We start from the raw sequence: 56,423 nt of genomic DNA on the forward strand, positions 1-56,423 counted from the left end.
ATTAACCAAAATGGTGGCCGTGCAATCGGTCTAACGGGTAAAGATGGCAATCTGATTCGTGCAAAAAAACTCTATCTGGATAAGAAAGATGCTGACGGCCTGATGCAAAAAGTCGATCTTGGCTTGGTGGGTGAAGTCGTTGGGATTAAAACCGATGTGCTTGATCTCTTCATGAAGAGCGACTTTATTCCGGTCATTGCCCCTCTTGGTGTCGATGAAGAAGGCAATACCTATAACATCAATGCCGATCTGGTCGCAGGCAAAGTTGCTGAAGCCCTAAAAGCTGAAAAACTAATCCTGCTCACCAATATCCCGGGTGTGCTGGATGCCAATAAAAAAGTACTCACAGGTCTAACCACTCAGGATGTCGATCACTTGATCGAGACCGGTGTGATCTATGGTGGTATGATTCCGAAAGTGGGCTGTGCGCTTGAAGCCGTAAAGGGGGGGGTGATCAGCGCGCACATCATTGATGGTCGCGTTCCCCATGCAGCATTGCTTGAAGTCTTTACCGATGAAGGTCTAGGCACCTTGATCAGTAACCGTGCTAAACGTAAAGTTTAAAAATGCAATTCCCCGCTCACGACTGAGTCAATGAGTGGGGCTCTTTTCCTGCTACATCAGATACCAACATTAAATCACTCTCATCCTTAAGATTAACACCTGTAAGCTGCCGACTAAGCGCCTGCTCAATCAACCAGTTCAACTTAAATGCAGCTGCAGGATAATCTAACCCCTCAGGTCGCACATTCGAAATACAATTACGCTCCGCATCATGTTTGCCAACTTTGGGACCATAGGTCAAATACACCCCCAAACTGTCTGGAGAACTTAAGCCAGGACGCTCACCAATCAACATCACCACGAGACGAAGTCCTAACTGCTCCCCCACCTCATCCGCAAGTGCCACACGCGCTTGTGTCGCGACAACCACCGGCGCCAACGTCAGATGAGGTGCCAGCATCGGCTTTAACGCCTGTAAAAAGGGAACCACTTGACGCTGCACAGCCAGTGACGACAACCCATCACCTACCACAAAACCCACATCATAACCTGTCGATGTTGGCAGTAATGCCGAATCCACCGCTAATCGTCGCCCCAAATCAGGACGCACTAAGTATTGAGTCCGATCCGTCGCCTGACTACGCACAATCCGCGTATCCCAGCCCTCCTGCTTTAATTCCGTCGTTAATCGCTCGGTATCCAGCGGCGTATGAATCGCATCCCGTGCTTGCGCATGCGCTAATCCAAACTTAAGCACCTCCTCACTCGGCAAAGACTCCCCTGAGCGACCCAAAGCGATACGCGCTTGCGTATACTGCCGCCAGTCGCCCCAACTATCGTGCTGCGTGGGATCAACAGGGGAATCAACAGCATTGAGGATACGCTTAGCTGACATGACTGAGCCCCTCCATACGATCAAAGCCGCGTAATAAACGACTACTCTGTGTCGGTGGGATCAGATGACCTGTGCGATCCGTCATCCCCATCTTTTGCAGCCACGTTTCAAACTCTGGAGCCCGTTTCTTGCCTAAAGTCTCACGCACAAAGAGCTGATCATGGAAAGAGGTACTTTGGTAATTCAGCATGATGTCATCCGCGCCAGGCACCCCGATCATAAAGGTTAGACCTGCCGTAGCAAGGAGCACAATCAAGTTATCCATATCATCCTGATCGGCTTCAGCATGATTGGTATAACAAATATCACAACCCATCGGCAGCCCGAGTAACTTGCCGCAGAAATGATCTTCCAATCCTGCTCGAACAATCTGTTTGCCGTCATACAGATACTCCGGCCCGATAAAACCCACCACCGTATTCACCAGCAGCGGTTTATAGCGCCTTGCAACGGCGTAGGCACGTGCTTCACAGGTTTGTTGATCTACACCATGATGGCCATTGGCTGACAACGCACTGCCCTGACCCGTCTCAAAATACATCACATTCTGACCATGGCTTAATCCATGCGCATCACTCAACAACGCACCGCGCTTCAAGGACTGTGCCGCATCGTGTGCTTCATCCAAAATCGACAGCGACACCCCAAAAGAACGATTCACCGTCTCAGAACCACCGACCGATTGAAAGACCAAATCCACAGGAACGCCCTGTTCAATCAACTGAATGGTATTGGTCACATGAGTCAAAATACACGACTGGGTCGGGATCTCATGCTCAGTGATCAAAGCATCCAATAAATACGAGAGCTGTCCCAAAATCGGCATGCTATCTGAAGCGGGATTAATCCCAATCACCGCATCACCAGCGCCATACAACAAACCATCCAAGGTAGATGCCGCAATCCCCCGTAAATCATCGGTCGGATGATTGGGTTGCAAACGCACCGCGAGGGTATTGGGTAAACCTAAGGTATTACGAAACCGAGTAATGACTTGACACTTCGCCGCAACAGCAATCAGATCTTGATTGCGCATGATCTTACTGACCGCCGCAACCATTTCTGGCGTTAACCCATCCGCTAAGGCAGTCAAGGCTTGGGTATTGGCTTGATGGCTTAGTAACCAATCGCGAAAGCCCCCCACCGTCAAATGCGCAACAGGTGCAAAAGCCAGCGCGTCATGACTATCCATAATCAGACGCGTCACCTCATCAGACTCATAAGGAATCAAAGCAACATTGAGAAAGGTTTTAAGCGGTAAATCAGCCAGTACAAACTTCGCCGCCATCCGCTCCATCGAGGATCGCGCAGCAAGACCTGCCAATACATCGCCTGAACGGGGTGGACTGGCTTTAGCCATCACATCGCGTAAATCGGCAAAATGATAAACCTGACCGGCCAGTGTAGTTTGATAGCTTGTCATCGTGGATTCCTTACTCAACCACCCGACTATCCCAAGCCACGTTTATCCGCTTCGCTTTGGTCGCCCAAAAATAGGCATAAGCAATGGCCATCAAGATCATGAATAACACAAACAGCTTGAAGTTAAAATAGACCATCGCAATCAAACACACCGCGCCAAGCACCAATGCAATGATCGGAAAAACCGGATAAAACGGCGCACGATATGGACGGATCAGATCGGGTTCTGATTGACGTAGCTTTAAGAGAGACGCCATTGACACCATATACATCACAATGGCACCAAACACCGATAAAGTCACGATATTCGCCGTCAGGGTTTGTCCCGCGAACTGAATCGCACTATCACTAAAGATCGCCAAAATCCCAATCACACCGCCTGCAAGCAATGCCCATGATGGCGTCTTGAACTTAGGATGCAATGAAGCAAAAACTGAAGGGAGATAACCTGCGCGTGACAATGCGAAGATCTGCCGAGAATAACCCATAATGATCCCGTGGAAAGACGCCACTAACCCAAACAAGCCAATCCAGACCAATAAATGCAGCCAGCCACTGTTATCACCCACGACCAGCTTCATCGCCCGTGGCAATGGATCATTCACACTAGCAAACTGACGCCAATCGCCTACGCCACCCGCCATAACCATGACACCAAAGGCCAGAAAGAGTAAGGTTAGAATCCCAGCGATATACGCTTTAGGGATGGTTTTAGAAGGCTCCTTCGCCTCTTCAGCCGCCATAGCTGCACCTTCAATCGCGAGGAAAAACCAAATCGCAAAAGGGATAGAAGCAAAGATACCCGCCAAAGCCAGACTTGAAAAATGGTCTTCACCGGCCCAGCCATGAGCCACGAAATTAGTCATGGACCAACCTGGAGACACCACGCCCATAAACATCAGCAACTCACCGATCGCCAGTAACGTCACCACCAACTCAAACATCGCCGCGATACGCATACCAATCCAGTTCAAAAACGTGAACAAGAGATAAGCGCCTACTGCGACCGCTTTAAAATTGACTTCAGGAAATTGCACATTGATATACGAACCAATCGCCAGAGCAATAGCAGGGGGTGCAAAGACAAACTCAACCAAGGTTGCAAAACCTGCAAGAAAGCCCCCTTTCTCGCCAAAAGCACGGTGTGCATAGGCAAAGGGCCCCCCTGCATTGGGAATCGCGGTGGTCAGCTCGGTAAAACTAAAAATAAAGGTGGTATACATCGCAGCCACCAACAAGGTTGCGAGTAGAAAGCCCAGCGTTCCCGCTGAAGCCCAACCATAGCTCCAGCCGAAGTACTCTCCGGAAATAACCAAACCGACGGCGATGCCCCAGAGCTGAACGGGGCCTAAGACTTGTTTAAGATGAACTGATGACATGATGTGTATCCCCCAAGTGGCAAAAAAAGCCTAAACGCTGGGTTAAATACAGCAAAAAATGCGCCAGAAAATAATCTTTCTGGCGCTATATGGTTTGACGAATAATTACTATGACTTAATTAATAAAAAAAATTGAATATCTATATTTATCAATATGATATTTATTTATGACCACCGCCAGAAGACCAACCTCCGCCATAACTACTGGAGTATCCTGAGCCACTGGAACTGCCCCAACCTGAAGAAGAGCTTCGAGAACTAATGTTATAGATTGTCGTGAAGAGGACGATCATCGATCCCCAGACCAAAATACTGGTATTTCTGCTTAATATCGGCTCACCATTTGATGAGGATGTGTTTGCACTCAATAGGACGGGCAAAAAAATTAAACAAAGCTGAGCCATGAGGGTCAGAAAAAACGAACCTGACCCAAAAAGAATGATCGGCAAGTTAATCAGCCAAAGCGCAATACTGAGCCATTTCACAGCATTTTGTTCTGGCTCTTCAGACGGTTGAACCTCTCCCCTTGCAGGTTGTTTTTTGCCAAATAACTGTCGCACCAAAAAACCCGAAATCGGTGTCGCATAACTCCAGTTAATTTCATGCTGATTTTGCTCTGAAGTCAGGATGTCCTGACCATTCTTATAATCGACAATAAAATTAGTATCACCAATTTTAACCCGCCAATTGAACGCCCCGACCGCATACAATACTCGTCCTTGATAAGCAAACGTTCGATCCCAGCGTTTACCCTGCAGGAAAACATTCCCTGCTTTCTCTTCAGGAATTTCATTCAGTACCGATACTTTATGCCAATCCGCAGCGCCACTATCAACTAACCAGAGAAAACCTGCCTCTAAACTATAAAGTAAATATTCCGTCCATAAGCTTGACTCCTCATCACCCACCTCCTCCATCTGCATCAAGCCGATGACGACATAGGCCTGATTATCGATGCTGGCCTTATCGCCTAACGACAAAGCACTTTTGAGAGTAACAAGTTCTTTATGCTTAACCAGAACTTCAGCTTTCTTTCCCGTCATAGCCACTTCGGCACGACAGGCTGGACAAACCAGATGCTCAGCCATACCCATGACATAAGGGATAGGACTACCACAATTGGGACATTCGAGATTGGTAATTTTTCCTTTGACTTTTCCGCTGCTGGCTTGGATCAATGCATCTTCACGTAAGAGCTGAAACTTAAGCCCTTGCAAGGTGACAGCTCGACCTTCATACACTTGAGGAGGTTCACCATCACTATAATCCAGTGACATAAAGCGGGCTTGGAAGCGTAAGTCTGCAACCGATGATTGCCAACCTTGTCCGACCACAAAAGGAAGCTCGCCCTGTCCACCGGTACACGTAGCGGTACGATGGTCCGTAACTCGATAACCAAAGCCCTTATATTGGACAATATAATTAATGGTCAAAAGATCAAAAGACGGAGCGCTCTCTAGTGCCCCACTGTGACGCGTCAGAACATAGAGTCCTGAAGCATCGGATAACCAGCCATTCGTCCCATCATCAAATTGTAGATACCATTCATTCCAAAATCCGTCTGGGTATTGCAGTTGAATTCGTCCAATGAGCGAGAACCCAACGCCATCGAGCACACCACTGCTGCCGATCTGGAGCGGTGAATAGTCCTCTAATACTGCCGACATCTTCCCTTGATCAAGCACGGCATGCTCTTCACGCAGGATCGTGGTTTGACAGTACTCACAAACCGCCATAACGGAGGCAGAAGAGCGAAATTGCACTTGTGCACCGCAACTTGGACATGCCGTACTAAACGCCAGTATCGCTTTTTTACGACCTGACGAAGCATTTACAGGATTTGCGCCAGAATTCGGCGAGCCCTGATCTGGATTGTTTGGATCACTCATACGGACAACAACTTATTATTTTGCCAATGATTTTAAGATGTCCGCTTTTGTACTTTCAAAATCCACTTGCGTGATGAGCCCTTGATCAAGCAGTGCTTTGAGCTGACTCATTCTTGCCACAAGATCTACAGCGGGTGCTGCGGGTGTAGCTTCAGGTTGACTTGGCATAGATGTAGATTGAGCTGGAACAGTCGTTGCACCTTGCAATGCATTGGTCATGATTTGCCCCATACCAAAGCCCGCGGCTAAGCCTGCTCCAACGCCTGCAATGCCGCCTTCATTTTGCGCAGCAAGCGGAATTGAAGATGCAACTTGGTATTGCGTGAACTTATTCAAATCGCCCATCATGCCCATGGAAATTCGAGTATCAATGGCTTTTTGCAAGTCTTCAGGTAGTGAGATATTCTCCACCACAAAGGCATCTAGTTTTAGACCATAACGAGCAAATAAAGGAGTCAATGCCAACTTGAGCTGATCGCCCATGACCCCTTGGTTGGCGGCTAAATCCAAAAATGGAATACCACTCGCCGCAATCCCGCTGCTGATATTCGAGACAATCAGATTACGAAGTTGAGGTTCAACCTGATCACTGCTATAGCTTGGGTTAGCGCCAGTCACTTCTTGGTAGAACGCTTTAGGGTCAACCAACTGATAAGAGTACATCCCGAACGCACGAAGACGAACCATATCAAAGTCTTTATCACGTAAGGTAATGGGCTGCGCTGTTCCCCATTTACGACCCAGTTGCAGGCGAGTGCTGAAAAATAACACATCTGATTTAAACGGTGATGCAAACAGTTTGTCCCAGTTCTTTAAGTTGGTGAGAACGGGTAAAGTTTGAGTCGTTAAACGATGTAAACCAGGGGTAAAAACATCAGCAACTTGGCCTTCATTCACAAACACGGCCACTTGACCATCACGAACCGTTAACTGAGCGCCATTTTGAATTTCATTGTCTTGCATCGGATAGCGCCACATCAGCACATCATCGCCTTGCTGATCCCACTCAATGACATCAATAAACTGCTTACGAATAAATGATCCAATACTCATGTTGCGCTCCTCATATCCTTTAGAAACTTCAATAGCCTAATAAACAACCCATTAATAACTCAGGAAAAACCCTTAAATATCATACACTCTGATTATGACAAACACCCTGCATTTAAAATACCGAGCGCCAAAGCAACCGTACCGACAAACCCACCCACGGCCAGATTATTATCCAACATGTGTTGTTTCAAATTGGGGATCAAGCGAGAGGTCACGACATAACCAATCAATTGCACAACCATGGCGGCCAATGCCCACCCCATAAAAGCTACAAAACTCGTATGATAGATCGCACAAGCGGCAAGTGTTAATGCAAAACCGATCAATGCGCCAGCAAAACTTAATGCTGCCGCGCCATGGCCTGCTCTAATCAATGCCATTTCATTGTAGGGTGTAAACCACATATAGATGACTGAAAAAATAAATGTGAAAACCACACCGCCAAACAAATACAGCGCATAATTTAAAAGAAAAGGCGTTACCAACTGACTCAACTCCTGTCCCACAAACTGTATTAAATCTTGCATGATTAACCCATCCATTCACTGCATCATTTTTAAAACGTCACGCTGCAACCATGCCTACACGAATCGACTGCCACGTTTGACCTGTACACGTTCGGCATGCTTGGGATTAAACAACTGAATCAAAGCCTCAAAAAGGCACTCAGCTTTACTCTGATTATCACCCGTGTGATTACAGACATACACATCTAAAGTGACATATGCGCGCTCAGGCCAAGTATGCACTGCCACATGAGACTCTGCCAACAGTACCACACCCGTTACGCCAACAGGTTGAAATTGATGAAAACGTACACCGACAACCTGCATATCAGCGTCTTTAGCCGCCGTCACCATACATGGTTCTAATGTCGTTAATGTTTCAATCAGTGGTAGTGGGCATTGGCAATCATAAAGATCTGCAATGAGATGAATGCCATCCATGGTATTGAGTCCAGTATTCAAATGTAGCGACTCTTTCTATTTAAATTCATATGCTCCTCCCTGCCTATATTCATATCAGTTTCCCTGCGGCTTGCCATCCCCACCAACTGGCTTCTTCAAAAATCGAATATCCAGACAGATCACTATGGGCAAACATCACTTTTTGGTCAGCATCACGCAGTGCTAGCAATCCTTTTTGCGATAGATATCCTTTGACTGGTGCACTCATCGCATGTCCACGCAACATCACCTCGACACCAGCCACACAAGACCATAAATCAGTGCCATAGACTTTAATCAGGTCTTGCAACCCGACATCAAGCAGCTCATAGGGACTGGCGCGTTGCATCCAGGCCCGAGCCGCTTCTGGCGCCTGATCAGCCATCGAATGATAGGCTGTAAATACGGAATGCGGGGGTCTTGCCACGCGAATCCATTGTTGCGTTGCGACCACATATCCCAGACTTTTACTACCGTATACAATATTTTCCCAAGAGAGTGGGACATCACCGACTTCACGCGGAAAGCCATTCAACCAAACATTGGAGACCAACCAAGGCACATGAGGCAATATATCCTGAGTCACATCAAAACCATAGTCTTTTAATTGGGGGAAAACATGCTTTAACACGTGTAAAGGCATCGCACAAATTGCACGTTTAGCCTTAATCAATGTCACTTTACCCGCCATATCTGTCGACCATACTTGAACGCCATCACGCGTCTCAACTAAATGTATCGCCGCTTGCATAAGTTGTTGAGGACGACTGGCTTGTGATAACTGCTGCGCCAACGGATTAAGCCCACCGCCCCAGGTCAGCAGTGACGTCTGATGGTCTTTTTCACTATCGTGGATTCGACTGGCAAAATAATGAATCCCCGCCCAAGCCGATACTTTGTCGCTGCCAAAGCCATAATCATCACGACAGCTATAGTCGAGATACCAGCGCAATCCCTCTGAGGTATAACCCTCTCGATCCAGCCATTGATCAAACGTCAATGTATCTAATTTTCGCCACTCGGCATCTTGTGAGGATAAAGCGATGGGAATGGCAAAGAGTACTTTGCCATCGAGACCTCGTTTCCCCTTCAGACCATTCACAAGTTTTAAAAATCGTTGTTGCTGAACCCAATCTGCAGAATCTTTTGCCGCAGGCGGCATCAGGGTATCGTGCCAATACTGCCCGCCACCCAACCATAAACGCTCATCCGGAGAATGCACAACACAGCGCTCATCATAGCTATTGATATCACCCAAGTTCTGTCCTTGCAAAATACCAAAATCACGCAGAATTTCTTGCACGTGAACCGACTCAGGGGTTGGAAATGGCAAATAATGGGCACCTCGGGGATAGCTCACATCTTGCCATTGCCCCGCACTGGCATTGCCGTATTGCTCAAAGCCATTGAGTAATGCGAAATCCTTGAACCCCGCTTGGGCTAACCGCCAGCCTGCCGTTAACCCCGCAATACCGCCCCCCAAAATGACGGTATCGACATTGCGTTCGCTACTGGGACTCGGCATATGTTGCGCCTGATCACGCACAAATTGATGTCCTTGACGCATCCCCCCATCGAGGATTTTAATCGGCAACCACGGTGGGATCACAGACCATGACGGCCAGCGACACCCTGCCATCAAACTGCTGGCAGCGGCATAACCCAAAAAATGACGACGATTCATGCATAACACTCAAAATATAAAATTTTAAAATTCCTTGTCATTCCGTCACCGAATTACATCGCCCCAATCCTGCTGAAAATAATGCACCAACTGCTGATTATTTAACTCATTCGGTAGAACATTCCAGCGCTTCATGTCCGGCGGAAAATGAAACATTTGCGCGGTGGTTTCTTTGTCCAAAAAAGTCATGGGTAAACTGTAGTGTGTCGGCGGTTGATAGCTGGGATTTTTGGCGCCGATGATAAAGCCCCACTCACCAAACGATGGAACAAGCGCATGATAAGGCGTCGTGTAAAACCCGGCTTTCTCAAGCGTTGCAGCAACGCACCAGAATGAACGCGGTGCATGGTACGGGGATGTCGATTGCACCACCACCAGACCATGCTCAGAAAGATGACGCGCGACCAGACGATACATCGGCACTGAATACAGTTTGCCTAAACCGAAATTTGATGGATCGGGAAAATCCATGATAATCGCATCGAACACTTCGCTATTTTGTTCAAGCCAGCGTGCAGCATCATCATTAATCACACGCACCTTAGGATTATGAAATGAATTTTTATTCAATGCGGTCAGCTCGGCATTGGTTGAAAATAGCTGTGTCATTGCAGGATCAAGATCCACCAGCGTCGCATGCTCAATTTGCGGATAACGCAATACTTCACGAAGTGCTAACCCATCCCCGCCTCCCAGAATCAGTACCCGTCTAGCCTGTGGTAATGCCGCTAAAATCGGATGCACCAATGCTTCGTGATAACGGTGCTCATCTCGACTTGAGAACTGCAAGTTGCCATTAATATATAGACGTAAATCATCTTTCCACTTAGTGAGTACGAGCCGCTGATATTGCGTGGTTTTGGCGTAAATAACCGGATCACCAAATAAAACCCCTTCCGACCAACGCACCAATCGATCAGAAGCCACAAATCCTGCAAGTAAAATCACGATCGAGAATAGGGTTCGGTTGAAGAGTTTACGCATATTAGGCAGCTCTTCCCGAAACCGCCAAGCGGTCCAACCTGCGATACCAGCATTACATAATCCAAATAACAATGCTGAGCGCGCTAAGCCTAACTTGGGTGCCAAAATCAATGGAAAAAGTAATGACACCGCCAGTGCACCTAAGTAGTCGAAAGTTAAAACCTTGCTAACCAACTCACTAAACTCGGCTTTGCGTTGATTCAGTATGCGCATGACCAAGGGAATTTCCATCCCCACTAGAATGCCTACAATAAGCACTAAGGCATAAAGCACAACGCGAAACGGCATCGATAACCATGCAAAGATGACAAACAAAAAAGTTGCCGATAATCCACCAATCAGACCGACTAAGAGCTCCACTTCGATAAATCGCTGCAGAACATCCTCATCCTTAATGTATTTGGAGAAATGAGAACCGATGCCCATTGCAAAGAGATAGGTCCCGATGATGGTCGAAAATTGCAGTATCGAATCACCCAATAGATAACTGGCAAGCGCGCCAGTTATCAACTCGTAGGCCAGACCACAAGATGCAACCACAAAAACAGAAATGATCAACGTACGATCGATTGCCAGAGAACTTTTAAGTGAAGGGATTTTGGGTAAGATCATCTTGGGAGAGCTATCGTCGAATAGAGTTTAAAAGTGCAGGAAGAATATCAGGTTCAATCGTATACGGGCAGATTGCCACGCAATATTGTTATCAAACACCTAGGATAGCTTATTCAAATTGGCAAAATCCTACCCAAGGATTGATCATAACGATCATTGTTGATCAGGGCGACATCCTATTAACTAGTCAGTCATTACTCACGGGTACAACGCTGCCCTTTTGCGATAACGCAAGGACGCCTGAAAACGGCATGCGATTTTTAGCAGTAATCCCTTTAATACTTAATTAGCTTAGGAACGATATTCAATGTCTATTAGTCTTGCTCGCCCAATCGACCCCATGATTCCTCGTACACTCTTTGATTCCGATCATGAAGCGTTCCGCACAACTGCACGTCGTTTTTTTGAACAGGAAGTGATTCCGCACACAGAGCGCTTTGAACAGCAGCAACATGTGGACCGTGATTTATGGAATAAAGCTGGTGAGCTTGGTCTCCTCTGCGCAACGATGCCTGAAGAATACGGCGGTTCAGGTGTAGATCGTTTGTACAGCATGATCTTGATGGAAGAACAAGGTTACGCGATGGATTCCAGCAGTGGTATGTCATTACATTCTGACATCGTCGCCAACTACATCAATAACTTCGGGACTCATGAGCAAAAATTAGAATGGTTGCCAAAAATGGCTACTGGTGAAGTGGTCGGTGCGATTGCCATGACAGAACCAGGTACGGGTTCTGATTTGCAGGGAGTGCGTACAACAGCAGTATTAGATGGTGATGACTATGTTGTGAATGGTTCAAAAATCTTTATCACCAATGGTTACTTGTGCGACATGGCGGTTGTTGTAGTTAAAACCGGTAACGGTGAAAAAGGCTCTAGCAATTTGTCACTGCTCATTATGGATGCGAAATCACCGGGTTTCAGTAAAGGCAAACCCCTCAATAAAGTCGGGATGAAAGGTCAAGATACCTGTGAATTATTCTTTGACAATGTTCGAGTCCCTAAAGCTAACTTGCTCGGCATGGAAGGTATGGGCTTCATTATGCTAATGAAAGAATTGGCTTGGGAGCGCCTTATGGTTGCAATCATTTGTCAGGCAGGTGCTGAAGCAGCATTTGCTCAAACACTGCAATATGTGAAAGAGCGTAAAGCTTTTGGCAAGACCGTTATGTCATTCCAAAATACCCGTTTCAAACTCGCAGAAATGCGCACAGACATTGATATGGGTCGTGCCTATGTAGATCGCTGTATGCAAATGCAACTAAAGGAAAGCCTCGCCATCGAAGCCGCTGCTGCCGCAAAATATAAAATCAGCGAAATGTTTAGTAAAGTTGTGGACGAGTGTGTGCAATTGCATGGTGGATACGGCTATATGCTGGAATACCCAATCGCCCGTGCATACATCGATAATCGTGCAAATCGTATCTACGCGGGAACCAATGAAATTATGAAAGAATTGATTTCTCGTTCTTTGTAATCCACTAAAGATTCAAGCCAAAATCCCGCTCAATAGAGCGGGATTTTTTATTCCCAACCCAATCTGACTTACATAATGTAACAACTGATACACAATGCAAGCTACTCATATCGTAAATTTGCGATATATAATTCGATACATCGCGATTAATGAATTTATATTGAATTGCCCATGTCCACTTCTATCGATCTTGACGAAATCATTAAAGCCCTTGCTCATCCTGTGCGCCGAAAAATGTTAGCGGATCTCAAAGAGCCGACCACGCACTTCCCCACTCAGGAACACGCATTAGAGCTGGGAGTTTGTGCGGGTCAATTTGTCCGCTGTGGACTGTCACAATCGACAATCTCTGCGCATCTTGCCGTACTTCAACGCGCAAAATTGGTGACGTGCAAAAAACTCGGACAATGGAGTTTCTTTAAACGTAATGAAGAAGTGATTGCCGAATTCTTACAGCATATTGCTAAAGACCTTTGAGCCACAAACTTGAGTCCTCAACGATGAATCAGATTCAAAAAGCCAAGCCCACACAAACAGAGAAGAAAGTCGCTCTTGTTGTAGGCGCTAATGGGGTTATTGGCCGTAATCTCATTGAGCACTTACTCACCCTGCCTGGCTGGGACATTATTGGTTTATCGCGACGCGGTGGAAAATCGATTGATCGCCTTGAGTATATCTCGGTAGATCTACTGAACACTGAAGACTCAACGGATAAACTTAAAAGTCTGACTCACGTCACGCACATTTTCTATGCAGCTTACCAAGACCAGCCTAGATGGGCAGAACTGGTTGCCCCGAATCTCACCATGCTTAGGCATGTCGTCAATATCATTGAAGAGAAATCGCCAAACCTGAAACATATTAGCTTGATGCAAGGCTATAAAGTCTATGGTGCACATCTAGGTCCTTTTAAAACACCTGCTCGTGAAACCGACGCGGGTCATATGCCGCCAGAATTTAATGTGGATCAACAGCATTTCTTGGAAAAAACGCAACAAGGCAAATTATGGACTTGGTCGGCAATACGCCCCTCCGTCGTCGGTGGCTTTGCGCTCGGCAATCCCATGAATCTGGCGATGGTGATTGCAATTTATGCATCGATTTCAAAAGAACTTAATCTCCCGCTCCGCTTTCCGGGAAAACCTCAAGCCTACCACTCCCTATTAGAAATGACGGATGCAGGTTTACTGGCTCGGGCAACGGTATGGGCCGCTACAGAACCTCAATGTGCCAATCAAGCCTTTAACATTAACAATGGCGACTTATTTCGCTGGAGCGAAATGTGGCCAAAAATTGCCAAATTCTTTGATCTGGAAGTTGCCCCTCCATTACAAATGTCACTCAACACGGTTATGGCGGATAAAGAACTGCTTTGGAATTCGATGCGTGAGAAATACCAACTCGCCGATCATCCCTATCAAGCACTTTCCTCTTGGGGATTTGGCGACTTTGTTTTCTCATGGGATTACGACATGTTTGCCGATGGCACCAAAGCACGCCGTTTTGGTTTTCACGAACATATCGATACCGAAGCCATGTTCATGACAATTTTTGAAAATTTCCGTAAACAACGGGTTATACCCTAACCCCACTATCACCCTGAGTCTCAGACTCATCATGTAGAGGAACACTTGAAATGACTACACTATTTGACCCCATCACAGTTGGTGATCTTGAATTACCCAACCGTATCATTATGGCTCCCCTCACCCGCTCACGGGCTGACGCAGGTCGCGTGCCGAATGCACTCATGGCCGAATATTATGTACAACGTGCAACTGCCGGCCTAATCCTCAGCGAAGCTACATCTGTAACCCCAATGGGTGTTGGTTATGAAGATACGCCAGGGATCTGGTCAGATGAACAAGTTGAAGGCTGGAAAATCGTGACGAAAGCCGTTCACGCAGCAGGCGGCCGGATTTTCCTGCAGCTCTGGCACGTTGGCCGGATTTCTGATCCGTCATTACTGGATGGTAAATCGCCCGTAGCACCAAGCAGCATCGCCGCAAATGGTCATGTCAGTCTACTACGCCCACAGCGTCCATACCCAGTACCCCATGCCCTTGAAACCTCAGAAATTGCAGATGTTGTCGCCGCATTCCGTAAAGGTGCTGAAAATGCGAAAACAGCCGGCTTTGATGGTGTCCTGATCCATGGTGCCAATGGTTATTTGCTCGATCAATTTTTGCAAGACAGCACGAACAAGCGTACAGACCAATATGGTGGCTCTTTAGAAAACCGTGCACGTTTGCTGCTCGAAGTTACCGATGCCGCGATCTCTGTTTGGGGTGCCAATCGTGTTTCTGTACATCTAGCTCCTCGCGCAGATGCGCACGACATGGGTGACTCCAATCGCTCAGAAACTTTCGGTTATGTGGCCCGTGAATTAGGCAAACGTAAGATTGCTTTCATCAGTGCTCGCGAAAAAGAAGGTGAAGATAGTCTGGGGCCACAATTAAAAGCTGAATTCGGCGGCATTTATATTGCCAACGAACGTTTTAGCAAAGACAGTGCAAATCATTGGCTCAAGCAAGGCAATGCCGATGCAATTGCATTTGGTGTACCGTTTATTGCTAATCCAGATCTGCCTAAACGCTTGGCTCAGGGTGCCGAACTCAATGCGCCACGCCCAGAATACTTCTATGTTGGTGGTGCAACGGGTTATACCGACTACCCGGCACTCTAATCATCTCATAAATTGTGTTTAACATCAGAACCCTGTGGCAGTATGATATTGCGACAGGGTTCTTTTATTTAGAAAGAGACATACGTTATCGAATTCAAAAGCAAGTAACGGAGTTCCAAGACGTTGATCATCGGGCACTATTGCTCTTAGTCGTATGATCTCATTTAGAACTGATCACGTCCTTGAGGAGCGCTGTCATGAATACACAGACTATAGAACAAGCAAAGTCTGAATCATTTAGCAATGATGATGCCCGCTTTGCGGCGGTCTCTACTCGCGATTCCAATGCGGATGGCGTATTTTATTACTCTGTGAGTACAACGGGCATTTATTGCAGACCCTCGTGCCCTTCTCGTACGGCACTGCGCAAAAACATACACTTCTACAGCAGTTGCATGGAAGCGGAAAAAGCAGGCTATCGCCCTTGTATGCGCTGTAAACCCAATCAAACCACATCATCAGACCATTATGCTGCGTCGATTGCAGCGGCATGCAGGCTTATCGAAACTGCGGAAAAAACACCTACCCTTGATGAGCTTGCACTCAGTCAAAATATGAGTCGTTTTCACTTCCACCGCATCTTTAAAAGCATGACAGGAATCACTCCTAAAGAATATGCCGTTGCTCATCGAAATCGTAAGGTTCGGGCAGCATTGCAAGAAACCGAAACCATTGCTGATGCCATTTATAATGCGGGCTATGAATCCAACAGTCGCTTTTATACGACATCCACAGAAACACTCGGCATGACACCCTCGAATTTTCGCTCAGGAGGGGCAAATATCACGATTAAATTTGCCGTGGGTGCAAGCAGTCTAGGTTCAATCCTTGTCGCCAGCAGCGAGAAAGGAATTTGCGCCATACTGATGGATGATGAAGCAGATGTCCTCGTCAAAGACTTACAGGATCGTTTCCCTAAAGCGACCCTGATCGGCGGCGACCACGATTTTGAGCAATGGGTTGCAACAGTAGTTGGCTTTGTCGAAGCCCCACAGGTGGGTCTTGACTTGCCATTAGACATTCAAGGCACCGCTTTCCAACAACGAGTCTGGCAGGCCTTACAGACCATTCCATTGGGTACAACCGTCAGTTATGCAGATGTCGCGAATTTGATAGGAAGCCCTAAAGCCGTCCGCGCAGTGGCATCAGCATGTGCTGCCAATGCGATCGCCGTAGCAATCCCTTGCCATCGAGTTGTTCGCCGCGACGGCGGTCTTTCGGGCTATCGCTGGGGAATTGAAAGAAAACGCGAATTGCTCAAACGTGAAGCATCAGCCTCATGAATATGTAATCATACTTTGACGACGTTTATACAATATCTCCCGATATCTAGGTGAAACGATATTCACATCTCGGAATGTTTTTTTGACATAAAAGTATTATGCAGAATAAATCTGATACCCAGACTTTAGACCTCTTCGATGACTCATCCGATGAGGACCAAAAAGCGATTCCGCTTGCCGAAGGCGCCGTTGTATTACGGCGCTATGCTTTAGATTTTGCTGAAAATATCATGGATGAAATTCATACGATACTCGATCAAGCCCCGCTGAAAAAAATGTATACCCCTAGCGGTTTGCCGATGTCCGTACTGAGTAGCAGTTGTGGTCAGTATGGCTGGTTATCTGATCAGCAAGGATATCGCTACACACATCATGATCCGCAGCAAAGTAAACCTTGGCCAGATATTCCCAAATCATTTATGCAACTTGCACAAAACGCTGCAGCACAGGCTGGTTATCAAAACTTCATCCCTGACAGTTGCCTAATCAACTGTTATCGGACGGGTGCCAAGCTCTCTCTCCATCAAGATAAAGATGAACGTGATTTTAGTCAGCCCATTGTTTCTGTATCACTGGGTTTAAGCGCTATCTTCTTATTTGGCGGTTTAGAGCGTCATATTCGTCCGCTGCGTTATCGTCTAGAGCATGGTGATGTCGTGGTCTGGGGCGGAGCCACGCGACTTGCCTTTCATGGCATAGAACCCATTGTTGCTGGTCAGCATCCATTGACAGGTGATGTACGGTTTAATTTAACTTTTAGAAAAGTGTTTTAACCTAAAACCATGGCAAAACGTAGTATTTTAAAGTGACTTGTATTAGTGTGATTAAGCAATAATTTTTAAGTAGTGACTAAAACATGCAGATTCATGCGCAAACGGATATTGCCTATAGTCCGGCAGAACTTTTCTTATCCGACATCGATCAAGACTGGTTTCGGTTAATCGCCCAAATCGGCGCACGTCCACCACTTTCCATATCCTCAGCAGAACCCTATCAAGCATTGATTCATGCCATAGCTCACCAACAGCTCCATGGACGTGCCGCAGAGGCTATTCTGGGGCGATTTAAAGCAATGTATAACACTGACTTCCCTACGGCTGAAGATATCCTGAATACCGATCCATTGCGTCTGCGTGAATGTGGTTTTTCTGCAACCAAGATCACCACCATTATGGGCATTGCAGAAAAAACAATTGAAGGTATTGTACCTCCTAAAGCGCTTGCGCATACGCTCAGTAATGAAGAACTGATCAGCCGATTGACAACCCTGAGGGGAATCGGGCGCTGGACAGTTGAAATCTTCATGATGCATAACCTTGCCCGACCCGATATTTTACCCGTCGATGACTTCGGTGTCCGCGAGGGCTGGAAAATACTCAAGGCACTAGAGGCACAGCCTAAGCCTAAAGAGCTGGCCCAGATTGGTCAAGCGTGGAGCCCTTATCGGAGTACTGCGGCGTGGTACCTATGGCGCGCTGTCGATCGGTTCAAAGCACAGAATAAAAAATAATATTTTCAGCTGCATCCAAGAATAACTAAATCGCTTTATTTTTCAGGAATATTAAAGGGTAAATTTTAGGCATAAAAAAGACCGGCCTAAGCCAGTCTTTTTTTATTTTCTACAAATTATTCAGCTTCTACTGCAACTGTACCAACTTGACGATCAACAAGTTCTACATACGCCATTGGCGCTGCATCACCTGGACGGAAGCCAGCTTTCAGTACACGTAAGTAGCCGCCTTGGCGGGTTTTGTAACGTGGACCAAGAACAGTAAACAGTTTACCAACCATCGCAGGACTACGCGTACGCGCAAATGCAAGACGACGATTCGCTACTGAATCAATTTTAGCCAAAGTAATTAACGGCTCGGCAACGCGACGCAATTCTTTAGCTTTAGGCAAGGTGGTTTTAATGAGTTCATGCTCAAACAGCGAGTTAGCCATGTTTTGAAACATAGCTTTACGATGGCTGCTTGTGCGACCCAGTTTCACACCACTATTACGATGACGCATGGTGATATTCCTAAATTAGCGGCTACGGTAGGCGAAGCGGTCATCGACACGTAGGCTGGCAGGTGGCCAGTTATCCAAACGTAAACCGAGTGACAGGCCTTTCGAAGCCAATACATCTTTGATTTCGGTAAGCGACTTTTTGCCCAAATTTGGAGTCTTGAGCAGTTCAACTTCAGTACGCTGAACCAGATCGCCAATGTAATAAATGTTTTCCGCTTTCAGACAGTTCGCAGAACGAACAGTTAGCTCCAAATCATCTACAGGACGCAAGAGAATTGGATCAACCTCTTCACGACTTGTAACTGGCTCTGGTGCATGGTCTTTTTGCAGGTCAACAAAAATAGCTATTTGTTGTTGCAGGATCGTCGCGGCCTTCCGAATTGCTTCTTCTGGATCAACGGTACCATTTGTTTCAAGCTCGATAACGAGTTTGTCCAAATCAGTACGCTGCTCAACACGCGCATTCTCAACGGTGTAAGAAACACGCTTAATCGGACTATAGCTTGCATCAAGCTGCAGACGGCCAACTGGACGGGTTTCCCCTTCTGGATAGCGAATATCTGCTGGCTCATAGCCACGACCACGCGTGACTTTTAAGCGCATCTTGAGGTGACCATTAGCACCCAACTGAGCAATGACGTGATCGGGATTAACGATCTCAACATTGTGCGGCAATTGTAGGTCAGCTGCAGTCACTGCACCAGGACCTTGCTTATCAATAGTCAACGTCGCTTCGTCTTGTTCAAACAGTTTGATAGACAAACCTTTCAAATTCAGAAGAAGCTCAACGATGTCTTGTTGCAAGCCTTCGAGTGTGCTGTACTCATGCTCTACACCTTCGATCTCTGCTTCAACCACGGCTGCGCCAGTGAGTGAAGAGAGAAGAATACGGCGTAAAGCATTTCCCAGCGTGTGGCCAAAGCCACGCTCAAGCGGCTCTAGAATTACTTTTGCCGAGGTTCCAGACACCGCATCGACTTTAATCGCATGTGGGGTTAGAAACTCATTTGCAGTGCTCATCATTTGCCACCTCGATGGATTATTTCGAATACAATTCGACGATCAAGCTTTCGTTGATTTCAGCTGGCAAGTCAGAACGGTCAGGCTTAGCCTTAAATGTTCCTTCCATTTTGCTGTGATCAACATCAATCCAACTTGGAATACCACGTTGTGTACCTAGCTCAATCGCACTTTTAATACGGAGTTGAGATTTTGCACCTTCGTGAATAGCAATTACGTCGCCTGGTTGAACTTGAATCGAAGCAATGTTAACGCGAATCGCGTCTTCTTTGCCTGCACGTTTCAGAGTTACGCTGCGATGGCTAACCAACTGACGTGCTTCTGCACGTGTTGAACCAAAGCCCATGCGATAAACGACATTGTCCAAACGACTTTCAAGAAGTTGCAGCAGGTTTTCACCAGTTGCGCCTTTTGAACGCGCTGCTTCTTTATAGTAGTTGCTGAACTGGCGTTCAAGTACACCGTAGATACGACGAACTTTTTGCTTTTCACGCAATTGCAATGAGTAGTCAGACTGTTTCGCACGGCTTTGACCATGCTGACCAGGTGGCTTCTCTGATTTCTTTGTTTTGACATCAAAAGGTTTGACGCCTGATTTCAACTGCAAATCTGTCCCTTCGCGACGCGAGAGTTTGCATTTTGGACCAATATAACGAGCCATGAATGATTCTCCTTAAACGCGACGTTTCTTAGACGGGCGGCAGCCATTGTGAGGGATTGGCGTCACATCTGTGATGCTATTGATCTTATAACCCGCTGCGCCCAAAGCACGTACCGCAGACTCACGACCTGGACCTGGTCCTTTAACCAGAACATCCAGATTTTTTAAACCGTACTCCGAAGCTGCTTTACCAGCGACTTCAGCTGCAACCTGCGCAGCGAACGGAGTAGATTTACGCGAGCCACGGAAGCCCTGTCCACCGGAGGTGGCCCAGGCCAGTGCATTACCTTGACGATCGGTAATGGTCACAATGGTGTTATTAAAAGATGCGTGTATGTGTGCGATCCCCTCAGAGACGGTCCGGGTGACCTTCTTGCGGGCGCGAGTATCTTTAGCCATCTTTTAGCTTCCTGAAGCAATTATTTCTTGATTGGTTTACGCGGACCCTTACGAGTACGAGCATTAGTCTTGGTGCGTTGACCACGAACTGGTAAACCACGACGATGACGCAGACCACGGTAGCAGCCCAAGTCCATCAAACGTTTAATATTCATGGATATTTCGCGGCGCAAATCACCTTCAGTTGAAATATTACCAACTTCTGCGCGAATTGCATCTAACTGTACATCCGATAACTCACGAATTTTGGTGGTTGGTGCAATCCCAGTAGCTGCTAAAATCTTAGCTGCTGTGTGACGACCGATACCAAAAACATAAGTCAACGAAATGACAGCATGCTTGTTATCCGGAATATTGACACCGGCAATACGTGCCATACATCTCTCTCCAAATACTACAACTTAAGTAGTACAACATAAGCAGACAGCATAATAAACTATCCGCCCCACTGAAAAACGAGGGGCGAATAATAAACCACAATGCCTGTCAAAATCAACAGACGTTTACGATTATTTTAAAATGATTTTTAAAATTAACCTTGGCGCTGTTTGTGACGCGGCTCAGCGCTACAAATCACGCGAACCACTCCATTGCGACGGACAACTTTACAGCTACCGCACATTACTTTTACTGAAGCACGAACTTTCATGGGACACCTCTAGTAGACAACATGGGCGTAAGCATCCAAAGATTACTTACGACCACTTCCTTTCATTAACGACTGATTTTGATACTGCTGCGAAGTCATATGTGCTTGCACTTGCGCCATAAAATCCATGACGACAACCACAACAATCAACAGCGATGTTCCACCGAGATTGAATGGAATATTGAAAGCTGATTGCAAAAGCATAGGCAGCAAACAAATGACCGTGATATAAATCGCACCAATAAACGTCAATCGATTTAATATATGATCTAAATAACGTGTGGTTTGATCACCAGGACGAATCCCAGGAACGTACGCCCCACTCCGCTTCAGATTTTCTGATACTTCTTTTGGGCTAAAAACCAAAGCCGTATAGAAATAACAGAAGAAAATAATTAAACCAGCGAAAAGTACAAGGTATAGCGGTTGACCCGGTGAAAGCACCAACGCAAAGTCTTGCAAGAAACGCTGAAACATATTTGGATTAGGCGCATTACCCACCCACTGCCCCAGACTCGCGGGAAACAGGAGTAATGAACTGGCAAAAATCGCTGGGATCACACCTGCCATATTAATTTTGAGTGGCAAGTGGGTTTGCTGTGCAGCAAATACCTGTCGACCCTGTTGACGCTGTGCATAGTTAACTGGGATACGGCGCTGGGCACGTTCCATATAAACCACTGCAGCAACAACCACTAAAGCAAGAACAGCGACGATGAGTAAAGTAATCAAACTACTTTGACCCTGACGCACACCTTCAAACGCTTGAGCAATATGACTTGGTAAACCCGCGACAATACCTGCGAAAATGAGCATGGAAATACCATTACCCACACCACGTTCAGTAATTTGTTCGCCCAACCACATCATAAACATTGTCCCGGCAACCAACGAAGTGACTGCAGGAATATAAAAACTTAAACCAGTACTGAGTGTGATATGTTGGCTGATCAAACCCGCACACATCGCAATCGCCTGCACCAAGCCTAAGCCGAGTGTGCCATAGCGAGTGTATTGGCTAATCTTGCGCCGACCTGACTCACCTTCTTTCTTTAATGCTTCTAATGACGGAACAACTGTCGTCATCAACTGCACAATAATCGAAGCTGAAATGTACGGCATGATGCCCAATGCTAGAATCGACATCCGCTCAAGCGCACCACCAGAAAACATGTTAAACATGCTTAAAATGGTGTTTTTGTTTTGTTCAAACAATTGCGCCAAACGATCCGGATTGATTCCAGGCACTGGAACATGCGCGCCAAGTCGAAACACGACCAACGCGCCGAGCAAAAACATAATACGCTGCATCAGTTCACGGTAGCCCTGACGGGCTACTGGATCTTTCATGGAGGCACGAGCGGCATCAACACGGTCATTACTACGAGTGATCGGTGGCTGTGCCATGCGTATTATGCTCCTGTAGTTTCGGTAGATTCTTCAACTTTGCCACCAGCAGCAGTAATTGCTGCCAATGCGCCCTTAGTCAAAGTCACGCCTTTACCAACGGTAAAAGCACGGGTCACTTCGCCAGATAACATGATCTTTACGCGAATTTTGTCGTTACGGACAAGGTTTGCAGCTTTCAAAGTTTCGAGGGTAACAATGTCACCTTCAACTTTATTCAGCTCAGAAAGACGCACTTCAGCAACTTTCAAGCCTTTTAAGCTAGTAAAACCAAACTTAGGCAAACGACGGTATAAAGGCATTTGACCGCCTTCAAAACCGGCACGTAAGCTTGAGCCTGTACGTGAACTTTGACCTTTCACACCACGACCACCGGTCTTACCGAGGCCAGAACCGATACCACGGCCAAGGCGACGACGTGGTTTTGTCGAACCTTCAGCTGGTGATAGTTCATTTAATTTAAGAGTCATGGCATTAATCCTCGACGCGAACCATATAGTAAACTTGATTAATCATGCCACGGTTCGACGGTGTATCTAACACTTCGACAGTATGATTAATGCGACGTAAACCAAGACCTTTCAATGAAAGTTTATGGTTTTTCAAGCGATGTGCGCTTGATTTGTATTGGGTAACCTTAATGGTTTTTGGTGTAGTCATGGCTGCTTATCCTCGAATAGCTTCGACAGTTAGGCCGCGCTTAGCTGCTACTTTCTCAGGAGAAGTCATGCTCTTCAGGCCTTTAAACGTTGCGTAAACAACGTTAGTGGCATTAGTAGAACCATAGCACTTCGCCAGAACGTTTTGCACGCCAGCAACTTCAAGCACCGCACGCATTGCACCACCCGCGATTACACCAGTACCTTCAGAAGCAGGCTGCATGTAAATACGTGAGGCACCGTGTGTAGAATTGATCGGGTGTTGAAGTGTTGAGCCGTTCAGATCTACAGAGATCATGTTACGACGAGCAGCTTCAAGCGCTTTAGCGATTGCAGCTGGCACTTCACGTGCTTTACCGCGACCAAAGCCAACACGACCATTGCCATCACCAATCACAGTCAACGCTGTGAAAGAGAAAATACGACCACCTTTTACGACTTTTGCTACACGATCTACTGCAACCAGTTTCTCAGTAAAGCCGTCGTTTTGTTGTTCAACTTTTTCACGTGCCATGATTAGAACTCCAACCCGCCGCTACGTGCAGCATCAGCTAACGCTTTGATGCGGCCATGATATTTAAAACCAGAACGGTCAAATGCTACTTTAGTTACACCAGCTGCTTTAGCGCGTTCAGCAATCAGGTTGCCTACTTTGCTTGCTGCATCGATGTTACCAGTTGCGCCTGAACGCAACTCAGCATCAAGGGTAGAAGCTTGCGCCAATACCTTGCCACCGTCTGATGAAATAATTTGCGCATAGATATGACGCGGTGTGCGGTTTACGCACAGACGAGTCGCACCGTTGGCACGAATGTGTAAGCGAGTGCTCTTGGCACGACGCAAACGCGATTGTTTCTTGTCGTTCATGCTGACTCCCCTTACTTCTTCTTAGCTTCTTTACGAATGATAACTTCATCCGAGTAGCGTACGCCTTTACCTTTATAAGGCTCTGGTGGACGGAACGCGCGAATATTCGCTGCCGCTTGACCTAAAATGTGTTTATCAATAGATTTCAACACGATTTCAGTTGGCGTTGGCGTTTCAGCGGTCACACCTTCAGGCAATTGAAAGTCGATTGGATGTGAAAATCCAAGCGCCATGTTCAATACCGAACCTTTAGCTTGGGCTTTATAACCCACGCCAATCAGTTGCAGTTTACGCTCGAAACCAGCATTTACACCTTGAACCAAGTTGTTCAAGACAGAACGCGCAGTACCTGTTTGCATCCAGCCTGCTTGAGTATCTTCACGTGGAGAAACTTTCAGCACACCTTCTTCAATATTTAATTCAACCAAACTATGCAGGTTATGAGTCAGCGTACCTTTGCTGCCTTTTACTGAAACAGTTTGTCCTTGCAAAGTGACCTCAACACCTTTCGGCAGAGTCACTGGGGCTTTGGCCACACGAGACATGAGATCACCTATTACGCGACGATGGCTATCACTTCACCGCCCACACCAGCAACACGTGCGGCGCGATCAGTCATGATGCCTTGATTAGTAGAAACGATGGCAATGCCAAGGCCTTGTTTTACGCGAGGTAAATCTGATTTACCTGCATACTGGCGGAGACCAGGACGGCTAACGCGTTTAACCAGTTCAATGACTGGTTTACCTTCATAATATTTTAGGCCGATCGTTAGTGTACTTTTACCACCATCTTGCGCTTCCAGATTTGCCTCTGAGACATAGCCTTCAGCGACCAATAAATCAGCAATCGCTTTTTTCAGCTTAGAACCAGGCATAGCAACACTGGGCTTCTTTGCCATCTGGGCGTTACGAACACGCGTCAGCATGTCGGCGACGGTATCTTGCATACTCATGATTGAGTTCCTCTTAACTACCTTAAAAGCAGTATTGCCACCCGAATTGGTGGCAACTTACTTTCACATAAACAGTCCCAAAAGAGGGACTGCTATCACTGCGCTGTGCAATGCTGCTAAAAAGCAGCAGCGAATTACCAGCTAGCTTTTACAACACCTGGTACATCGCCTTGCATAACCATTTCACGCAATTTGTTACGAGCAAGCCCGAACTTACGGAAATAGCCATGTGGACGACCAGTTAGTCCGCAACGGTTACGTTGACGTACTGGTGAAGAATCACGTGGCAAAGCTTGTAACTTAGTTACAGCTTCATAACGCGCTTCATCAGTTGCATTCACATCACTAATCACAGCTTTTAATGCATCACGCTTAGTTTTGTACTTTGCAACTAATTTCGTGCGCTTATGCTCACGATTAATCATACTTTGCTTAGCCATACCAACCTCTTAACGGAAAGGGAAGCCAAAGGCGCGTAACAGAGCACGACCTTCGTCATCGGTACGAGCGGTCGTCGTGATGGTAATATCCATACCACGAATCCGATCAATTTTATCAAACTCGATTTCAGGGAATACGATTTGTTCCTTGAGACCCAATGAGTAGTTTCCACGACCATCAAATGATTTTGGTGAAAAACCGCGGAAGTCACGAATACGAGGAATTGCAACCGCAACCAAGCGATCCAAAAACTCATACATACGCTCGCCACGCAAAGTTACTTTGCAACCAATTGGCCAGCCTTCACGAATCTTGAAGCCTGCAATCGAGTTACGCGCGAGGGTTACTACAGGTTTTTGACCTGCAATTTGCACCATATCAGCAAGCGCACCGTCTAGCAGTTTTTTATCCTGTGACGCACCACCAACACCCATGTTCAAGGTAATTTTGGTAATACGAGGAATTTGCATGACATTATCAAGATTCAAATCCGCCTGGATTTTCGCTTTGAGTTCGTCATTATAAAGCGTTTTAAGTCTGGCCATTGCCTTAACCTTTTCCTTTCAAACTTTTACTTCGCTGTCGCCACTGATTCACCGTTTGATTTAAAGAAACGGGTTTTAACACCAGCTTCATCAATACGATAACCAACACGATCAGCCTTTTGAGTCGCAGCATTAAACAATGCCACGTTGGAAATATGAAGCGCAGCTTCCTGAGCAACAATAGCACCTTCGGTGCCTGCAGCTTGGTTACCTTTTTTGTGCTTCTTAACAATGTTAAGTCCTTCGACTTTCACACGGTCTTCAGAGACAGACAGAACAACGCCCTGCTTGCCTTTATCTTTACCTGCAATCAGAATTACTTGATCGCCTTTTTTAATCTTAGCCATGACTACCTCTTAAAGAACTTCGGGAGCCAGGGAAATGATTTTCATAAACTGCTCAGTACGCAATTCACGAGTCACTGGTCCAAAAATACGTGTTGCGATTGGCGCTTTGTTGTTATTCAACAAGACGGCTGCATTGTCATCAAAACGGATCGAAGATCCATCAGGACGGCGAATACCGAACTTGGTGCGAACGACAACAGCGTTCATCACGTCACCTTTTTTGACGCGACCACGAGGAATCGCTTCTTTTACGGTAACTTTAATAATGTCACCCACCGACGCGTAACGACGATGTGAGCCGCCCAGCACTTTAATGCACATGACACGGCGCGCACCGCTATTGTCTGCCACGTCGAGCATACTTTCGGTCTGAATCATTGCTCTACTCCACAACCTGACTGAAGTGATCAGTCAAATACTAATATCAATTGATTGTACACATGATAGTGAACATCGGTGAATGATTTTAAGAAGGGCGAATCCTACCTTAAAACCACCACCGATGCAATCAAAACTTAAGCCGCAGTAAAATCTTATTAAACGTTAACGTTCAACAAATTAATTCTGTCCTGCGGTCTCAACAACTTCGACCAATGTCCAAGCCTTAGTTTTGGATAGTGGACGACATTCTTTGATCGTGACAACATCGCCTGTCTTACAGACGTTGCTTTCGTCGTGCGCATGAAGCTTGGTTGAGCGACGAATCATTTTTCCATAAACTGGATGTTTGATACGACGTTCAATCAGGACAGTAATGGATTTATCCATTTTGTCGCTCACGACTTTACCGGTTACAGTGCGGGTATTCGTTGTTACTGCTTGTTCAGCTACAAGTTCAGTCATTATCCGTTCCCCTTCTCAGCTGCGAGCTTTTCAGTCAACAGCGTCTTGATACGAGCGATAGTCTTACGAGCAACTTGCACTTCGTGCGATTTGCCCAACTGACCAGTCGCTTTAGCCATACGTAAACGGAATTGGCTTAGTTGTGTCTCATCGAGTACAACTTTCAATTCGTCTACTGATTTTTCACGTAGATCTTTGATGCTCATTACATGATCGTCCGAGTTACGACGGTGGTCTTAAACGGCAACTTTGCAGCTGCTAGCTTAAACGCTTCACGCGCCAGCTCTTCGGACACACCTTCAATTTCGTAAAGAACCTTACCAGGTTTAATTTCTGCTACCCAGTATTCCACACTTCCCTTACCCTTACCCATACGAACTTCGAGTGGCTTTTGAGTAATCGGCTTGTCTGGAAATACACGGATCCAGATTTTTCCACCGCGCTTAACGCGACGGCTAATGGTACGACGTGCTGCTTCGATCTGACGGGCAGTAATACGGCCACGTGCAATAGATTTCAGCGCAATAGTACCAAATGACACCGAGCTTCCGCGATGCGCAAGACCAGTATTACGGCCTTTGTGCATCTTACGGAATTTGGTACGCTTTGGTTGCAACATGACTTATTCTCCCTTCGCTGCTGGAGCGCGATCATTACGACCACGGCCACCGTCATTGCGCGGACGACGATCATCACGACCTTCGTTACGACGGTCATTACGACCATCCGCACGACGCTTACCACGGTTTTCTTCAGCAGGCGCAGGATTCATAACTTGTTTCATGCCACCGAGAATTTCACCACGGAAGATCCAAACTTTAACACCGATGGTGCCATAAGTTGTTTCAGCGCGTTCGCTCGCATAATCGATGTCAGCACGCAAAGTATGTAGAGGTACACGACCTTCACGATACCACTCGGTACGTGCGATTTCAGCACCACCAAGACGACCTGACACTTCGACTTTGATCCCTTTCGCACCAGCGCGCATTGAGTTCTGTACAGCGCGTTTCATCGCACGACGGAACATGACGCGTTTCTCAAGCTGACTTGTGATGCTTTCAGCAACCAAGCGCGCTTCGAGATCCGGACGATCGATTTCATCGATACTAACTTGTACAGGAACACCCATCACTTTCGCGATTTCTTTCTGCAACACTTCAATATCTTCGCCTTTCTTACCAATCACAATGCCCGGACGTGCCGTGCTGATGGTAACTTTAGCAGCACCCGTTGGACGCTCGATCAGAATTTTGCTAACCATCGCGCTTTTGAGTTTCTTGAACAGAAACGCACGAACTTCCAAATCTTTTAACAGATTGTCAGCATAGTTCTTTGGACTCGCATACCAGTTCGAGTTGTGACGTTTAATCACACCAAGGCGGATACCGATTGGATGGACTTTCTGACCCATATCAAACCCCTACCTTGACAGTGATGTGGCATGTACGTTTACTGATACGATCTGCACGGCCTTTCGCACGTGGAGAGATACGTTTCAACGTAACACCTTCATCAACATAGATCGTGGCGACTTTAAGAGCATCCACATCCATACTATTGTTGTGCTCTGCATTGGCAATAGCCGATTGCAAAGCTTTTTTAACTAATACAGCAGCTTTTTTGTTGCTGTAAGTCAGAATATCTAGAGCACGTCCAACCGGCTTTCCGCGCACGAGGTCTGCGACCAAGCGAACTTTCTGTGCCGAGATGGCTGCACCGCGCAATATGGCAGTTACTTCCGTCATTTTAAGCACCTTACCGTTTGGATTTCTTGTCAACACCGTGACCACGATAGGTACGGGTTGGCGCGAATTCGCCGAGTTTGTGTCCAACCATTTGCTCGGAAACAATTACCGGCACGTGGTTGCGACCATTGTGAACTGACAGAGTCAGTCCGACCATATCGGGCAGGATCATCGAACGACGCGACCAAGTCTTGATCGGTTTGCGCGTATTGCTTGCCACAGCCGCTTCGACTTTGGCGAGCAAATGTGCATCGACGAACGGGCCTTTTTTCAGGGAACGAGGCATTGTCAGATTCCTTTACTTGACGCGACGATCGCGAACGATCATTTTGGTCGTACGTTTATTGCTGCGAGTTTTGTAACCTTTGGCTTTTTGGCCCCAAGGACTTACTGGCTGCATACCTTTGTTGCGACCTTCACCACCACCGTGCGGATGGTCTACCGGGTTCATCGCCATACCGCGAACGGTTGGACGAATACCACGCCAGCGACTAGCACCAGCTTTACCCAGTGAGCGCAGGTTGTTTTCACTATTAGAAACTTCACCTAACACTGCACGACATTCAATGTGAATCTTACGAGTTTCACCTGAACGTAAACGCACGATTGCATAGCTACCATCACGACCCAGCAACTGTACAGAAGTACCTGCTGAACGCGCAATTTGAGCACCTTTACCGATTTTCAGTTCAAGGCAATGCATGGTCGAACCGAGTGGCATATTACGCAGTGGCAAGCAGTTACCTGGACGAATCGGCGCATCATCACCAGACTGCACACTGTCACCAGCATTCAGACCTTTAGGAGCAATGATATAGCGACGTTCACCATCAGCATACTTTAGCAATGCGATATGAGCCGTACGGTTTGGATCGTATTCAATATGTTCAACAACAGCTGGAATACCGTCTTTAGTACGTTTGAAATCGATCAAACGATAAAGTTGCTTGTGTCCACCACCGATATGACGGGTAGTGATACGACCAGCACTATTACGACCACCAGTTTTCTGCTTGTTTTCTGTCAAAGGTGCGTAAGGACGACCTTTATGCAGATGAGAATGTACAACCTTCTCAACAAAGCGACGTCCTGGGGAAGTCGGTTTACATTTTACAATAGCCATAATCTCTCGTCCTTATTCCGCTGCAGTTTCGGCGGATTCGCCCAAGTCAGCCAATTGAACATCTTGACCAGCTTTCAGGGTGACGTAAGCTTTTTTGGTGTCTGAACGACGACCAATGGTTTTACCAAAGCGCTTGCTTTTGCCTTTAGTATTCAAGGTATTTACCTTTTCAACTTCGACTTGAAACAAGAGCTCAATCGCTTTTTTGATTTCAAGCTTAGTGGCAGTCGGTGCAACTTTAAACACCTGCACACCTTGCTCGCCTAAGTTCTGCGCTTTTTCAGAATAAACTGGTCCGAGCAGGACTTGATATAAACGTTCGTTGTTCATCCCAGTTCCACCTCTAGTTTCTTAGCGGCTTGAACTGACATGATGACTTTCTCAAATGCAATCAGACTAACTGGATCAACTGCTTGCGTGTCGATAACTTCAACATGCGGCAGGTTGCGTGCAGCCAGATACAGATTTTCATCGAGAGAATCAGTCACGATCAGCGCTTTAGTAGCATTTAAGCCTTGCAGTTGCGCCAACAGATCTTTAGTTTTTGGTGAAGTAACATTAATGTCTTCAACCAACACTAAACGATCTTGACGAACAAGTTCAGCCAAAATACATTGCATCGCACCGCGATACATTTTACGGTTAACTTTTTGGCTCCAGTCTTGTGGAGTAGCCGCAAAAGTCTTACCACCACCACGCCAAATTGGGCTACGAATCGAACCAGCACGTGCGCGACCAGTACCTTTTTGTTTAAAAGGTTTCTTGCCACCACCGCTGACATCGCCACGGCTCAACTGGGCTTTACTGCCCTGACGTCCGCCTGCGAGATATGCCACTACGACCTGATGGACGAGGGCTTCGTTAAATTCGCGACCAAAGGCGACTTCGGACAGCTCTACAGCTGCGCCACTTACAGTCGTTAGATTCACGCTAAATTCCCCTTGGCTTTGATCGATGGGCGAACAATAACGTCACCACCGATAGAACCAGGCACAGCACCCTTAACCACAAGAATTGAATTCTCTAGGTCAACCGATACCACCTCAAGACCTTGCACGGTAACTTGTTCGTCACCCATGTGCCCTGCCATTTTCTTACCCTTGAATACACGACCCGGTGTCTGGTTTTGACCAGTAGAACCGTGTACACGATGTGACACAGAGTTACCATGTGTTGCATCTTGAGTACGGAAGTTGTGGCGTTTAACACCACCTTGAAAACCCTTACCTTTGCTCTGACCAGTTACGTCAATTTCTTGACCAACAGCGAACAAATCAACACCAATCGTACCGCCAACATCACGGCCACTTAGATCAGCTTCATTAGCACGGAATTCCCAAACCCCACGACCCGCTGCAACACCCGCTTTTGCAAAGTGACCTTTCATTGCTGAAGTCACACGTGATTCGCGGCGCACACCCGTGGTCACCTGAATAGCTTGGTAGCCATCAGTATCCAAGGTTTTAATCTGAGTGATGCGGTTTGGATCAACCTCAATCACCGTCACCGGCACGGAGATGCCAGCGTCTGTAAATACACGGGTCATCCCGCATTTACGACCGACTAGACCAATAGCCATTTGCCTTTAACCTCTTGTTGTACAAAAGACCTCGCATCTCTGCTTCAGCCTTTTGATTCCCATTAACCTAAAGCGATCTGAACATCCACACCAGCTGCCAAGTCCAATTTCATTAACGCATCGACAGTTTTGTCGGTAGGCGAAACGATATCAACAAGGCGTTTATGGGTACGGATTTCGTACTGATCGCGAGCGTCTTTATTGACGTGTGGCGAGGTCAGAACATCAAAACGCTCAATGCGCGTAGGCATTGGAATCGGACCCACCACTTGCGCACCAGTGCGCTTGGCGGTCTCGACGATCTCCTGAGCCGACTGATCAATCAAACGATGATCGAATGATTTCAGACGGATACGGATTCTTTGGTTAGCCATAACATCACTTCCAAACCAAAAATCAAATAAAGAACTAGTCCTTGCCCGCCCAATCCTAAGATAAGCAGCAAAGACGATAAATTCACCAGTGTCGAGAACGATGCCTCAACTGTTGACTTACTACTTAACGAACGCAGTAAGCCCTAAAAACGTGTTGCATTCTAATCAGAGAACGCACACATAGCAAGCCCATTGATCAAATATTTTCCAGTTTTCGCAAAATAGTTTATCCGACTTGCTATATATAAGGAGTGTCCCGTAAAACGAAGTCTAATGCACGCTCTAAAAGCTGATTCGGCGCCTCAAAATCCGCTTCAGGGACTGCTGCCATTTGTGCCGCAGTTTGTATATACATATCAGCCGCACCACCACCTAATTCCTGATAGCCGACATCGGCAAGGAATAACTGCATATTTAGCGGCGTACTTTCTGGATGAAACTGAAACCCCAAAACATTGCGTCCGTATTGAAAGGCTTGATGGGCGCAGGCTGCACTTTCAGCCAACAAAATCGCTTGATCGGGTAAGTCAAAGGTATCTTCATGCCAGCTTAAAGGTCTGAGTTCTTTTGGAAATTTGAAATGATCCTCAACCCTGTTATCTGCTAAGCCCCAAACGGGCCACCAGCCAATTTCTTTGACACTATTCTTCTTCACTACAGCACCAAGGCTACTCGCAATCAATTGAGCACCTAGACACAACCCCACAACAGGTTTTCCCTGATCTATATAGCGTCGAATCCACTTTTTTTCTGCAATGAGCCAAGGATAGAGATCCTCATCATTGACGCTCATCTCCCCGCCCATAACAATCAGTAGATCGACATCATCTACGGCGGGCAGAATAATTTCAGACTCACCTTTTTCAAGTTTAAAAAAAGATGTCGCCGTCACCTGCGCATGATGCTTTTCAAGCCAAACTGCTGGGCTACCTAACCCTTCATCTTTAATATGTTGAAAATAATGCACCCGCAATGGTTGACTGACCATCCTACTCTCCAAGTTGCTAAGACCTTGTCATATACAACTAACTTCTATTGATGAGATTACGCGCACAGCACGATTCAATTTTAATGTAAAGAAAATCACGCCGTACGCAAACTCAACACCCGTTTCCTCGTACAATAACGACCTTAACAATAACTTTCCAGATGGTTCTTTTGTTTGTCTACTTCATTTAATACCAACATGCCACAAAGTAAGAGCCCTTTCAAAATCGAAGTTCGTACTTTAGTCACACTCATGCTACCTATTTTGCTCACGCAAGTTGCTCAAGCAGGCTTCGGATTGATTGACACCATCATGGCAGGACGCGTCTCTGCTGGTGATTTAGCTTCCGTTGCACTGGGTGTTGGATTCTGGTTACCTATATTTCTACTCATCGGCGGTATTCTTCAAGCAACCACGCCATTAGTAGCACAGGCGTTCGGCGCTAGAATTTTCGACTCAAACTCATTGCATAAAATTCCTCAAATCACTCGCCAATCACTTTGGCTTGCCTTACTGCTCGGTCTAGTCGGGCTCATACTTCTACAACTTGCACCTCTTATGTGTCATTTTCTAGAAGTCCCACTCCTATTACAGGCCAAAACACGCCTCTTCATTATTGGTGTTTCACTAGGTCTACCCGCGGTCGCGTTCTATACCGCGCTACGTTGCTATACTGAAGCCTTAGGCAAACCACGGCCAGTGACGGTCATTAGTCTATGCGGACTTGCGCTTGCAGTCCCATTTAACTATTTATTCATCTATGGTTTCCATATCGGCAGTTTAACGGTGCCAGCCCTTGGCGGCGCAGGCTGTGGATTTGCAACGGCTATCCTGCAATGGCTCATGCTCATCACTCTTGTGACTTATTTATCACTCGCTAAACACTATCGTGCCTTCCGTGTCTTTGAGCATTTCGAAGGGCCCGATAAGACACTGATCTTACGCATTGTCCGATTAGGATTCCCAATCGGCATTGCTATTTTCTTTGAAGTGACATTATTTAGCCTTGCCGCCTTAGTCGTCAGCCCATTTGGTGAGACCGTCATTGCAGCCCACCAAGTTGCCCTCTCGGCCACATCTCAACTGTTCATGATACCGCTATCTTTGGCGATTGCCGTCACTATTCGGATGGGTCAGCTCTATGGTCAACGTGATGTGGGCGGAATGCGTCGTTTGCGTAAAGTCGGCTTAACGCTCGGGACGGGTCTCGCTATTTTCACGATGATACTGATTGCAATTTTCCGTCACGATATCGCTGTCTTATATAGCAATGATCCACATGTTCAAGCACTGGCTGCGACGCTGCTACTTTTCGCTATGGCTTATCAGTTGGTAGATTCTTGGCAAGTCACGACTGCGGCGTGTTTACGTGGCATGCAAGACACCAAAGTCACAATGTGGATCACCTTCTTCGCTTACTGGGTGGTTGCCTTCCCTACGGGAATATTCCTGTCTCGCGGGCTTAAAATGGGTGCTCAAGGATTCTGGTTTGGTTTGCTCATCGGTCTTGCGGTAGCTGCTGTCTTATTACTATTACGCTTACGCAAACGTGAAAAGCGCGTTGCAAACAAATTTGCACACATTTAATTAGTCATTTAAATGCACTCCAGATGAGCGCGCTAATCATTATTGATGCGCTCATGCTTGATTTAATGCTCCTCTTACTTACATCCTTTTACATCTGCATAAAATGAATACCGCCAAGCCTACACGCGATACACATTGCCAAAAGAGCATAAAGCGTGACATTCTTATGTTTAATTGCGCGAACGCATAAGCGATTCGAGGATTTGTCCTTGAGCGTGCTTTTCATTTTGATTATCTGAATAAAAACCACATGAAAGGAACCTAACGTGTCTGATCGTCCATCTAGTTCATCCGGACGCCGCTTCCTCAAGCTTGCGGGCATGACCGCAAGCATTGCAGGAAAAGCCGTCTCAAACTCGATTAAATCAATCAATAGCAGCGAAGAAGAAAAAAACGCTGCGCGTAGTGAGTTGTTTGAGAAAATCGGCGCGCAAATTGCGGAGACCTTGGGCGAAATGAAGGGCGCCGCGATGAAGGTCGGGCAAATTGCATCCCAGTATCAGGACTTATTCCCACCTGAAATTGCCAAAGCACTCGCCAAGTTACAGCGTCAAGCACCTGCTGTCGCCTTCTCTGTCATTAAAGGACAAATTGAACGCGAATTAGGTAAGCCTATCGGTGAGATATTCCAAAGCTTTGAAGAAAAATCTTTTGCATCGGCATCTATTGGTCAAGTCCATCGCGCAGTGCTTCCCAATGGACAAGCCGTTGTGGTTAAAGTGCAGTATCCAGGTGTTGCTGAAAGTTGCGATAGCGATCTTAAACAGCTCAAACTGGCGCTGAAGCTTGCCGGTGTGATGAAGATTGATAAAAAACTGCAAGACGAGCTGTTTAACGAAATTAAAGAAAGCCTACATGCCGAGCTAAATTATTTGCAAGAGGCACACAATCTCAACGTATTTGCAGCATTTCATAATGTCAAAGACAGCAAACTCATTATCCCGAAAGTCTTTCCAGAATACTCCAGCAGACGAGTTTTAACCTTGAGTGAGGAGTTGGGGGATCCTGTTGAAACTGCAGCGCAGTATCCTGCCGAAATTCGTAACGAGATCGGTGAACGCCTTTTCAACATGGTCGCGCAAGAAATCTTCATCTTAAATAGTTTTCATTGCGACCCGCATCCAGGTAACTTTGCCTTCAGAGCCGACGGCTCCGTGGTGGTCTATGATTTTGGTGGGATTAAAGAGCTCGACCAGCCAGTGGTTCAAACCTATAAAACTCTGATGAATGCTGCAATTCAAAGTAATGTCCCCGTGCTTGAAGATGCGCTTCGTGATTTAAAGGTGCGTAATCATCATGGACAGATTCCAGCAGATTTTTACATCGACTGGCGCAATATTCTACTACCGCCCATGATTGAACCCTTTGACTTTTCCAGTAGCAAGGTTCATCTGCAAACCGTGAGTCAACTGCGTAAATCAATGAAATATTGGGATAGCTTCATGCCTTCTGCCGAAACCATGATGGTCAATCGCACCATTAGCGGGCACTACTGGAATATGATTCACCTCAAAGTAAACTATGACTTTAAAGCATTGACAGAGCAGTATATTACCGCTTAGATCTGCCAACCACATGACATCCTAGATTGCAAAAAAAGCCCAGATATATCTGGGCTTTCTGTTGTGATCTCTAACTAAAATTAGTTAGCAACATAAATTCCTGTTGTTGGACACGTCCCTTGTACTGGGCCATCCAAAACCAAAGAAGATGCTGCTGGGAAAGTACTCAGCTTATCTTTCTTGATTGCAATCCATGCTTCAGTGAAATAATTCTTGCCGCCATAAGAGGTACATTTCATCGATACCGCTGCCTGAGTGCCTGAACCGAAACTACTTGAGAAGGCATTAAGTAATTGAGTGCGAGTAATCGTTTTTCCTCGACTATTTTGAATAAAGCTATTGAATGATGTGCTACCCAGTGCTTGAGTGAGAGATACGGCTTGATTCCAAAAGGCATCCGGCGTTGCTGAGTCGGCACACGTTCCATGTTTAAACCACTCATGCTTATCTAAGCATGATACGGTACCCGACATGTAATAACTCAAGTTGGCTTTCGCCGTAGCACTGATCGGATAATCGCTCATACTGCACCAATCGCCATTGCCATCGAGTGTGATATCACTTTGTGAAACACCACAATAGAACGGTTGGCTACCTGAATAATTATTTGGCCATAAACCATGGATAGAGAAACTAGTTGCTGGGTAAGTTCCAGCAAGTGCTGTTGGACTACACTCTGGTTTTGTCGAATGGGTTGCGCAAAAACCTGGCTGCCATGATGCTGCCAATAAATAATAGTCAAATGCTTGGGCCGGTGCAGAAAATCCAAAACTTGAAGCTAACAGCAGACCGCTTACACCTTTCAGAATAGATTTGAGCATCGTGCTCTCCTAATAAAGTTTTAAAGACACCCCGTCACAAAACCACTTCAATACGAGGTTAAAATAGCTGAACCCATGACACTAAAGGGTTCATCTCACGAACTTGTACAGCAAAAGACAAAGCAATGAAAAGACCATGATGACAAGCCTTCACTTCCCCCAATTTGCTTAAAATTAAACCAAAGGTATGATTTAAAAAACATTAAATAACAAACCGAAGTACAAACGTTGGCTTTTCGCTATAATCGTTATCTGATATTACGTATGAAATATGACATCTTGATTATCAATTTCTAACCGAACGGTATCTTTTTAAAGCATATAGACTGGCATCTATAAAAAGACTTTTCACCTAAAACCACCTTAAGGAGCGTCAAGATGGCCGCAGAAACTTCCACATTATTAAACCGTATAGATCAAGGTCAGGCACAATTTAGTGATGTACTTGAATTCATTAACCAGCGTTACGACTTCACACCGACCGCTTTTAATAATGGTTCGGTGCATAATGCTGCTGGTGAGAACTCAGGCAGTTGTCGGGTATTTGCGTTTGCTAAGCTTCACCATCTAAGTGATCTTGACACCTTGAAACTGTTCGCTGAACATTATCAAGCGGTCAAAGCCACTCCTGCCGGAGAAGATCATCAAAACATTCGCAACTTTATTCGATATAGTTGGGCAGGTTTAGTTTTTGAAGGTCAGGCATTGACTGCCAAAACCGAATAACAGATCAAAACAAAGTGAATCTCTCCACTACTCATTCTTCTTGGATCTTATGAAAATTATTCAACTGGTACCCGCATTAAATAGCGGCGGCGTCGAGCGTGGCACCCTAGAAATCGCACGCGCACTGGTTGCGGCAGGACATGAGTCGGTGGTGATCTCCAGCGGAGGGCGGATGGTTGCTCAACTGGAAGCAGAAGGTACACGGCACATTACCCTCCCCATCCATCGCAAGGCATTGAGCAGTCTATGGCAAATCAGGCCGCTGCGAAAAATCATTCTGCGGGAGCAAGCCGACATTCTCCATGTCCGCTCTCGAATTCCGGCTTGGTTGACTCATTTTGCGTTACGCAAAATCCCAAAATCAGTGAAGCCAATTCTGATCAGTACCGTACATGGATTTTATTCCGTCAATCGTTACAGTGAAATCATGACCCGCGCCGACCGCGTGATCGCGGTCTCGGATAGTGTAGTGGAGTATATCCGTGAAAATTACCCAGCATGCCCCATGGACAAAGTCACACGTATTTATCGCGGGATCAATCCTGAAGAGTTTCCCCATCACTATCAGCCCTCACAATTATGGTGGCAGAAAACGCTACATGATTTTCCTGAGCTTGAGCACAAAGTCTGGCTCACACTCCCTGGCCGCATTACCCGTCTAAAGGGCCACGAAACCTTGCTTCAGTTGATCGCGCAGTTAAAAGATCGCTTTCCTGTCCATGGCGTGATCGTGGGTGATGCCCATGAAAAAAAACAAGCCTATTTAGCAGAGCTTCATGTGCGTGTCGATCAATTGGGGCTATCCAATCACATTACCTTCGTCGGCCATCGCAATGATATCCGCGAATGGCTTGCTGCCAGTGATATCGTTTTATCACTTTCGGCTCAGGCAGAAACCTTTGGTCGTACAACGCTTGAGGCATTGTCAGTAGGGACATCTGCGGTAGGCTGGAATCGCGGGGGGGGCGCAGAAATTTTGAAAGCCTGCTATCCGCAAGGGCTCGTCGAGGCAGAGAATGAAACGGCGCTGTTGAATACTGTGCAAAGTCTGCTCACTAGTCCATTAGAGCCATTGCCAGTCACCATTTTTCAGTTATCACAAATGACTGAACAAACCATCGCACTCTATGCAGAAATGGTTCGCTTAAAATAAAAATTAGATTCAAAAACTGAAATAGCGCACAAAAATATAAGCTCGAATGGTAATCACTTACACATTCGAGCCAGAATATTTTATTTATTATTGCCTGCTTACTTGCTTATTATCGCTAGCCGCATGCGGTCCGTTCTTTTTACCACTCCATGGAGCCCTCTCAAGAGCATGGTCCGTCGGCAATTCATCTTCATCCTAGAGAAGCACTCCGTGCCCATTCCATCTGCCGACAAGTTCATTATCAATAAATATTGTCCGACATAAAATAGATATTAACCTCAATATTTGTAAGCCATTTCGCACAATAATTTTATATGAAATGTACCGTACATAACACTTTCATAAAACTCTCATTTGAAACTGTAACGTATTTCAAAAATTTTGTCAGACAATTTTTAGCCCTAAACGATCATGTCATGAGCGCATCACGTTGATGTCGAGGCGCTTCTCTACGTGCTTGCATAATCCCCGCATTGATCTTTGCCAAAGCTAAATGCTCATCATCTGCACTCGGAGTCGGCGCAATCTGTCTAGCCTGCATCGCTGGGTCAAAATGCAAAACGGTATAGACCGGAAAATGATCGGAATCTATCGACTCTAGAAGACTCATTTCCACCAGCGTGAAATCGTGACTATGGAACACATGATCCAACGACCAACGCAGCAACATATAGTTCACATGGAACGTATTCATGAACTTGCGACCAATCCGTGGGTCGAGCAAGCCACTAATGCGCTGAAATAAGCGTGTTGTGCGCGACCAAGCCACATCATTAAGATCCCCGACCACAATACAACTCTCGCGTTGACTTGCAACATGATCACCCACCATAAGCAACTCAGCATCCCGTAATGTCGAATCTAATGCCTCATTAGGTGTCGGTGGTTTGGGGTGCAAACAATACAAACGCATTAACTGACCAGAACGCAACCGGACCTGAGTATGAATGGAGGGAATCTCAGGACTTAACAGAAACTTCACTTCAGGATTAACCAGCGGTAAGCGGCTATATAAATGCATCCCATACATGTTATCCAGCGGGACCCGCACAACATAAGGATAGTCGTCCTCGATAACAGATAAGGCACGCTCCCAAATCCAATCTGTTTCTAAAGTCACCAATAAATCCGGCTGATACTTTTGAACGTGATCAATCAAAGCTTGATAGTTTTTATTCGGCGTCAGGACATTCGATACCAACACAGATACCGCATTATCCGGATCAGGATTATGGGCTTGGAGAACCTGTTTTTTCCAAAGAAAGGTATAAGGTAGAATCATCCAGGATTGATAAACTAGACATCCCGTCAAGATCACAAACAATACGGGGTCTTCGATCGTCTGATGATACGAGGATGATAGAATTAAGCCTAACCAAGCGATGCAACCGACACTTAGAATTTGTAATCGCGGAAAATCAAAGCAGCGTACCCACCACTCATTGCGCGAAATCAGCGCCCAAAGTGTTGCAAACACCACAACTCCTGCCACAAATTCAATAATAATCAATGTTTGCTCCTGATATAGTCTGCCTTTGCTTTTCTCTCGGTAAACAGCTATACATTGAGTTGAAATTTCACTGATTTAAACCAGCCTGCTCTGCCTTATCCATCGACCCATGCTGCCCATGCAACATGCCAACTGATTGGCATTTTTTCTTGAGTTAAAACTAACAGTCATATATGAAACGTTTATGAATTTTTATGAAGATTCGATGACAGGGTGTTGTCATGCTTTTTTTTGAAGATCTATGCGATATTTCGTCTATTTAAATCATCTTTTTTCGCAGATTCGTAGTGTAATCTTTGGTGATTACCCTGCACTTTGCTACACTCCCAACTTCAAGCAATATTTTAAAACGTAATATTCAAAGAAGAGGTGGACGCGATGAAAGTGGGTTTGGTGGGCTGGCGTGGAATGGTGGGTTCAGTGTTGATGCAACGTATGGTCGAAGAGAATGATTTCGCTCATATTGAACCGTTTTATTTTTCGACCAGCAATGCAGGTCACACCTCCCCAAGCTTTGGTGGTAAGACCGCACCTGACCTCATTAGCGCACACGACCTTACCTCTCTTAAACATATGGACGTGATTTTGACCTGCCAAGGGGGCGACTATACCAGTGAAGTCTTTCCAAAACTCCGCCGTGACGGCTGGAATGGCTACTGGATTGATGCCGCGAGTACGTTACGCATGGAAGACGATGCAGTCATCGTACTTGACCCAGTCAACCTTCACGTTATTAAAGATGCTCTCAATAACGGCGTTAAAAACTTTATCGGCGGGAACTGCACAGTTTCCTTAATGCTGATGGGTATTGGCGCACTGTATCAAGAAGGTCTAGTTGAATGGGTCAGCGCAATGACCTATCAGGCCGCTTCTGGTGCAGGCGCACAAAATATGCGCGAGCTGATCAGCGGTATGGGATATCTGCGTGATGGCGTTAAACCTCTCTTGGATAATCCAGCAAGTGCTATTCTGGACATTGATCGCCAAGTTGCTGAACTACAGCGCGGTTCGGGTTTTCCAAAAGCTAACTTTGGTGTGCCTTTAGCGGGCTCACTCATTCCTTATATCGACAAACAACTGGATAATGGTCAGTCGAAAGAGGAATGGAAAGGTCAAGCCGAAACCAACAAGATTCTGGGTCAAACGGGCGCGAACATCACCCCGATTGATGGTTTGTGTGTGCGTATCGGCGCAATGCGTTGTCACTCACAAGCACTTACGATCAAACTGAAAAAAGATGTACCTTTGAATGACATCGAAGCATTGATCCGTAGTTCAAACGAATGGGTTAAAGTCATTCCCAATGAACGTGAAGCCAGCATGCAGGATTTAACCCCTGTAGCAGTGACTGGGACACTCTCTATCCCCGTTGGACGCTTACGCAAGCTCAATATGGGTAATGACTACCTCAGTGCATTTACCGTAGGTGATCAATTACTCTGGGGTGCGGCTGAACCGTTACGTCGTATGCTGCGTCTATTGATTGAACAACAAAGCTAAGGATAGCTTTGCAATGATTGCCATTGCGTAAAAATGTGATGGCAATCTCATAATTTCAAGGATCCGCATCAAAATCAATCGTGCGATTCAAATAGTTTGATTAAATTAAATAAAGTGAGGCACTTCTGCATTGCAGTGCCTCACCAATGAGTCGTAAACTGGGGCAATTATAGAAAAGTCTCCTCGCAATACACCTATCGTTTAGGCATCGCGAGCAGAAATCACGAAGCACAACAGGAAAGTTGGTATGCAAGTAGCCAAGCGCGCAATGTCATTACAGAATATGGAATCGAAAACCTTCGTCAAGCCAACCATAAGTCGATTTTCTCAAGATCACTCTTCAACGGTGTATGGGCTTTCTCATTTGACGATTTCATCCGGTATAAAGCGCTTTCAAAAAAGTATTCTTTTAACCAGCTTACTAACCTGCCAAACCTTTCTGATGAATGCTTCCTATGCACTGACTGTTGAGCCGATTCATGTGAAGTCTGCACTGGGTGAACCTTTTCGCGCAGAGCTGGTGATTTCTGATATTGCAGGTGTGAATCCATCAACGATCCAAGTGGGATTGGCCAGTGATGCAGAGTTTATGCAACTCGGCATCAATAAGAAAAAAGCCTCAAACAGCCTTCACTTCAACACCCAGCTCACCTCCCCTGAGCGCGGTGTAATTACCATCACCAGTGATCAGGCATTAAATGACCCTTATATTGAGTTTGTTGTACATATCGGTTTTGGCAATAACGTGCGCCTCCAGCAAGTCACGGCACTTATAGATCCACCTCTGACCCGTGTACAAACTGACCAGATGAATTTGCCTGTACAAAAAATTGAGCTAGCTGAAACACAGCCATCCCCAGCACCAGTCGCAGATACTCCAGTCAGCACCCCACCAGCTCAACCAGCACCAGCACCAGCACCAGCACCAGCACCAGCACCAGAAAATACTCCAATTGCGCAAGCTAATGCCCCTCTTATTCCAAGCACCGCAACTCCTCCTGCAATGGATGGCGATACAACGTCTCCAAGTAATGATGCTGCCGGCGCGCCAGTAACCGAGACAACAAAACCTGTAACACCGGATACATCTCCATCAACAGGCCCGGATGCATATACTGTAAAACGCAACGACTCCTTGTGGGCAATCGCTACACGTATGCAAAAAGACCTGAATCGTCCAATTCCGGTTATCATGCGTTCCATTCAGCAGTTGAATAAATCGGCTTTTATCGGTGGGAATCCAAACCAGATTAAAAATGGCGCGACCCTCGCGCTTCCAACACAACAAACCATTGAGCAAGAAGCTGCAGCTCCAGTTAATCAAGCAATCCGCATTGAAAACGAGGATACTGAAAGCAATAAAGCCCCGACTCTACGTCCGCAAAATGTTCCTCCGACATCAAGTAAAAACAAATTTGTCCGTAGAGGTCATTTGCCTGACGCGAAAATGACCTTGGTCGCTCCAACTCAACAAGGTGATACCCAAGGCGGTGGTAATTCTGGAAACAGCCCAACCGAACAAAAACAATTGAATGCAATCAATGCAAAAATCAGTTTTTCCAGACAACAAAATTTCTCATTAAGTCAAGAAATTACTGAGCTTGAATCCAAAATCAAAGCCAATGAACAAAAGCTTGCACTTCAAAATGCTAAGCTTGCTGAACTGATGCAACGACTTAAGAACCGTAAGGATGCAGCACCACAACAACGCAATTAGGATGCAACAACCATGAATAAAGATACTTCAGATATCGTTTTGCACGCTAAAAATAACGTGCAGCGTACTTTCCGTCGATTAACCCTACTCGCAGCCACCACACTTCTAGCCTCACCCGCTGTTTTTGCCGCAGATGATGAAGGAACCTTCCTCAATCTAGGTATTCCAGGTTGGGTTTTTGGCCTAATCGTCGTTGCCATCCTCATTGGTATTGCATTGATCCCCATCAAGCCCAAAGATCAATCGGCCAAAGAAAGTCCCAAAAAAACGAAAGCCAAAACGCCAGTAACGCCGTCCCCAGCAGTTGAGCCAATCTCACCTGTAGAAGTTACCCCGCCTGCTCAAAGCATCACCAAACCTATTGAAGCGGCAGCAGTTGAGGTAGCAGTAGTACCACAGATTATTGAAACGCCTACGCCGTCTATCGAAGAAACCAACAGCAGCGTAGATGCGCTACAAGAAGCCAAGCAATTACTGGCAGCTCAGCGCTACCCTCAAGCCGTTGGTGTACTCAGTAAAGGCCTACTCAAAGAACCTGAACGCAGCGACTTGATGCTGGAGTTATTGGTCATTTATCTTAAACAGAATGACCATGAATCCTTTGATGCTCAGTTCGAACAACTTGAAAAACTTGATGATCCGATTGCACTGATTCAAGCGGAAGAATTACGTGATCAATTCGAGCGTAAACCCGAGCCAATTGATAATGAGGGTTTTATTGACTTTCATCATTCAGCAACCGATAGCAGCGCTCCTGTTGAAGCTCCTCATGTTGAGCAAAAACCTGAGGTCCATCATGATGGCCTTGAGTTCACACTGGATACACCAATTCAAGCAGCGCCTTCTACACCGACACCCATAGCAAAAACTTCAGAAACAGACTTTCTCTCTTTAGATCAAGAATTCACACTAGATACGATTGATAGTCACACTTCAGACAGCAGCCCGACGCTTGAACTGCATTCCTCTCAAGAAATACCTCTGGATTTAAATCCTATCGAAATACATGATGAGGTTAAACCACATCTCGCCACTCCTGAAAAAGAGCCGGTTGTCTTTGACTCTGATGATCTGATCTTTGAAAACCTCACCACTGAGTTTAAAGAAACGAAATCGACTTCTGATCAAAGTGCAGTAGCCGCTACTCAAGCAAAAGATGTTGCGCATGTGGAAGGTGAGCTTGTTGATCTTGAGTTTGACTTAGATGAATCCTTTGCACTGGATCAAGACAAACAAGAACCGAATGCCAAAGACTCTCTCGATTGGACAACCGATCTGGCTGATGAAAACTTTGCATTACCCTCAGCCAAAGTCGCAGAACCTACGCTAGCTGCACCTGAAGTCGTACCTACAGCCACGATTGAGTCAGTGTCTGCTGTAGAATTGAATACCTCTCCAGTTGCCGGGGACTCTCCAGTTGCCGGGGACTCTCCAGCGGATCAGCTACTTTCCTCGCTTGAGTCAGAATTTCCATTCTTAAAATCAATTGATGTACATCAAACCCGACTAGATTTAGCACGTAATTATATTGCGCTGGGTGAGATTAATAGTGCACGTGAACTGTTATCTGAAGTCGCTGCACAAGGTGCTGCAACTCAGCAGACAGAAGCCCGTGAACTCATCTCAAAACTCGCTTCATAGATTCAAAGCATAAATATAATGAGGCGACTATAGTAAGTCGCCTCATTTTTACCAAAACTCTCATCGTCGTTATGGTATGTTTATGTCATTATTACACTGTAAGTTTCCATGAAACAATATAGTACGGTTAGCACTCACGCAAACGCAGAAATCTAAAGAAATCTTTTTCATCCTTTTTTTAATTCTTGACTTAAGTTATGCCAAATACATTAGCGATGCACCTTGGAATTCTTTATCTGGGCGGAACCATTGGTTGTTCAGGTTCTCCCTTGACGCCATTAGCAGCAGAGATATTTTTGCCTTGTTTAAAAACGATTATCGCCGAAGAGATTTCTCGACCATTATTATCAGATGCCGAAGCAGAATCTATTAATGCCACTCAAACAAGCTGGCATTTCTATTCTGGTGAGATTAAAGATAGCAGTGCGCTAGTCCCCGAAGATTGGGCGGATATATTGGCTATGCTCTTGCATCCCGATCAACATCACATTAAGCATTGGATCATCTTACACGGTACAGATACCCTAGCCTTTACTGCAGCATTTCTAGAGACTGCTTTGCAAGGTACTGACTTGAATGTTGTCGTGACCGGCAGCCAGTTGCCTCTGCTTAATCCTGTCGCTCTCACTCTCGATCGTGCGAGCGATGCACTTGGGAATCTAAAAACCGCATACCAAATACTTAAGAACGCACAATCGCATACACAGGGCTGGGTATGTGTTGCCTTTCATCAACAAAGTTGGGCTGCGGATACAGTGCAAAAAATTCACACCCAAGAGCTAACCGCATTCTCTGGACAAAAAGAAGAGGCTCACGGCTCGCAAATCAGCGTACACAACAATCGCCCTTACTTAACCAACCACACAAACTTTGAGTCCCTGAAAAAACAGCTATCCGCCATCAACATCCAAATCTATTACGCCTCTCCTTTACCCAGTCATACGTTGGCTGAACAACTTGAGCATATTTTAACATCAGGTGTAGAAGCAGTAATTCTGATGGCATATGGGCTAGGGAATTTTCCCGATGATTTAAGGATACATCGAGCGTTACTTGCAGCTGAGCAACGAGGTGTCATGGTCATTATCACGACACAAGTCCCTTTTGGTGGCGTGGAAACCCGCTACGCCGCAGGAAACTGGCTTTCCGCATGCGGTGTTCTATCTGCTAAAATACTGCCACTCCCTGCAATCTTTGCCAAACTGGCTTGGTTATTGATCACTGAAGCGAACTTTATTGAACGCCGCAAGAAATGGTTGGCCCTGACGGCATAACTGACAAGGATCTGGCCTGAGTGCTAAGATCTATCATCACTTCAATTGGAAACATCATTTTATGCCGCGTCTTGCTTTGGGTTTAGAGTTTTGTGGTAGTCGCTATCGTGGATGGCAAACTCAACAAGATGGGGTAATCAGCGTTCAAGAAACTGTCGAAAAAGCGCTCGCAAAAGTTGCCAACCACCCTGTGACGCTTCATGCAGCTGGACGCACAGATGCGGGCGTTCATGCCTGTAATATGATTGCACATTTTGATACCGACGCCATTCGCCCAATCCGAGGCTGGATTCGCGGTACCAATAGCGAGCTACCGCACGATATCGCCATCCGATGGCTGCAACCCATGCCAGAAGCCTTCCATGCGCGTTTTAAGGCGATTGCACGCCGTTATCGCTATGTGATCTATAACCAACCTCACCGCCCAGCATTGTTAAATGGTCAAGTGACTCATCACTATCATCCTTTGGATTTGCACCTGATGCAACAAGCGGCTCAAAAACTGGTCGGCACCCACGATTTCACCAGTTTTCGCGCAGTTGCCTGTCAATCCAATCAACCCATCCGCGATGTCAGTCATCTAACCTTGACTCGTCATGGTCAATTAATCGTACTCGATATTCAAGCCAACGGCTTCCTTCATCATATGGTCCGAAATATCGTGGGCGTACTGCTGGAAATTGGCGAAGGGCTACGTCCGATTGAATGGGTTGATGAGTTACTGGCGGTCAGGGATCGAAAAGCTGCTGGGATAACTGCCCCGCCAGATGGGCTGTATTTTATCAACGCATACTACCCTGCAGAATTTGAGTTGCCGGAAGTCACCTTAGGGCCAGTTTGGCTCAACATCGATGAATCATTGAAATAAAAAAACGCAGTGAACATCCCTATAAAACAGGACATTCACTGCGCTCTGTCAGTAGAAAGCGTCTACTGAGATCCGACTTAAACCAGTTTGTATAAAATTGCTGAGATCGAAATCAATCCGATCAGCACAACAAAAATATTGCTGACCTGACCACTATAACTGCGCATCGCCGGTACTTTATGAATCGCATACATCGGCATCAAAAACAGCAAACACGCGATTATTGGTCCGCCTAAACTCTCAATCATTCCCAAAATACTGGGATTAAGCGTCGCAACAATCCATGCCGTGACCAACATAAAAACTGCCGTAATGCGATTGAGATGAGGTAAATGAACTTCCTTTCCTCGCCGACGCAGATGCTTAATCATCATGCCATTCAGCCCCTCACGCGCACCCAGATAATGGCCCAAGAAAGACTTAGTAATGGCGATAAAAGCAATGATCGAGGCGATATAAGCAATGACTGGCGTATTAAAATGATTCGCAAGATAAGACAGAATTGAAATATTCTGCTGCTTAGCTTCCATTAAGTTGGCGGGCGTTAAACTTAAAACACAGCTAAAGACAAAGAACATCACGGTAAAGACCATCAACAGATGACTCCGCGCTAGAATCCGTGAACACTTTTCCTCAGCATGAGCACCGTATTCCCTCCGCTTAGCAACCGCAAACGCGGAAATAATGGGAGAGTGGTTAAATGAAAAGACCATCACTGGAATCGCAAGCCACAACGTCATCCAAAGGCCCTTAGCCATACCCGAACCACCTGTCATTGAGGCTTGCTCAAATGCGGCGCTACTCCAACTGGGGATGAGATAGAGTGCAAGGAGCATCAAGACAAGCACAAATGGATAAACCAGGATGCTCATGGCTTTAACAATAAACGGCTCGCCAAAGCGAATAATGGTCATTAGCCCGACAATCAAAATGAACGACAGAACAATGCGCGGTGGTGCGACCAGATGCAACTGATGGGTGATAAAGCTCTCTACGGTGTTGGTTATCGCAACGCTATAAACCAGCAATATCGGATAAATCGCAAAGAAATACAACAAAGTGATCAACCGCCCTACGCCAGAACCGAAATGCTCTTCAACCACTTCGGTAATGTCTTCACCTGGATTTTTCCCAGAAAGCACAAAACGACACAAGCTCCGATGCGCATAGAATGTCATTGGAAATGCCAGCATGGCCATGATCAAGAGTGGAATCAATCCGCCAATTCCGGCGTTTATCGGCAAAAAAAGGACACCCGCACCTATCGCGGTTCCATAGAGCCCGAGCATCCACATGGTATCGGTCTTTCGCCATGCCGCAGTGGTGTCAATCACCGAAGAAAACGAGTCAGTCTGTAAAGAACTCATTCACAATTTCCTGTATACAAAGCAATTATTTCCAAAGCATCAGAAATAAAGAAGTCATGATTGCCAATAAAGGCAATCAGCACGCAAAAAAAAGCGTTCCACATCAAACATGTGAAACGCTTAGAATTAAATATCAAAGTGTTCGCTTTAAACTGGCGACACCAGAAGTGTCGTTCCTGCTTTAAGACTCAAAACTCAATATAGAACCAATTGGTAAAAACATATTCTCTGAACGCATATTAACATACGTTCAAAAGAATTATGCACGAGACTGTTTGCGCTTACGATATTCGACTGGGGTTTCATTAGTCCAACGCCTAAATGCACGATAGAACGTACTCGGTTCAGAAAAACCCGTTAAATAAACAATTCGCTCAACACTTTCATTGGTCTGCGACAGTAAACGTTTGGCAAGCCGCGCACGGTAATCAGATAGTACTTGCTGAAAGCTGGTGTCGGCCTCGCTCAATTGCGTACGCAAACGTCTAGAAGTCGTGTTGAGACGCGCGGCAATCGTCTCCAGTGAGATTTCCCCACTTTCAAGTGTGGCCCCAATGGCGCGACGGACCTCGCCAACCAGATCAGTCCGCGCAAGCTCTTGCAGTTTCTCATTGGCCAATTGCTCATGGAGACGCAATAGCTCTGGCTCGGATTGCCAGAGCGGATATTCCATAATCTCTTGATCAAAATAAACACGAGATTCAGGTTGACCTAAATGTACAGGGCAGCCAAATAAACGTTGATATTCTTCCGCAGTTGCACCATGCGAATAAGAAAAATCAATACGTGTAAAACGAAACTTGCCTTCAGTCACGAAGTGAAAAAAACGTTGCATACTCAGCACAAAGCACTCGGTAAACTGGCGTAATGCCCGCTCATCTTTGTAGTGATAAGGTTCATTTGAAAGACAAATTTGATCACCAATCACTTGCAGCGAGCCATTTAATACGTCACTGACCAAACGCTGATAAGCAAATGCTCGCTTTAAACCTGCGCCAAAGGATGCACTACTTAAAAATAAATACTCCACCACCTGACCGCGATAAAGTGGCATGAACTCCGCTAGATGAAGTCCAAAATCCTTATCGCCTGTGATTTCCTCTGCCGCACTCCAAAACGCCACTTGAAGATGGTTTGGCGTACGTGCGGAGTCGTTGACACGGCTGATTTCAACACCCGCACGTAGCAAGATCTCATCGGCAGGAAATCCAGCGCGCCGCATTCCTTCATATACCATCTTAAATAGAATGGCAGCATCAGTCTGTACACTCTGCATGACACTATCCTCTATACAGCTACTTCAAATCTGAATTTTTATTCGACAGCCTGATCTCACTAGGCACTGCTCTGTATGAGCAGTAAGACAAATGATGTCGTCATTTGGCGAACAAGCATGTCGTTCTTGTAAGATTCCTAAGATCGCTCCGATCCAATCTCATGTATCATATCATTTATATTAAAGGGTTAATGATGAAAAAGCATGGATCAAAAGCATGCTTTCTTTGACTTTATACCCTTTAAGTTAACCTCATCGGTACAAAGCATGCCTTGTACCTCAGGCATAAAGCTTATTTTATAAGTGGTCAGATCATTATATGACCTTAACCAATTGCTTAAGCCACTAAAGAAAGGAATGCCCATGTCCCTAAAAATAATTCAGCGTATGACCCGAATTGGGTTCATCCTGACACCAATCGCCTTAAGTGGCTGTTATAGCTTTGTGCATACTTTTTCCTTTTCGACAGATATAAATGGAAAACCGATCAGTGCTTTGCAAGCTTGCCTTGCGCAGAGCCATCTACAAAGCCCGGTTCCAGCGGGTAAAACCATCGAAACACCACATTACACCTTGATCACCCTACAAAAAAATGGCGAAGATATCAAAGCAGGTGAAATGTGCATCATAGATAAAGCAAAAAATACTGTCGAAATTACTGCAATTGATGATCTACAGTTTTTGCCAGTTGCACTTTCTGGTCGCTAAAAACACCATTAAGGCGATAAAGTGAAGCAATCGTCAAAGAAAAACGTTTGCTTTGTTGCGTATGCGCGTACGAACGGCTAAAATATCGTCCTTTCCGAATAGATGACGCGCGTATTTTTCTGTATCGAAATCGATTTGATCAGAATCAAAGCAACCGTCAAACCATGTAGAGCGAATATGTCCAACAAAGAAGAGCTGATCGAGTTTGAAGGCGTCGTCACTGAAACCTTACCAAACACCATGTTTCGTGTACGCCTTGAAAACGACCACGAAGTGATTGCCCACATCTCTGGAAAAATGCGTAAGCACTATATCCGCATTTTGACTGGCGACTCTGTAAAAGTTGAAATGACTCCTTACGACTTAACCAAAGGTCGTATTACTTACCGCGCACGCTAATTCAATAGCCTGACGTCTCCACTCAGAGTGGGAAAGAGAATGTCTATTATTGAATATTGAACTTGCAGGTAACCATAAAAAAAGCCGCTATTTCAGCGGCTTTTTTGCGTCTCACGAGTCTTAAGCAAGTGCTTTGAGCACTGCTTCACCCATCTCTTGCGTGCCGATCTTAGTCATGCCTGCAGACATGATATCACCAGTACGTAAACCTTGGTCCAGAACCGCTCCAACAGCCGTTTCAATCGCTTTTGCGGCCACTTCTTGCTTAAAGGTATAGCGTAGCATCATCGCAACAGACAGAATCGTCGCCAGCGGATTGGCAAGGTTCTGACCAGCAATATCCGGTGCACTACCATGACAGGGCTCATACATGCCTTTGCCCTGTTCATCCAAACTCGCAGAAGGCAGCATGCCGATTGAACCCGTCAACATTGCCGCTTCATCAGACAGAATGTCACCAAACAGATTACCCGTGACCAATACATCAAACTGCTTTGGATTCTTGACCAACTGCATTGCTGCATTATCTACATACATGTGTGAAAGCTGAATTTCTGGATACTCTGCTGCGGCCAGATCAGTCACCGTTTGCTTCCACAGTTCAGTGACTTCAAGGACATTAGCTTTATCAATTGAGCACACTTTACCGCCACGCAGTTTTGCCATGTTAAAGGCGACTTTGGCAATGCGTTTAATCTCGCTCTCAGCATAAACATCAGTATTAAAACCCTGTTTCTCACCGTTTTCCAACGTACGAATACCGCGAGGTTGGCCGAAGTATATCCCACCGGTCAACTCACGGACGATCAGAATATCCAAACCCGCTACAATTTCAGGCTTCAAACTGGATGCATCTGCAAGTTGGGGATACAAAATTGCTGGACGAAGATTAGCAAACAGGTTCAGCTCACTGCGAATCTTTAGCAAACCACGCTCAGGACGAATGGAACGCTCAATCGTATCCCACTTTGGCCCACCAACTGCACCAAGCAGAACTGCATCCGCTTTTTTAGCCGCATCGAGGGTGACATCTGGTAGAGGAACACCGTGCGCATCAATCGCAGCACCGCCCAATAAACCATGGGACCATGTATAACCGAGCGCAAATTTTTCATTCACACGAGCCAATACCAGTTCAGCCGCTGCCATGATTTCAGGGCCAATACCATCACCCGCCAAAATTAGAATATGTTGAGACATGTAGAAATCCACTTAAGAACTAAATGTTAAAAAACGTGATAAAACGAAATTCAATTTCAAAAAAACAATTATTTGATTTTTTGCTCGACGAAACTTGAGGTACCGGCTTGGAAATCATAGCTACGGCAGAAACGTCGTGAAAGCTGATTGTTATCCAGCAAATCGATGCACAGTGGCGCAGGGCCAGCCAAACTCAAAAGACTCCCCGACTGCTCACGTGATTGCCGATAGAGATTTAAGTCATAGCGATGACCTGCTCTAAACCGATGTGTCACACTAAAATTCTCAACACGTGAACGCGTAATCGGAAAGAACTGAACATCTACATCATGCGGCGCGGAACTCAAGGCAAGATAATACTGTGAGCTATAGCTAGTCGGCGACTCAAAACGAAGAACAGCGTCGGTTTTACTACGTTCAGTCGGCTCTCCGGTCACGGTGTTCAAGAGTTGCACACCATTCAACGCCACAAACTGACACCCTACGCCACCAGCACAATGCACAGATGCAATACCCGAGGAATCAATGTTAGCGTTATTTAAACTCGGCATCATCCAAACAGGCTTCGTCTCAAGTTCCTTATACGACTGGCACGCGGACAGACTCAGCATAAAGGGTACAACCGACATTATCACAGCAACTTTGACTAGCGATGGCATAACATGTTGCACTGCTTTTTTTTGACTCTGCGCTATCGGTTGCCGATTGCTCCGTACAGCCATTTTATTACCGCTCCATATGTCGCACACCCATGTGCAGATGTGAACGAGTGCAGCGCAGTACGCTACACTCATCATTATCTGCAAGAGTATACGCTATACAATACTCATACATGAAGCGTATTAAACACCCACGGACGCGCGGACTTGGCTTTTTCTTCAAAAATATGAATAGCATCACTATCTTGCAGAGTTAAACCAATTTCATCGAGACCATTTAAAAGGAAATGCTTACGGAATGCATCTACTTCAAACGCGTGAATTTGACCGTTCGGACGAATCACTTCCTGTTTTTCCAGATCAACTGTCAACTGATAACCTTCTTCAGCCAATGCTTCTGCAAAAATAACATCCATTACATCTTCTGCAAGAATGACAGGCAGCATGCCGTTATTCAAACAGTTATTGTAGAAGATATCGGCAAATGATGAGGCAATCACAGTACGGAAACCGTACTCTGCCAAGGCCCAAGGAGCATGCTCACGGCTAGAACCACAACCAAAGTTCTGACGTGCAATTAAAATACTCGCCCCCTGATAACGCGGTTGATTCAGCACAAACTCGGTATTCAACGGACGGATACTATTATCCTGCCCAGGAAACCCTTCATCAAGATAGCGCCACTCATCAAACAAGTTCACACCAAAGCCCGTACGTTTAATGGACTTCAAAAACTGCTTGGGAATAATTTGATCGGTATCAACGTTGGCGCGATCAAGCGGCGCAACAATGCCCGTTTCCACAATATAAGGTTTCATATTCTACTCTCTCAATAACAATGACTTAACAAGCCGCTCAGAAGGTACGGACATCAACAAAATGTCCAGCCAATGCCGCAGCAGCAGCCATTGCCGGGCTCACCAAATGTGTGCGTCCACCATTCCCCTGACGACCTTCAAAGTTACGATTACTGGTCGATGCACAGTGTTCACCGGACTGTAACTTATCGGCATTCATCGCAAGACACATAGAGCAGCCCGGTTCACGCCATTCAAATCCTGCAGCGGTAAACAGAGTATGTAAGCCCTCTTCTTCCGCTTGCTTCTTCACCAGACCCGAGCCTGGAACAACCATAGCCTGCTTGATAGTGCTCGCCACTTTACGCCCTTGAATCACCGCAGCAGCAGCCCGTAAATCTTCAATACGAGAATTGGTGCAAGAGCCAATAAAGACGCGATCCAATTGAATCTCGGATAGTGCCTGACCTGGGGTTAAGCCCATGTATTGGTAAGCACGCTTCATTCCGTCTTGTTTCACGGGGTCATTGGTCGATTCAATCAGCGGCAAAGTTTCACTGACCGCAATCACCATCTCAGGAGATGTGCCCCATGACACCTGGGGTTCGATGCTCTGCCCATCCAGCTCAACAACCGTATCAAACACCGCATCCGCATCACTATGCAAAGTATTCCAATAGGCTACTGCTTGATCCCACTGCTCGGCTTTCGGTGCAAATGGCTTATCTTTGAAATAGGCAATGGTTTTGTCGTCCACGGCAACCATACCCACGCGGGCGCCCGCTTCGATCGCCATATTGCACACGGTCATACGACCTTCCATCGACATATCGCGGAAAACTTGTCCACCAAATTCAATCGCATGGCCATTACCACCCGCAGTACCAATTTTACCGATAATCGCAAGAACGACGTCTTTAGGGGTAACTCCTGCACCTAAGACACCATCGACACGGACCAACATATTTTTTGATTTCTTCTGAATCAAACACTGAGTCGCAAGGACATGCTCTACCTCAGAGGTACCAATCCCATGGGCCAAACAGCCAAAAGCACCATGCGTCGCAGTATGAGAGTCACCGCAAACCACTGTCATACCCGGTAACGTCAACCCTTGCTCAGGGCCCACCACATGCACAATCCCCTGACGGATATCATTGATATCAAATTGCACCACATCAAAGGTTTTGCAGTTATCATCTAACGTCTGAACTTGGATACGCGATACTTGATCTTGGATACCCGCAATCCCTTCAGCACGTTCGGCCTTGCTGGTTGGTACATTATGATCTGGCGTGGCAATATTGGCATCCAAACGCCAAGGCTTACGATGCGCAAGCTGCAAGCCTTCAAAAGCTTGAGGACTGGTAACTTCATGCAAAAGCTGACGATCAATATAAATCAAGCATGAACCATCATCTCGCTGCTTAACCAAATGGTCGTCCCAAAGTTTGTCATATAATGTCTTTGCGGTCATGTTCACTACTCTTCATCTGTTGCCTTGCTCATGATAGAGCCGGGATGAGCACATCATAGCGTGTGTTATTCAATAAAACTAATTTATCATTTTTATAATTAGTAAAACTTTATGGAATGAATTATAGTCAATTCATCTCCACTCAAAACTGACGTCCCATGAATACAGCCGCGCTGCAAGCCTTTGTGACCGTGATGCAAATGGGTTCGGTATCCCGTGCGGCAGATAAACTTTTTCTGACCCAGCCTGCGATCAGTAAACGCTTACGCATTCTTGAAGAAGAGTTTGGTGTGGCACTGTTTACCCCTATTGGGCGCGGGATTCAACCGACTCAGGCGGCTCAAGATCTCTTACCACGTGCGAAACGTTGGTTATTGGATTATGAGGAAATCAAACACGCACTCAGTCACGCCCAAAATCAAGTCGGCGGACTACTCCGTATCGGCACAAGCCATCATATCGGCTTACACCACCTCCCAAATCCACTCAAAGCATTTGTTCAGGCCCATCCAGAAGTAGAACTTGACGTGCACTTTGTCGATTCCGAACAAGCTCATCAAGCGGTTCTTGCGGGTGAATTAGAATTGGCTTTCTTGACACTGCCCCCTATTGCCGATGAGCGACTGGAGTACCTTGAAGTCTGGGCTGATCCGTTGGTCTTTGTTGCCGCACCCTTTCATCCGCTAGCGCAGCAAAGTCTAACCCAAACCCGATTAACCCTTGCCGATCTGACCCAACATGCTGC

65 protein-coding genes and 1 pseudogene (2 of these 66 only partly in view) are annotated in these 56,423 nt (G+C 46.1%); 20 read left to right on the plus strand and 46 right to left on the minus strand.

The window, feature by feature from the left end; translation table 11 throughout:
• Positions 1 to 564 carry the 3' portion of an acetylglutamate kinase gene (gene argB, locus HYN46_RS10320; RefSeq protein WP_114899307.1) on the plus strand. It extends 345 nt beyond the left edge of the window, so the window shows 564 of its 909 coding nt (coding positions 346-909); the start codon falls outside the window, past its left edge; its stop codon occupies positions 562 to 564.
• Positions 565 to 580: 16 nt separating this feature from the next.
• Here the strand turns inward: argB and eutC are convergent, their stop codons facing one another.
• The 9 genes from eutC to HYN46_RS10365 form a co-directional block, all read right to left on the minus strand.
• Positions 581 to 1,399, minus strand: coding sequence for an ethanolamine ammonia-lyase subunit EutC (gene eutC, locus HYN46_RS10325; RefSeq protein ID WP_114899308.1), 819 nt, complete (start codon positions 1,397 to 1,399; stop codon positions 581 to 583).
• The gene (locus tag HYN46_RS10330; RefSeq protein ID WP_114897609.1) at positions 1,389 to 2,822 is read right to left on the minus strand and encodes an ethanolamine ammonia-lyase subunit EutB; all 1,434 of its coding nucleotides are present in this window, start codon (positions 2,820 to 2,822) and stop codon (positions 1,389 to 1,391) included. Before HYN46_RS10330 ends, eutC begins: the two co-directional genes overlap by 11 nt.
• Before the next feature lie 10 nt (positions 2,823 to 2,832).
• Entirely contained in the window at positions 2,833 to 4,200 is a 1,368-nt protein-coding gene (gene eat, locus HYN46_RS10335; protein ID WP_114899309.1) for an ethanolamine permease, read from the minus strand.
• A 161-nt stretch (positions 4,201 to 4,361) separates the two neighbouring features.
• Entirely contained in the window at positions 4,362 to 6,089 is a 1,728-nt protein-coding gene (locus HYN46_RS10340; protein WP_114899310.1) for a DUF4178 domain-containing protein, read from the minus strand.
• A gap of 15 nt (positions 6,090 to 6,104) precedes the next feature.
• Complete coding sequence (locus tag HYN46_RS10345; protein ID WP_114899311.1) at positions 6,105 to 7,142, minus strand: SPFH domain-containing protein; 1,038 nt, start codon at positions 7,140 to 7,142, stop codon at positions 6,105 to 6,107.
• A gap of 92 nt (positions 7,143 to 7,234) precedes the next feature.
• On the minus strand, positions 7,235 to 7,669 hold the full coding sequence (locus HYN46_RS10350) for a DUF350 domain-containing protein (RefSeq protein WP_114900715.1): 435 nt from the start codon (positions 7,667 to 7,669) through the stop codon (positions 7,235 to 7,237).
• A 54-nt stretch (positions 7,670 to 7,723) separates the two neighbouring features.
• A complete protein-coding gene (gene speD / locus HYN46_RS10355) occupies positions 7,724 to 8,110 on the minus strand; it encodes an adenosylmethionine decarboxylase (protein ID WP_210009131.1) in 387 nt (128 codons plus the stop codon).
• Positions 8,111 to 8,159: 49 nt separating this feature from the next.
• Positions 8,160 to 9,773 (minus strand): FAD-dependent oxidoreductase, encoded by a 1,614-nt coding sequence (locus tag HYN46_RS10360; protein ID WP_114899313.1) that lies wholly within the window; start codon positions 9,771 to 9,773, stop codon positions 8,160 to 8,162.
• A 45-nt stretch (positions 9,774 to 9,818) separates the two neighbouring features.
• Positions 9,819 to 11,369: a polyamine aminopropyltransferase gene (locus HYN46_RS10365; RefSeq protein WP_114899314.1), complete on the minus strand. Its 1,551-nt coding sequence runs from the start codon at positions 11,367 to 11,369 to the stop codon at positions 9,819 to 9,821.
• Positions 11,370 to 11,676: 307 nt separating this feature from the next.
• On the opposite strand from HYN46_RS10365, the gene HYN46_RS10370 reads away from it, so the two are divergent.
• The 7 genes from HYN46_RS10370 (at position 11,677) to HYN46_RS10400 (ending at position 18,328) form a co-directional block, all read left to right on the plus strand.
• Positions 11,677 to 12,849: an acyl-CoA dehydrogenase family protein gene (locus HYN46_RS10370; protein ID WP_114899315.1), complete on the plus strand. Its 1,173-nt coding sequence runs from the start codon at positions 11,677 to 11,679 to the stop codon at positions 12,847 to 12,849.
• A 171-nt stretch (positions 12,850 to 13,020) separates the two neighbouring features.
• On the plus strand, positions 13,021 to 13,326 hold the full coding sequence (locus tag HYN46_RS10375; protein ID WP_114899316.1) for an ArsR/SmtB family transcription factor: 306 nt from the start codon (positions 13,021 to 13,023) through the stop codon (positions 13,324 to 13,326).
• A gap of 23 nt (positions 13,327 to 13,349) precedes the next feature.
• A complete protein-coding gene (locus HYN46_RS10380) occupies positions 13,350 to 14,435 on the plus strand; it encodes an SDR family oxidoreductase (protein ID WP_114899317.1) in 1,086 nt (361 codons plus the stop codon).
• A gap of 50 nt (positions 14,436 to 14,485) precedes the next feature.
• On the plus strand, positions 14,486 to 15,535 hold the full coding sequence (locus tag HYN46_RS10385) for an alkene reductase (RefSeq protein WP_114899318.1): 1,050 nt from the start codon (positions 14,486 to 14,488) through the stop codon (positions 15,533 to 15,535).
• Between the two features lie 197 nt (positions 15,536 to 15,732).
• Positions 15,733 to 16,818 carry a bifunctional DNA-binding transcriptional regulator/O6-methylguanine-DNA methyltransferase Ada gene (gene ada, locus HYN46_RS10390; protein ID WP_114899319.1) on the plus strand — a complete coding sequence of 362 codons (1,086 nt, stop codon included), beginning with the start codon at positions 15,733 to 15,735 and terminating at the stop codon, positions 16,816 to 16,818.
• 98 nt (positions 16,819 to 16,916) lie between these two features.
• Positions 16,917 to 17,591 (plus strand): DNA oxidative demethylase AlkB, encoded by a 675-nt coding sequence (alkB, locus tag HYN46_RS10395; protein ID WP_114899320.1) that lies wholly within the window; start codon positions 16,917 to 16,919, stop codon positions 17,589 to 17,591.
• An 83-nt stretch (positions 17,592 to 17,674) separates the two neighbouring features.
• A complete protein-coding gene (locus HYN46_RS10400) occupies positions 17,675 to 18,328 on the plus strand; it encodes a DNA-3-methyladenine glycosylase family protein (protein WP_114899321.1) in 654 nt (217 codons plus the stop codon).
• 116 nt (positions 18,329 to 18,444) lie between these two features.
• Here HYN46_RS10400 and rplQ read toward each other — a convergent pair whose 3' ends face one another.
• The 29 genes and pseudogenes from rplQ to HYN46_RS10545 all read right to left on the minus strand — a co-directional run bounded on the left by rplQ (position 18,445) and on the right by HYN46_RS10545 (position 33,436).
• Positions 18,445 to 18,831 carry a 50S ribosomal protein L17 gene (gene rplQ / locus HYN46_RS10405; protein ID WP_114899322.1) on the minus strand — a complete coding sequence of 129 codons (387 nt, stop codon included), beginning with the start codon at positions 18,829 to 18,831 and terminating at the stop codon, positions 18,445 to 18,447.
• Between the two features lie 15 nt (positions 18,832 to 18,846).
• On the minus strand, positions 18,847 to 19,854 hold the full coding sequence (locus HYN46_RS10410; RefSeq protein WP_114899323.1) for a DNA-directed RNA polymerase subunit alpha: 1,008 nt from the start codon (positions 19,852 to 19,854) through the stop codon (positions 18,847 to 18,849).
• A 16-nt stretch (positions 19,855 to 19,870) separates the two neighbouring features.
• Positions 19,871 to 20,512 (minus strand): 30S ribosomal protein S4, encoded by a 642-nt coding sequence (gene rpsD, locus HYN46_RS10415; RefSeq protein ID WP_114899324.1) that lies wholly within the window; start codon positions 20,510 to 20,512, stop codon positions 19,871 to 19,873.
• Between the two features lie 12 nt (positions 20,513 to 20,524).
• Positions 20,525 to 20,911 carry a 30S ribosomal protein S11 gene (gene rpsK / locus HYN46_RS10420; RefSeq protein WP_114899325.1) on the minus strand — a complete coding sequence of 129 codons (387 nt, stop codon included), beginning with the start codon at positions 20,909 to 20,911 and terminating at the stop codon, positions 20,525 to 20,527.
• 20 nt (positions 20,912 to 20,931) lie between these two features.
• The gene (rpsM, locus tag HYN46_RS10425; RefSeq protein WP_114899326.1) at positions 20,932 to 21,288 is read right to left on the minus strand and encodes a 30S ribosomal protein S13; all 357 of its coding nucleotides are present in this window, start codon (positions 21,286 to 21,288) and stop codon (positions 20,932 to 20,934) included.
• A gap of 155 nt (positions 21,289 to 21,443) precedes the next feature.
• Positions 21,444 to 21,560 carry a 50S ribosomal protein L36 gene (rpmJ, locus tag HYN46_RS10430; RefSeq protein ID WP_114899327.1) on the minus strand — a complete coding sequence of 39 codons (117 nt, stop codon included), beginning with the start codon at positions 21,558 to 21,560 and terminating at the stop codon, positions 21,444 to 21,446.
• A gap of 42 nt (positions 21,561 to 21,602) precedes the next feature.
• Positions 21,603 to 22,910: a preprotein translocase subunit SecY gene (secY, locus tag HYN46_RS10435; RefSeq protein ID WP_114900716.1), complete on the minus strand. Its 1,308-nt coding sequence runs from the start codon at positions 22,908 to 22,910 to the stop codon at positions 21,603 to 21,605.
• A gap of 62 nt (positions 22,911 to 22,972) precedes the next feature.
• Positions 22,973 to 23,437: a 50S ribosomal protein L15 gene (gene rplO, locus HYN46_RS10440; protein WP_114899328.1), complete on the minus strand. Its 465-nt coding sequence runs from the start codon at positions 23,435 to 23,437 to the stop codon at positions 22,973 to 22,975.
• 4 nt (positions 23,438 to 23,441) lie between these two features.
• Positions 23,442 to 23,627, minus strand: coding sequence for a 50S ribosomal protein L30 (rpmD, locus tag HYN46_RS10445; protein ID WP_114899329.1), 186 nt, complete (start codon positions 23,625 to 23,627; stop codon positions 23,442 to 23,444).
• Positions 23,628 to 23,633: 6 nt separating this feature from the next.
• Entirely contained in the window at positions 23,634 to 24,140 is a 507-nt protein-coding gene (gene rpsE, locus HYN46_RS10450) for a 30S ribosomal protein S5 (protein WP_114899330.1), read from the minus strand.
• Between the two features lie 2 nt (positions 24,141 to 24,142).
• The gene (rplR, locus tag HYN46_RS10455) at positions 24,143 to 24,493 is read right to left on the minus strand and encodes a 50S ribosomal protein L18 (protein ID WP_114899331.1); all 351 of its coding nucleotides are present in this window, start codon (positions 24,491 to 24,493) and stop codon (positions 24,143 to 24,145) included.
• Positions 24,494 to 24,504: 11 nt separating this feature from the next.
• A complete protein-coding gene (gene rplF, locus HYN46_RS10460; protein WP_114899332.1) occupies positions 24,505 to 25,038 on the minus strand; it encodes a 50S ribosomal protein L6 in 534 nt (177 codons plus the stop codon).
• Between the two features lie 11 nt (positions 25,039 to 25,049).
• Complete coding sequence (gene rpsH / locus HYN46_RS10465) at positions 25,050 to 25,448, minus strand: 30S ribosomal protein S8 (protein WP_114899333.1); 399 nt, start codon at positions 25,446 to 25,448, stop codon at positions 25,050 to 25,052.
• Positions 25,449 to 25,582: 134 nt separating this feature from the next.
• Positions 25,583 to 25,888, minus strand: a complete 306-nt coding sequence (gene rpsN / locus HYN46_RS10470; protein ID WP_114899334.1) for a 30S ribosomal protein S14 — start codon at positions 25,886 to 25,888, stop codon at positions 25,583 to 25,585.
• Between the two features lie 9 nt (positions 25,889 to 25,897).
• On the minus strand, positions 25,898 to 26,434 hold the full coding sequence (gene rplE, locus HYN46_RS10475; RefSeq protein WP_114899335.1) for a 50S ribosomal protein L5: 537 nt from the start codon (positions 26,432 to 26,434) through the stop codon (positions 25,898 to 25,900).
• A gap of 26 nt (positions 26,435 to 26,460) precedes the next feature.
• Entirely contained in the window at positions 26,461 to 26,781 is a 321-nt protein-coding gene (gene rplX, locus HYN46_RS10480; RefSeq protein ID WP_114899336.1) for a 50S ribosomal protein L24, read from the minus strand.
• A 9-nt stretch (positions 26,782 to 26,790) separates the two neighbouring features.
• Positions 26,791 to 27,159 carry a 50S ribosomal protein L14 gene (gene rplN / locus HYN46_RS10485; RefSeq protein WP_114899337.1) on the minus strand — a complete coding sequence of 123 codons (369 nt, stop codon included), beginning with the start codon at positions 27,157 to 27,159 and terminating at the stop codon, positions 26,791 to 26,793.
• A 180-nt stretch (positions 27,160 to 27,339) separates the two neighbouring features.
• A complete protein-coding gene (rpsQ, locus tag HYN46_RS10490) occupies positions 27,340 to 27,624 on the minus strand; it encodes a 30S ribosomal protein S17 (RefSeq protein ID WP_114899338.1) in 285 nt (94 codons plus the stop codon).
• On the minus strand, positions 27,624 to 27,830 hold the full coding sequence (rpmC, locus tag HYN46_RS10495) for a 50S ribosomal protein L29 (protein WP_114899339.1): 207 nt from the start codon (positions 27,828 to 27,830) through the stop codon (positions 27,624 to 27,626). The genes rpsQ and rpmC overlap by 1 nt, the downstream gene beginning before the upstream one ends.
• Positions 27,830 to 28,243, minus strand: coding sequence for a 50S ribosomal protein L16 (rplP, locus tag HYN46_RS10500; RefSeq protein WP_114899340.1), 414 nt, complete (start codon positions 28,241 to 28,243; stop codon positions 27,830 to 27,832). The genes rpmC and rplP overlap by 1 nt, the downstream gene beginning before the upstream one ends.
• Positions 28,141 to 29,038, minus strand: a pseudogene (rpsC, locus tag HYN46_RS10505) (30S ribosomal protein S3). The gene rplP and the pseudogene rpsC overlap by 103 nt, the downstream one beginning before the upstream one ends.
• 1 nt (position 29,039) lies before the next feature.
• Entirely contained in the window at positions 29,040 to 29,372 is a 333-nt protein-coding gene (rplV, locus tag HYN46_RS10510) for a 50S ribosomal protein L22 (RefSeq protein WP_114899342.1), read from the minus strand.
• Between the two features lie 10 nt (positions 29,373 to 29,382).
• Positions 29,383 to 29,658 carry a 30S ribosomal protein S19 gene (gene rpsS / locus HYN46_RS10515; protein ID WP_114899343.1) on the minus strand — a complete coding sequence of 92 codons (276 nt, stop codon included), beginning with the start codon at positions 29,656 to 29,658 and terminating at the stop codon, positions 29,383 to 29,385.
• 12 nt (positions 29,659 to 29,670) lie between these two features.
• Positions 29,671 to 30,495, minus strand: a complete 825-nt coding sequence (gene rplB, locus HYN46_RS10520; RefSeq protein ID WP_114899344.1) for a 50S ribosomal protein L2 — start codon at positions 30,493 to 30,495, stop codon at positions 29,671 to 29,673.
• Positions 30,496 to 30,507: 12 nt separating this feature from the next.
• A complete protein-coding gene (gene rplW / locus HYN46_RS10525) occupies positions 30,508 to 30,825 on the minus strand; it encodes a 50S ribosomal protein L23 (RefSeq protein WP_114899345.1) in 318 nt (105 codons plus the stop codon).
• A complete protein-coding gene (gene rplD, locus HYN46_RS10530; RefSeq protein ID WP_114899346.1) occupies positions 30,822 to 31,424 on the minus strand; it encodes a 50S ribosomal protein L4 in 603 nt (200 codons plus the stop codon). Before rplD ends, rplW begins: the two co-directional genes overlap by 4 nt.
• Positions 31,421 to 32,074, minus strand: coding sequence for a 50S ribosomal protein L3 (gene rplC, locus HYN46_RS10535; RefSeq protein ID WP_114899347.1), 654 nt, complete (start codon positions 32,072 to 32,074; stop codon positions 31,421 to 31,423). The genes rplD and rplC overlap by 4 nt, the downstream gene beginning before the upstream one ends.
• A gap of 62 nt (positions 32,075 to 32,136) precedes the next feature.
• A complete protein-coding gene (gene rpsJ, locus HYN46_RS10540; RefSeq protein WP_114899348.1) occupies positions 32,137 to 32,448 on the minus strand; it encodes a 30S ribosomal protein S10 in 312 nt (103 codons plus the stop codon).
• A gap of 238 nt (positions 32,449 to 32,686) precedes the next feature.
• Positions 32,687 to 33,436, minus strand: coding sequence for a type 1 glutamine amidotransferase (locus tag HYN46_RS10545; RefSeq protein ID WP_114899349.1), 750 nt, complete (start codon positions 33,434 to 33,436; stop codon positions 32,687 to 32,689).
• Between the two features lie 198 nt (positions 33,437 to 33,634).
• On the opposite strand from HYN46_RS10545, the gene HYN46_RS10550 reads away from it, so the two are divergent.
• Both HYN46_RS10550 and HYN46_RS10555 read left to right on the plus strand, forming a co-directional pair.
• Positions 33,635 to 35,023 carry an MATE family efflux transporter gene (locus HYN46_RS10550; protein WP_114899350.1) on the plus strand — a complete coding sequence of 463 codons (1,389 nt, stop codon included), beginning with the start codon at positions 33,635 to 33,637 and terminating at the stop codon, positions 35,021 to 35,023.
• A 320-nt stretch (positions 35,024 to 35,343) separates the two neighbouring features.
• Entirely contained in the window at positions 35,344 to 36,585 is a 1,242-nt protein-coding gene (locus HYN46_RS10555) for an ABC1 kinase family protein (RefSeq protein WP_114900717.1), read from the plus strand.
• Positions 36,586 to 36,665: 80 nt separating this feature from the next.
• On the opposite strand, the gene HYN46_RS10560 is transcribed toward HYN46_RS10555, so the two are convergent.
• Entirely contained in the window at positions 36,666 to 37,406 is a 741-nt protein-coding gene (locus tag HYN46_RS10560; protein ID WP_114899351.1) for a ribonuclease T2, read from the minus strand.
• Between the two features lie 378 nt (positions 37,407 to 37,784).
• Between HYN46_RS10560 and HYN46_RS10565 the strand changes: the two genes are divergently transcribed.
• A complete protein-coding gene (locus HYN46_RS10565) occupies positions 37,785 to 38,132 on the plus strand; it encodes a HopJ type III effector protein (protein ID WP_114899352.1) in 348 nt (115 codons plus the stop codon).
• A gap of 49 nt (positions 38,133 to 38,181) precedes the next feature.
• Entirely contained in the window at positions 38,182 to 39,285 is a 1,104-nt protein-coding gene (locus HYN46_RS10570; protein WP_114899353.1) for a glycosyltransferase family 4 protein, read from the plus strand.
• Between the two features lie 409 nt (positions 39,286 to 39,694).
• Here the strand turns inward: HYN46_RS10570 and HYN46_RS10575 are convergent, their stop codons facing one another.
• Positions 39,695 to 40,795, minus strand: coding sequence for an endonuclease/exonuclease/phosphatase family protein (locus HYN46_RS10575; protein ID WP_114899354.1), 1,101 nt, complete (start codon positions 40,793 to 40,795; stop codon positions 39,695 to 39,697).
• A gap of 378 nt (positions 40,796 to 41,173) precedes the next feature.
• Between HYN46_RS10575 and asd the strand changes: the two genes are divergently transcribed.
• The 5 genes from asd to truA all read left to right on the plus strand — a co-directional run bounded on the left by asd (position 41,174) and on the right by truA (position 47,795).
• A complete protein-coding gene (gene asd, locus HYN46_RS10580) occupies positions 41,174 to 42,295 on the plus strand; it encodes an aspartate-semialdehyde dehydrogenase (protein ID WP_114899355.1) in 1,122 nt (373 codons plus the stop codon).
• 247 nt (positions 42,296 to 42,542) lie between these two features.
• On the plus strand, positions 42,543 to 44,012 hold the full coding sequence (locus HYN46_RS10585) for a type IV pilus assembly protein FimV (protein WP_114899356.1): 1,470 nt from the start codon (positions 42,543 to 42,545) through the stop codon (positions 44,010 to 44,012).
• A gap of 12 nt (positions 44,013 to 44,024) precedes the next feature.
• Positions 44,025 to 45,653, plus strand: coding sequence for a FimV/HubP family polar landmark protein (locus HYN46_RS10590; RefSeq protein ID WP_114899357.1), 1,629 nt, complete (start codon positions 44,025 to 44,027; stop codon positions 45,651 to 45,653).
• Between the two features lie 197 nt (positions 45,654 to 45,850).
• Positions 45,851 to 46,927, plus strand: coding sequence for an asparaginase domain-containing protein (locus HYN46_RS10595; protein ID WP_114899358.1), 1,077 nt, complete (start codon positions 45,851 to 45,853; stop codon positions 46,925 to 46,927).
• 61 nt (positions 46,928 to 46,988) lie between these two features.
• Entirely contained in the window at positions 46,989 to 47,795 is an 807-nt protein-coding gene (truA, locus tag HYN46_RS10600) for a tRNA pseudouridine(38-40) synthase TruA (RefSeq protein ID WP_114899359.1), read from the plus strand.
• 77 nt (positions 47,796 to 47,872) lie between these two features.
• Here truA and HYN46_RS10605 read toward each other — a convergent pair whose 3' ends face one another.
• Positions 47,873 to 49,162: a serine/threonine transporter gene (locus HYN46_RS10605; protein WP_114899360.1), complete on the minus strand. Its 1,290-nt coding sequence runs from the start codon at positions 49,160 to 49,162 to the stop codon at positions 47,873 to 47,875.
• 259 nt (positions 49,163 to 49,421) lie between these two features.
• Positions 49,422 to 50,438, minus strand: coding sequence for an AraC family transcriptional regulator (locus tag HYN46_RS10610; protein ID WP_114899361.1), 1,017 nt, complete (start codon positions 50,436 to 50,438; stop codon positions 49,422 to 49,424).
• Between the two features lie 363 nt (positions 50,439 to 50,801).
• On the opposite strand from HYN46_RS10610, the gene HYN46_RS10615 reads away from it, so the two are divergent.
• Together HYN46_RS10615 and infA are read left to right on the plus strand one after the other, a co-directional pair.
• On the plus strand, positions 50,802 to 51,146 hold the full coding sequence (locus HYN46_RS10615; RefSeq protein ID WP_162818158.1) for a hypothetical protein: 345 nt from the start codon (positions 50,802 to 50,804) through the stop codon (positions 51,144 to 51,146).
• Between the two features lie 177 nt (positions 51,147 to 51,323).
• Entirely contained in the window at positions 51,324 to 51,545 is a 222-nt protein-coding gene (infA, locus tag HYN46_RS10620) for a translation initiation factor IF-1 (RefSeq protein WP_114900718.1), read from the plus strand.
• A gap of 120 nt (positions 51,546 to 51,665) precedes the next feature.
• Here infA and leuB read toward each other — a convergent pair whose 3' ends face one another.
• The 4 genes from leuB to leuC form a co-directional block, all read right to left on the minus strand.
• Positions 51,666 to 52,745, minus strand: coding sequence for a 3-isopropylmalate dehydrogenase (gene leuB / locus HYN46_RS10625; protein WP_114899363.1), 1,080 nt, complete (start codon positions 52,743 to 52,745; stop codon positions 51,666 to 51,668).
• 68 nt (positions 52,746 to 52,813) lie between these two features.
• The gene (locus HYN46_RS10630) at positions 52,814 to 53,467 is read right to left on the minus strand and encodes a hypothetical protein (protein WP_114899364.1); all 654 of its coding nucleotides are present in this window, start codon (positions 53,465 to 53,467) and stop codon (positions 52,814 to 52,816) included.
• Positions 53,468 to 53,571: 104 nt separating this feature from the next.
• Positions 53,572 to 54,222, minus strand: coding sequence for a 3-isopropylmalate dehydratase small subunit (leuD, locus tag HYN46_RS10635; protein ID WP_114899365.1), 651 nt, complete (start codon positions 54,220 to 54,222; stop codon positions 53,572 to 53,574).
• Between the two features lie 37 nt (positions 54,223 to 54,259).
• Positions 54,260 to 55,678, minus strand: a complete 1,419-nt coding sequence (gene leuC / locus HYN46_RS10640; RefSeq protein WP_114899366.1) for a 3-isopropylmalate dehydratase large subunit — start codon at positions 55,676 to 55,678, stop codon at positions 54,260 to 54,262.
• Between the two features lie 158 nt (positions 55,679 to 55,836).
• On the opposite strand from leuC, the gene HYN46_RS10645 reads away from it, so the two are divergent.
• Positions 55,837 to 56,423 carry the 5' portion of a LysR family transcriptional regulator gene (locus HYN46_RS10645; protein WP_114899367.1) on the plus strand. 304 nt of this gene lie beyond the right edge of the window, so 587 of the gene's 891 nt are visible here — the first part of the coding sequence; it begins with the start codon at positions 55,837 to 55,839; its stop codon lies off the right edge, out of view.

Origin of the sequence: Aquirhabdus parva (assembly GCF_003351745.1) — a bacterium.
Classification (GTDB): domain Bacteria; phylum Pseudomonadota; class Gammaproteobacteria; order Pseudomonadales; family Moraxellaceae; genus Aquirhabdus; species Aquirhabdus parva.

What these genes read in the sequence shown, in the direction of transcription:
- eutC (WP_114899308.1), bottom strand. Translation starts at nt 1,399, where the DNA reads ATGTCAGCTAAGCGTATCCTCAATGCTGTTGATTCCCCTGTTGATCCC.
- HYN46_RS10330 (WP_114897609.1), bottom strand. Translation starts at nt 2,822, where the DNA reads ATGACAAGCTATCAAACTACACTGGCCGGTCAGGTTTATCATTTTGCC.
- eat (WP_114899309.1), bottom strand. Translation starts at nt 4,200, where the DNA reads ATGTCATCAGTTCATCTTAAACAAGTCTTAGGCCCCGTTCAGCTCTGG.
- HYN46_RS10340 (WP_114899310.1), bottom strand. Translation starts at nt 6,089, where the DNA reads ATGAGTGATCCAAACAATCCAGATCAGGGCTCGCCGAATTCTGGCGCA.
- HYN46_RS10345 (WP_114899311.1), bottom strand. Translation starts at nt 7,142, where the DNA reads ATGAGTATTGGATCATTTATTCGTAAGCAGTTTATTGATGTCATTGAG.
- HYN46_RS10350 (WP_114900715.1), bottom strand. Translation starts at nt 7,669, where the DNA reads ATGCAAGATTTAATACAGTTTGTGGGACAGGAGTTGAGTCAGTTGGTA.
- HYN46_RS10360 (WP_114899313.1), bottom strand. Translation starts at nt 9,773, where the DNA reads ATGAATCGTCGTCATTTTTTGGGTTATGCCGCTGCCAGCAGTTTGATG.
- HYN46_RS10365 (WP_114899314.1), bottom strand. Translation starts at nt 11,369, where the DNA reads ATGATCTTACCCAAAATCCCTTCACTTAAAAGTTCTCTGGCAATCGAT.
- HYN46_RS10370 (WP_114899315.1), top strand. Translation starts at nt 11,677, where the DNA reads ATGTCTATTAGTCTTGCTCGCCCAATCGACCCCATGATTCCTCGTACA.
- HYN46_RS10375 (WP_114899316.1), top strand. Translation starts at nt 13,021, where the DNA reads ATGTCCACTTCTATCGATCTTGACGAAATCATTAAAGCCCTTGCTCAT.
- HYN46_RS10380 (WP_114899317.1), top strand. Translation starts at nt 13,350, where the DNA reads ATGAATCAGATTCAAAAAGCCAAGCCCACACAAACAGAGAAGAAAGTC.
- HYN46_RS10385 (WP_114899318.1), top strand. Translation starts at nt 14,486, where the DNA reads ATGACTACACTATTTGACCCCATCACAGTTGGTGATCTTGAATTACCC.
- ada (WP_114899319.1), top strand. Translation starts at nt 15,733, where the DNA reads ATGAATACACAGACTATAGAACAAGCAAAGTCTGAATCATTTAGCAAT.
- alkB (WP_114899320.1), top strand. Translation starts at nt 16,917, where the DNA reads ATGCAGAATAAATCTGATACCCAGACTTTAGACCTCTTCGATGACTCA.
- HYN46_RS10400 (WP_114899321.1), top strand. Translation starts at nt 17,675, where the DNA reads ATGCAGATTCATGCGCAAACGGATATTGCCTATAGTCCGGCAGAACTT.
- rplQ (WP_114899322.1), bottom strand. Translation starts at nt 18,831, where the DNA reads ATGCGTCATCGTAATAGTGGTGTGAAACTGGGTCGCACAAGCAGCCAT.
- HYN46_RS10410 (WP_114899323.1), bottom strand. Translation starts at nt 19,854, where the DNA reads ATGATGAGCACTGCAAATGAGTTTCTAACCCCACATGCGATTAAAGTC.
- rpsD (WP_114899324.1), bottom strand. Translation starts at nt 20,512, where the DNA reads ATGGCTCGTTATATTGGTCCAAAATGCAAACTCTCGCGTCGCGAAGGG.
- rpsK (WP_114899325.1), bottom strand. Translation starts at nt 20,911, where the DNA reads ATGGCTAAAGATACTCGCGCCCGCAAGAAGGTCACCCGGACCGTCTCT.
- rpsM (WP_114899326.1), bottom strand. Translation starts at nt 21,288, where the DNA reads ATGGCACGTATTGCCGGTGTCAATATTCCGGATAACAAGCATGCTGTC.
- rpmJ (WP_114899327.1), bottom strand. Translation starts at nt 21,560, where the DNA reads ATGAAAGTTCGTGCTTCAGTAAAAGTAATGTGCGGTAGCTGTAAAGTT.
- secY (WP_114900716.1), bottom strand. Translation starts at nt 22,910, where the DNA reads ATGAAAGATCCAGTAGCCCGTCAGGGCTACCGTGAACTGATGCAGCGT.
- rplO (WP_114899328.1), bottom strand. Translation starts at nt 23,437, where the DNA reads ATGACTCTTAAATTAAATGAACTATCACCAGCTGAAGGTTCGACAAAA.
- rpmD (WP_114899329.1), bottom strand. Translation starts at nt 23,627, where the DNA reads ATGACTACACCAAAAACCATTAAGGTTACCCAATACAAATCAAGCGCA.
- rpsE (WP_114899330.1), bottom strand. Translation starts at nt 24,140, where the DNA reads ATGGCACGTGAAAAAGTTGAACAACAAAACGACGGCTTTACTGAGAAA.
- rplR (WP_114899331.1), bottom strand. Translation starts at nt 24,493, where the DNA reads ATGAACGACAAGAAACAATCGCGTTTGCGTCGTGCCAAGAGCACTCGC.
- rplF (WP_114899332.1), bottom strand. Translation starts at nt 25,038, where the DNA reads ATGTCTCGTGTGGCCAAAGCCCCAGTGACTCTGCCGAAAGGTGTTGAG.
- rpsH (WP_114899333.1), bottom strand. Translation starts at nt 25,448, where the DNA reads ATGAGTATGCAAGATACCGTCGCCGACATGCTGACGCGTGTTCGTAAC.
- rpsN (WP_114899334.1), bottom strand. Translation starts at nt 25,888, where the DNA reads ATGGCTAAGCAAAGTATGATTAATCGTGAGCATAAGCGCACGAAATTA.
- rplE (WP_114899335.1), bottom strand. Translation starts at nt 26,434, where the DNA reads ATGGCCAGACTTAAAACGCTTTATAATGACGAACTCAAAGCGAAAATC.
- rplX (WP_114899336.1), bottom strand. Translation starts at nt 26,781, where the DNA reads ATGGCTAAGATTAAAAAAGGCGATCAAGTAATTCTGATTGCAGGTAAA.
- rplN (WP_114899337.1), bottom strand. Translation starts at nt 27,159, where the DNA reads ATGATTCAGACCGAAAGTATGCTCGACGTGGCAGACAATAGCGGTGCG.
- rpsQ (WP_114899338.1), bottom strand. Translation starts at nt 27,624, where the DNA reads ATGACTGAACTTGTAGCTGAACAAGCAGTAACAACGAATACCCGCACT.
- rpmC (WP_114899339.1), bottom strand. Translation starts at nt 27,830, where the DNA reads ATGAGCATCAAAGATCTACGTGAAAAATCAGTAGACGAATTGAAAGTT.
- rplP (WP_114899340.1), bottom strand. Translation starts at nt 28,243, where the DNA reads ATGTTGCAACCAAAGCGTACCAAATTCCGTAAGATGCACAAAGGCCGT.
- rplV (WP_114899342.1), bottom strand. Translation starts at nt 29,372, where the DNA reads ATGACGGAAGTAACTGCCATATTGCGCGGTGCAGCCATCTCGGCACAG.
- rpsS (WP_114899343.1), bottom strand. Translation starts at nt 29,658, where the DNA reads ATGCCTCGTTCCCTGAAAAAAGGCCCGTTCGTCGATGCACATTTGCTC.
- rplB (WP_114899344.1), bottom strand. Translation starts at nt 30,495, where the DNA reads ATGGCTATTGTAAAATGTAAACCGACTTCCCCAGGACGTCGCTTTGTT.
- rplW (WP_114899345.1), bottom strand. Translation starts at nt 30,825, where the DNA reads ATGAACAACGAACGTTTATATCAAGTCCTGCTCGGACCAGTTTATTCT.
- rplC (WP_114899347.1), bottom strand. Translation starts at nt 32,074, where the DNA reads ATGGCTATTGGTCTAGTCGGTCGTAAATGCGGGATGACCCGTGTATTT.
- rpsJ (WP_114899348.1), bottom strand. Translation starts at nt 32,448, where the DNA reads ATGGCTAACCAAAGAATCCGTATCCGTCTGAAATCATTCGATCATCGT.
- HYN46_RS10545 (WP_114899349.1), bottom strand. Translation starts at nt 33,436, where the DNA reads ATGGTCAGTCAACCATTGCGGGTGCATTATTTTCAACATATTAAAGAT.
- HYN46_RS10550 (WP_114899350.1), top strand. Translation starts at nt 33,635, where the DNA reads ATGCCACAAAGTAAGAGCCCTTTCAAAATCGAAGTTCGTACTTTAGTC.
- HYN46_RS10555 (WP_114900717.1), top strand. Translation starts at nt 35,344, where the DNA reads ATGACCGCAAGCATTGCAGGAAAAGCCGTCTCAAACTCGATTAAATCA.
- HYN46_RS10560 (WP_114899351.1), bottom strand. Translation starts at nt 37,406, where the DNA reads ATGCTCAAATCTATTCTGAAAGGTGTAAGCGGTCTGCTGTTAGCTTCA.
- HYN46_RS10565 (WP_114899352.1), top strand. Translation starts at nt 37,785, where the DNA reads ATGGCCGCAGAAACTTCCACATTATTAAACCGTATAGATCAAGGTCAG.
- HYN46_RS10570 (WP_114899353.1), top strand. Translation starts at nt 38,182, where the DNA reads ATGAAAATTATTCAACTGGTACCCGCATTAAATAGCGGCGGCGTCGAG.
- asd (WP_114899355.1), top strand. Translation starts at nt 41,174, where the DNA reads ATGAAAGTGGGTTTGGTGGGCTGGCGTGGAATGGTGGGTTCAGTGTTG.
- HYN46_RS10585 (WP_114899356.1), top strand. Translation starts at nt 42,543, where the DNA reads ATGCAAGTAGCCAAGCGCGCAATGTCATTACAGAATATGGAATCGAAA.
- HYN46_RS10590 (WP_114899357.1), top strand. Translation starts at nt 44,025, where the DNA reads ATGAATAAAGATACTTCAGATATCGTTTTGCACGCTAAAAATAACGTG.
- HYN46_RS10595 (WP_114899358.1), top strand. Translation starts at nt 45,851, where the DNA reads ATGCCAAATACATTAGCGATGCACCTTGGAATTCTTTATCTGGGCGGA.
- truA (WP_114899359.1), top strand. Translation starts at nt 46,989, where the DNA reads ATGCCGCGTCTTGCTTTGGGTTTAGAGTTTTGTGGTAGTCGCTATCGT.
- HYN46_RS10605 (WP_114899360.1), bottom strand. Translation starts at nt 49,162, where the DNA reads ATGAGTTCTTTACAGACTGACTCGTTTTCTTCGGTGATTGACACCACT.
- HYN46_RS10610 (WP_114899361.1), bottom strand. Translation starts at nt 50,438, where the DNA reads ATGCAGAGTGTACAGACTGATGCTGCCATTCTATTTAAGATGGTATAT.
- HYN46_RS10615 (WP_162818158.1), top strand. Translation starts at nt 50,802, where the DNA reads ATGTCCCTAAAAATAATTCAGCGTATGACCCGAATTGGGTTCATCCTG.
- infA (WP_114900718.1), top strand. Translation starts at nt 51,324, where the DNA reads ATGTCCAACAAAGAAGAGCTGATCGAGTTTGAAGGCGTCGTCACTGAA.
- leuB (WP_114899363.1), bottom strand. Translation starts at nt 52,745, where the DNA reads ATGTCTCAACATATTCTAATTTTGGCGGGTGATGGTATTGGCCCTGAA.
- HYN46_RS10630 (WP_114899364.1), bottom strand. Translation starts at nt 53,467, where the DNA reads ATGGCTGTACGGAGCAATCGGCAACCGATAGCGCAGAGTCAAAAAAAA.
- leuD (WP_114899365.1), bottom strand. Translation starts at nt 54,222, where the DNA reads ATGAAACCTTATATTGTGGAAACGGGCATTGTTGCGCCGCTTGATCGC.
- leuC (WP_114899366.1), bottom strand. Translation starts at nt 55,678, where the DNA reads ATGACCGCAAAGACATTATATGACAAACTTTGGGACGACCATTTGGTT.